The following is a 55081-nucleotide window of genomic DNA, read 5'->3' as shown; positions in this document are numbered from 1 at the left end:
TCGACGTCACGTCGGGCCGCGTCGTCGGCATGGTTTCGACCGCCGACATGGACAAGAGGCTGCGGATCTCGTGGATCATCCCGCTCGCCACGCTGGCTGAGGCCTGGCCGCCGTTGGCGGACCTGCTCCCGGAGCAGATCCGCGTCGACCCGGAATTCGTCGAGGCGGTCGCTGCTCTCAACAATGGGGCGTACGCGCGGGCCCTGGAGCGCTTCAACACGCTCGTGAACATGTATCCACGCGAAGTCGATGTCTACTACTACCGGGTGCTGGCCGCTCTCGGCGGCCGACGCCCCGGCGGGTACCGGTACGAGGTGATCCGGGCGATGGAGAATCTGCTGCAGATCGGCATTCAGATCGAGCCCGGCCGTACGAGCAACCATTTGCGAGCCCTCTGGGCGCTGATCATCGAGGACTACTACGAAATCCGTGGCATTCCGACCGACCGCTCCAGGCTGCGCGGCCTTCAGGCGGCGCTGTCGGGCGTCGGCAGTGATCGCGCCCGCGAGATCATCAACCACGTTCCTGCTGTCGAGTGCCCGACCTGGCAGGGGCTCAGCCGAAACCAGGGGATCTGATGCATCCTGAACAACGCGCAGAGCGAGCCGGCAAGTATTTCGCGCCCGAACCGTCCACGCCGGTAGCCCAGTACGTCAAGCTGGCATTCGGTGGCGGACTCCTGCTGATGGCCCTGGTGATGTTCGCCGTCGGTGACGCGGCGATCTGTCTCGGATTCCTCTGTGGGGTCGGCGGCGCCGTGCTCGTCGTCCTGGGGCTCATCGGGCTCTTGAACTATGCGGAGGCGCGCCGGCGCGCCTATCCCCGGGCGACCGATCAGGAGATGGACGCCTGGCTGTACGGGGCCGAGGAAGCCATCGCGCAGATGGGCTACCGGCGGCTGAACATCCACCCCACCGAGCTTTCCCAGGGCAGGCAGCCCTATCTCGTCTTCTACGGAATCCCCGAGCTGTTCTCGGTTCTCCCGTTCCACTGGAACAGGGGACGGGACGGCAAACTCCGCTACTCCGCGTACAAGATCATGATCGTCTACATGTCGAACTGGCGCCTGCCGGTGTACGAGTGCGTGCTCGACATCGCCACCGGGTTCACGATCCGCGACTCCACGAAGGAGTACGCGCTCGGCAACGTGGACGGGATGGAGACGTCCGCGGACCGGGTGAGCGTCTTCAACGAGCAGTGGAAACCCGGCTCCGACGGCAACAGCGGCGGGGTCTTCTCGGGAGCCATCGGCAACGGGCCGAACATGGGTGCACAGTTCGGGCACTACACGCAGCGCCAGATCATCAAACTGCTTGTCTCCGGCCGGGTGGCTGTCGACCTCTGGCTGGGGATCGCGCCCAACGAGGCGATGGGTATCCAGGGTGTCACGGAGCCGTCCTCCGTGGACAGGATGATCTCCCAACTCCGCGAGCACTTGCGGGAACACAGCGGCGCCGCGTATCCCGACGCGCCCGCGGCGTTGAGTGGACCCGCTGTGCCGTCGGGTGCGGACCCGACCGCTCTGTTGATGCCGCCGCCGTCCGAAGGTCACACGACCGAGCCGATCCGCCAGCGTCCTCCTGGCGAGGAGAACGAACAACGCCCCGCGTGAGTCGAGCGCCCCGTCCGTCGTGTGAGTCCGGGCGGCGGACGGGGACGGCGATCAGCCCGTGCGGTTGGTGGCCATCCACCCGGTCGCGAAGTCGACCAGCGCGCGTTGGCGCATCAGCCTGGCCGTCGCGCTGCCGACCCGGCCGACCGTCGCGCCGCCGGTGGCCTCGAAGTCGGCGCCCAGCCGGTCGAAGTCGTCCTCGTCGGTGACGACGTCGGTCCACGTGGTCCACCGGCTCGTTCCGTCCGGCAGCCGTACCGCCGAACCTGTCACCGCCCGCGGCGGCGACGCCTGCCGCCATTCCGCCAGGTGCAGCGAGGTGTTGGAGCTGTGTTCGCAGCCGAGCAGCAGCACCTTGCCGCCGAGCCGGTAGACCGCGCCCAGCGGTGAGCCCTCGCCCAGCGCGTCGTCGAGGCGGTGTCCGTCCACGACATCGGCGGCGTGCGCGCCGAGCGCGGCGAACGACACCTGCGGATGGTCGCTGCGGCGGGCGCCCGGCCAGGTGCGTACCGTCTCGGCGACGGCGCCCATCCACCGGCTCGGCGTGCGCGCCGGGTCGAAGCCCGGGGTGTGCTCGCGGATGACGGGCCACCACGCCTCCGGTACGGGCGGATGCCGCCACCCGGCCGGATCCGTGTTGTCCGGCGTGTGCGTCGGCACCACGAGGGTGCCCTCCGGACCGAGCGCCTCCAGCAGCGCCAGCACCACCGCGTGGGTGCCCCCGGCGACGAACCCGAGACTCCGGTACGACGAGTGCAGCAGCAGGACGTCACCGGAGGTGACGCCGAGCGTGCGCAGGTCGTGCGCGATCGAGGCGACGGTGTGCGGTGCGGCCTGGTCCACGCGGCGCAGTGTAGGCGGGGCCCTGAGCAGGATTCTCGCCGATTCCGGGATAGTGGCGGCGTCCCCGCGCGTCTGTCACTGGTGAACGAGGAGACGAGGGTGGTGCGGTGGACGAAGACGAGCGGGCGGTGCTGGCCGAGTTCGTGGCGAGCCGTGCGCCGGCGCTGATTCGGGTCGCCTACCTGCTCACCGGCGGGGGATGCCGGTTCACGTAGTCGCGGGCGCGGGGGAGCGGGTCACCGAAGTACTGGTGCGGCATGCGGTGATGCTGGGCCCGGCAGAACGTGGCGAGGTCGCCCGTGATCCCGATCCGGTCCAGTGGACGCCGTTCGAACTCCCGGTTGGCGGCGAGCAGGTCCGCCTCCCGGTTCCATCCGGCGTGGTCGAACGCCCAGTCCGCCCAGGTCGCGTACACGTGGAAGACCTGGCGCTCGCCCGCGAACCGCAACCCCGCGAGACCGATCGGCCGGTCCGGGTAGGTGTCCCGGCACACCCAGGCCGTTCCCGCGGCGTGCGCCGGAAGACGCCCGCTGCCGTCACTGCCACCAGCGCACCCTAGCCGAGCGGCCACGTGACGCGTGGACCCTCGCACGGGCCGATCTGAACCCGATTGACATGTGGGGTGGTCGGCGGGGGAGAGTCGGGCATGCGCTTTCAGGTGTCCACACCGCCCGCCGTTCCCGCCGGTACGTTGGCCGCCGGCCCGCAACCGACGTTGCCCGCCGAGGGCGGACTGGTCCTGCGCCCCTGGGCGGACGGGGACGCGCCGACCGTCCTGGCCGCGTACCAGGATCCGGAGATCCGCCGCTGGCACACCCGCCGGCCCGCGTCGCCGGAGCAGGTCCTCCAGTGGTTCGCCCACTCCCGTCGATCGTGGCAGGAGGAGACGGGCGCGAGCTGGGCGGTGACCCGGGGCGACGAGGTGGTGGGCCGCATGACGTTGGGCGGCGTCAACCTCGACGACGGCGAGGCCGCGTGCGCGTACTGGGTGGTTCCGGCGGCCCGCGGCACCGGCGTGGCCTCCGGCGCGCTGCGGGCGCTGAGCGCGTGGGCGCTCGCGGACGGCCGGCTGCACCGGCTCTGGCTGGACCACTCGACCGGCAACGTCGCGTCGTGCCGGGTGGCGGTCAAGGCCGGGTTCCGGCTGGAGGGCACCAAGCGCAGCGCGGCCGTGCACGACGACGGACGGCACGACATGCACCTGCACGCCCGCGTACGCGGGGACGACTGACCGGGTCACGACTGCGCGGCGGCCACCTCCCGGATGCGCCGCAGCGCCTCCTCCCGGTCCATCCCGGTCGCCTGGAGGATGTCGCTCGCGGCGGTCCGGACCTGCCCGACGATCACCGTGCCGGACAGCCCGGTCCCGGCCAGCTCCGCGCGCGTCGCGGCCGCCACCGCGTTCAGCGCGTGCCGGCGGGCGTCCTCCGGACCCTGGTCCGCGAGAACCTCCTCCTGTACGGCGTGCACCGCCGCGCCGAGCGCCTCCACGGCGTCCGGCAGGCTCTCCGGGATCGGCTCCCCGTCCTCGATCAGCACCACGGCCCGCCGGGCCAGCACGCGGGTGTTCCAGACCGCCTGGTCCACGTCCGGCGCGCCGAGCTGGTAATGCTGAACGGATCGCCGCCTCGGCCACCGGGCCGGGGCGAGGTCGACGGTTTCCTTCGCGCCGCCGAAGACGTCCCAGAACCGGCCCAGGTCCGTGCCGATCGCCTGCGACCGGCTCAGCGCCCGGTCGGCCAGTTCGTGGTCGCGTCGCCGTAGGGCGGTGGCGGTCGCCGCGAGCTGGTCGGCGAGCTGCCGCAACGTCGGCGCGGCCACCCGCCGCATGACCCGCAGCGGGTTGATCGGCACCAGCAGCAGTGTCACCACCAGTCCCACGCCGCCGCCGATCAGCGCGTCCACGAAGCGGGGGAACTCCAGCGTGTGCCGGGACGAGGAGAGCGCGCCGAGCAGCACCGCCGTACCGCTGGCGTTGCCCACGATCCCGCCCCGCGTACTCAATGCCAGCGCGACCAGGACGGACGCCGCGACGATCACGCCGGTCTGCCACACCCCGGCGCCGACGGCACCGATCAGCAGGTCCGACACGATGATGCCGAGCGTCACCCCGGCGAGCAGCTCGACGGTGTTGGAGAGGCGGCGTCCGAACGACGAGGTGATCACCGCGACCGCGGCCGCCGGGGCGAAGATCGGGCTCGGCATGCCGGTGACCCAGCGCGCGACGGCCCAGGCCAGCGCCGCCGCCAGACCGGCCTGCACGGCGAGTACGGACTTGACCCGCAGCTGCTGCATCCGGTCCCGCCCGGCGGCCCGGCCGCGCTCGTCCACGCGCTCCCACGCCTCGTCGAACCGTTCCGCGTCCAGGCCGGCGCGCCGCGACGACCGCCGCCGGCCGCCGCGCCCCTCCCGCTGCCCGGTCACCGCCGGCGGCTACCCGCAAAAACCGCCGCCAATCCCGGCGTCCGCCGAGGTCAGCCGCCCGATTCGAGGTACGCGGCCAGGTGCGCCAGCGAGGACGCGATGCCCTCCTCGTGCACCGCCTGGTCGATGCCCGGTGGTACGCCGGTGGCCGTGACCGTCACCTCGGTGCCGTCGCCGGCCGCTGCGAGGTGCCAGGTCATGGTCATGGTGCCCGCGTACGCGGGGTCGTCGGCCTGGAACACGGCGGTCTGCACGACCCGGCGCGCCGGTACGAGTTCGGCGAACCCGACGTCGACCACGTCGGTGGCGTCCGACGTCTTGCCCGGGCTGCCCGCCGGATCGAGATAGGTGAGCACCATCCGGAACCCGCCACCGGGCCGAGGATCCCACCGCTCGATCCGCCCGCGCATCCCGTCCGGCGGCAACCAAGCCTCCAGGGCGGCCCGGTCCACGAGCGCCCCGTACACCGCTGCCGGCGCGGCCCCGATCGTCCTGCTACCCCGATCGACCCTGCTCACCCCCCAACCCTAGGCCCCGCACCCTGCCCGCCCGTGGGCGCTCTCGTCGATCTTGAAGTTGTGGCGGTTGACGAATGCCACCGAGTAGGGCGATTCAGGCGCCACAACTCCAAGATCGGCGGGGAAGCGGGGGCGGGGCGCGCCGGGTACGCTGCCGCGAATGCCGGTACTGCCGCACCTCCACTACTCGCTGCTGTTCGATGCCGACGACGTGCCGCTGGCCCGGATGCGGCTGCGGGACGACGACGGCACGCGGGTCGCGGCCGGCGTGAGGCCGCTGGCCGGGGCGCCGCTCACCCGGCTCGTCGCGCAGGTGCGGCGTGACCTCGCCGGGCATCGGCTGGAGACGCCGGACGAGGCGCTGGCGGCGGCGCTGGTGGCCGACGGGCTGAAGCTGAGCCGGGCCGCCACGGACATGCGGCACGACCTGACCGACGTGCCGGAACCGGTGGCGCTGCCGGACGGCTGGTCGCTCGGCGCCCCCGGCTGGGACGACGAACTCGCCGAGGGACTGGACGCGGCGTACGGCCCGGACCACCCGGACGGCCGCTGGCAGCCCAGCGACACCGAACAGGTGCGGGCGATGTTCGACACCGGCGAACCGGTGCCGCCGCTGGTGCCCGCCTCGGCCCGGCTGATCGACCCGGACGGCCGCAGCGCCGGGCACGTGCTGTGCGCCGGACCGGTGCCGTGGACTGACGACGACTGCGTCTGGATCCTCAACCTCGGTGTCGCGCCCCGGGCGCAGCGGCGCGGGTTCGGGCGGGCGCTGCTCGTCCACGCGCTGCGCGGCGCGCGGGAGGCGGGGCTGCCGTCCGTCGGCCTGTCGGTGGTCGACGGCAACCCGGCCCGCAGGATGTACGACGCGGCCGGTTTCCGCGTCCTCACCCGGGTGCTCACCGTCCGGATCCCCGACGCGTAGCCCGCCGGGGAACCTTCAGGCGCCGGTGAGCAGAGGGTGGTGCTCGGACCAGAGCCAGCGCAGGTAGTCGCGTAGCCGTTCCGGGGTGGCGATCCACCCCTGGCCGGGATAGCGGAGCAGCCGACTGACCTCGCCGGCCACCAGGTCGTACCCGGCCGCGCCGGTCTCCGGCACCGGGGCGTCCGGTGCGACAGCCACTGGTAGCGGCACCATCGGGATCCGCAGGCCGGCGTCGTCGCAGGCCCGCAGCACTGTGAGATAGACCCGGACCAGGTGGTACGGCGAGACGACGAGCGCGACGCTGCCGATGCCCAGCGCCCGTACCTGCTCCACGACCCAGGTGGCCTGCCGGCCGGTGCCGGTGACCGGCTCGGCCTGGAGCACGACCCCGTCGACCCGGCGCAGACCGAGTCCGCGCAGCCGGTCCAGTGTGAGCGGGCGGTACGTCCGCTCGGCCGAGTCGGTGTTCGCCACCAGCAGGTGCCGCAGCGCCGGGCCGGTCTCCCAGGCGCGGATCGCGTCGGTGAGACGCCAGTCCTCGCCCTGGCCGGTGGCCACCACCAGCGCGTCCACCCGCTCGGCGGCGCGGTGGGGGAGCGTGAGGACCATCGTGACCGCCTCCAGCACCGCCAGGAGCCGGTCGGCGGGGACGTCCGCGAACGCCTCCGGCCCCACGAGCCGTGGCAGCGGGCGGGACACACTCGTCACGCCCGCGATCTTGCCACCATCGGTTCGCCAGCGGGTGAGAGAGTGACATGGTGCGGGTGGGGATCCTCGGGCCGCTTGAGGTCCGCGACGGCGACCGGCCGCTCGACGTCGCCGGGGCGCGGCTGCGGGCGCTGCTGATCCGCCTCGCCCTGGACCCGGGCCGGCCGGTGAGCGTACCGGCGCTGGCCGAGGCGCTCTGGGGCGATGAGCCGCCGACCGACACCGCCAACGCGGTGCAGACGCTCGTGTCGCGGCTGCGCCGGGCGGTGCCCGGGCTCGGGGTACGCAGCAGCCCGGCGGGCTACCGGCTCGACCTGGACCCGGACGACGTGGACGCCGGGCGGTTCGAGCGACTGGCCCGGCAGGGGCGGGCGGCGCTTCGCGACGGGGACGCGGCGACGGCGCGGACGACGTTGCGCGACGCGCTCGCGCTGTGGCGGGGGCCGGCGCTGGCCGAGGTCGCCGACGCGCCGTACGCGGCGGCAGCGGTGGCGCGGCTGGCGGAACTGCGGCTCACCGCGCAGGAGGACCGGATCGAGGCGGAGCTGCGCGCCGGGCGGCCGGAACTGCTGGTCGCCGAGCTGGAGGAGCTGACCGCCGCGCATCCGCTGCGGGAGCGGCTGGCCGAGCTGCACCTGCGTACGCTCGCCGCCGCCGGGCGGCCCGCCGAGGCGCTCGCCGCGTACGAGCGGATCCGGCAGCGGCTCGCCGACGAGCTGGGCGTCGACCCGTCGCCGCAGTTGCGGGCCGCGCACCTGGAGCTGCTGCGCGGCGAGGCGGCCCCGCGGCAGCCGACGGCCGTGACGCGGGGCAACCTGCGGGCCGCGCTCACCACGTTCGTCGGGCGCGACGAGGACCTGCGCCGGCTCACCGGGCTGCTCGCCGGCAACCGGCTGGTCACCCTGCTCGGGCCGGGCGGAGCGGGCAAGACGCGGCTGGCGAGCGTGGCGGCGGGCCGGCTCGCCGACGGCGTACCCGGCGGGGCGTGGCTGGTCGAGCTGGCACCGATCACCGACCCGGCGGACGTGCCACGGGCCGTGCTCGACACGCTCGGGCGGCGGGACCGGAAGCTGGAACCGGTACGCCAGCCGGCCCGCGACACGCTCGGCCGCCTGGTGGACACGATCGCCACCGACGAGACGCTGATCGTGCTGGACAACTGCGAACACGTCGTCGAGGCCGCCGCCCGGCTCGCCGAGGACCTGCTCGGCCACTGTCCGGGGCTGCGCGTGCTGGCCACCTCCCGGGAGCCGCTCGGCATCGTCGGCGAGGTGCTGGAACCCGTACCCCCGTTGCGGCTGCCACCGGCGGACGCGACGCCGGGCGACGCGCTCGCGTACCCGTCGGTGCAGTTGCTGCGCGACCGGGCCGCTGCCGTGCGGCCCGGGTTCGCGGTGACCGGCGAGAACGTGGCGGCAGTGGTGGAGATCTGCCGGCGGCTCGACGGCCTGCCGCTGGCCATCGAACTCGCGGCGGCGCGCCTGCGGACGCTGTCGCCGCGGCAGGTCGCGGCCGGTCTGGACGACCGGTTCCGGCTGCTGACCGGCGGCAGCCGCACCGCGCTGCCCCGGCACCGCACGCTGCGGGCGGTGGTGGACTGGAGCTGGGGGCTGCTCACCGACGACGAGCGGCAGCTCGCCGAACGGCTCGCGGTCTTCCCGGCGTCGGTCACCGCCGACTCGGCGGCCGGCGTCGCCGGCCCGGCCGCCGTCGCGCTGCTCGACGCGCTCGTGGACAAGTCGCTGCTCCAGGTGGTCGGCGACGGGCGGTTCCGGATGCTGGAGACCATCCGGGAGTACGGGCTGGAACGGCTCGCCGCCGCCGGGGCGTCGGCCGGGGCGCGCGCCGCGCACGCGGCGTACTTCCGGGAGCTGGTCCGGACCGCGGAGCCGCACCTGCGCACGGCCGGTCAGCTGCCGTGGCTGCGGCTGCTGGAGGCGGAACGGGAGAACATCGTCGGCGCGCTGCACTACGCCTGCGACGCCGGTGACGCCGACACCGCGCTGCGCATCGGCGCGGGGCTGGCGTTGCCGCTGGTGATCTGGGGCGACGGCGGCATCGGCGGTGACGTGCTGGCCCGCGCGCTGGCGCTGCCCGGCCCGGCCCCGGCGGAGGAGCGGGCGGTGGTGCTCGCCATCCGCATCGGTTCGGAGCTGGCAGGCGGCGAGCGGGGGCCGACGCCGGAGCAGATCGCCGAGCTGACCACGACCCTGCGGGCGGTGGAGGGGACCAAGCATCCGATCGTGGGGCTGCTCGCGCCGATGCTGTCGATCTTCGACGACGACACGGCGGCCGGGATCGCGGCGATCGACCGTGCGCGCGGGCATCCCGACCCGTGGACCGACGGCACGCTGCTGGGGGTACGCGGCAAGTTCAAGGAGAACGACGGCGACGCCGAGGGCATGCTGCGTGACCTGACCGACGCCGCCGCGGAGCTGCGCGCGGTCGGCGAGCGGATGAGCCTGTCGCACGTGCTCAGCGAGTACGCCGACGCGCTCACCAAACGCGGCGACTTCGAGGCGGCGACCGCGGCGCTGGAGGAGTCGGTGCGGCTGGCCCGGGAACTCAACCCGGCCTCCGAGCCCGGCTTCCAGCTGATCTGGCTCGCCGCCATCCGGGCCCGCTCCGGCGACGTGGCCGGCGCCAAGGCCGAACTGCGCCGGTTCGTGACCGACCGGGACGGCCGGGACGGCGCGTTCGGGCTGATGATGCTCGGCAGCATCGCCCGCTCCGAGGGGTCGCTGGACGAGGCGCAGGAGTGCCTCGCCGAGGCGACGCGCCGCCAGGACGAGACGCCGTTGGCCGCCCCGCAGTTCCGTGCCCTGCTGCTGACCGAGACGGGCCATCTGGCGCTGGCCCGCGGTGACCTGCCGGGTGCGCGTCGCTGTCTCGACGATGCGACCACGCGCAGCCTCGCCGCCCGGGACATGCCGGTGGTCGCGATCGTCACTGTCGGCTGGGTCGCGTTGGCGGTGGCCGAGGGCCGGTACGAGCGCGCGGCCGAACTGCTCGGCGTCTCCGACTCGCTGCGCGGGCGGCCGGACCGCTCCAATCCCGACGCGCAGCGGCTCGCCGAGCGGCTGCGCGCCGAGCTGGGCGAGGAGAGCTACGCCGCCGCGTACGCCCGGGGTCACGGCCGCAGCCGGGCCGACGCCCTCGCGTTCGTGGGCGGCGACCCGGCTGGATGAGGCGCCCTCAGGCGCGGCGGCGGTAGGCGCGGACGGCGAGCGGCGCGAAGACCGCGATGATCGCCACGGTCCAGAGCAGCGACCGGGTCACCGGACCGGCCACCGGGCCGCCGATCATCAGACCCCGGGCCGCCTCCATCACGTCGGCCACCGGGTTGACCCCGACCCACCACTGCAACCAGCCGGGCAGCGTGTCCGTCGGCACCATCATGTTGGTGCCGAAGGTCAGCGGGAACAGCAGCAGGAACGCCGTGCCCTGCACCGCGCCCGGGCTGCGCATCAGCACCCCGAGCAGCACGCCGATCCAGCTGACCGCGAACGCGAACGCGATGGTCAGCAGGCAGGCGGCGAGCGCGGACAGCGGATCGGTGCCGATCCGGAAGCCGAGCGCGTAGCCGAACCCCAGCAGCACCGCGATGGAGACCACGAACCGGACCAGGTCGCCGACCACCGAGCCGACGAGCGGCGCGGACCGGGCGATCGGCAGGCTGCGGAACCTGTCGAAGACGCCCTTCTCGACGTCGGTGTTGAGGCTGACGCCGGTGGCGATGGACGCGAACAGCACGGTCTGCACCATGATCGCGGGCAGCAGGAACTGCAGGTACTCGTGCTGCGAGCCGGCGACCGCGCCGCCGAGCAGGTAGACGAAGATCAGCACGAAGACGACCGGCTGGAGCGTGACGTCGAGCAGTTGTTCCGGGGTCCGGATCGTCTTGATCAGGCTGCGGCCGGCCAGCGCGAGACTGTGCCGGACCAGCCCGAACGGACGGGCGGAGGCGCGGGGCGTGCCGGTCCGGGGCGGCGGCGTCGCCGTACGGGTCGTCGTGGTCATGCCGCCACCTCCGCCTGCTCCTCGGCGCCGTGGCCGGTCAACGTGAAGAACACCTCGTCGAGGCTGGGCAGCCGCAGCGCCAGCTCGACCACTCCGATGCCGGCGTCGTCGAGCCGGCGGACCACAGCGGTGAACGGGGCGTCGTCGTCCACCGGCACGGTCAGCACGCCCGGCCGGGGCAGCTCGGGATCGGCCCCGGTGGCGGCGCGCAGGATCTCGGCGACCGCGCCGATCCGGCCCGGATCGGTCGGCCGGACCACGATCGTCTGGCTGCCCGCGATCCGCTTCAGCTCGCCCGGCGTACCGTGCGCGATCACCCGGCCGTGGTCGATCACCGAGATCTCGTCGGCGAGCGCGTCGGCCTCGTCCAGGTACTGCGTGGTCAGCAGCACCGTCGACCCGTCGTCGACGAGCGAGCGGACCACACCCCACATCTCCTCCCGCTTCGCCGGGTCCAGCCCGGTCGTCGGCTCGTCCAGGTAGATCACCTCCGGCCGGCCGACCAGGCTCGCGGCCAGGTCCAGGCGGCGGCGCATGCCACCGGAGTACGTCTTGGCCGGGCGTCCGGCCGCGTCGGTCAGGCCGAACCAGGCGAGCAGCTCCGCCGCCCGCGCCCGCGCCTCGTGGCGGCTCAGGTCGAGCAGCCGGCCGATCAGCACCAGGTTCTGGGTGCCGGTCAGGTCCTCGTCCACCGAGGCGTACTGGCCGGTCAGCCCGATCAGCCGCCGTACCCGGGCGGCGTCGGTGACCACGTCGTAGCCGCCGACAGTCGCGCGCCCCCCGTCCGGGCGCAACAGCGTGGCGAGGATCCGTACCGCAGTGGTCTTGCCGGCGCCGTTGGGCCCCAGCACCCCCAGCACGGTCCCCCGGCGTGCGGCGAGGTCGATCCCGGCCAGCGCGGTGGTCGTACCGAACCGCTTGACCAGGCCCTCCGCTTCGAATGCGTAACTCATGACGCCGACGATGGCCGGGGCCGCTGGCACCGGGCGCACACGCCGCGCACACCGCCGTGTGCGCGGCGGCGAAATCGAGTACGCGTGCTCATTCGCCGGCCCCGCCGGCCGGGCAGGATCGAAGGCGTGACGACGAGACGTACGCTGCTCGGCGGTCTGTTCCTGGCGCTGGCCACGGCCGGCGCCTGGGTGGCCTGGCTGAGCTGGGAGTCCGGCTGGACCGTGGACCCGCAGACCGGTGACATGAGCGGGCCGTACGCGGTCTGGCAGGTCGCCGCCGCGGTGCTGACCCTGGGCGCGCTGGCCGCCGTCGCCGGCTGGTGGCTGAACATCTGGCTGGTGGCGACCGTGATGACAGTGGCGTTCACCGTTCCGTGGGCGGTGCACGCCGCCTCGACCGACGACACCGGCCTGTGGGCGGTCGGGGCGGCGCTGGTGGCGATCGGCACCACCATCGGAACGACGCTTGTCGGCGGCGCCGCCGGGTGGCTGCGCCGCCGGACCGGGTGACCGCAGTCGTCAGTCGCGGTCCAGGCGTTCGGCGTACGCGTCGCGCAGGTCCGCCCAGCCGAAGTCCTTCGCCTCCGCGCCCCGGATCGGGCCGACCGGGTCGCCGTCGAGCAGATGCGCGGCGACGTCGAGGCAGATGTGCCAGCCGGCGGCAGTCATCGCGGCGAGGTCGGGACCGCCGACCCGGTGCCGCAGCGTCAGCGTGGTGCCGTCGCCGTTGGCGGTCAACTCCCAGCGCAGCAGGTCGTCGCCCCAGGTGTACTCCAGCAGGTGCGGCCGGTCGGCGCGCAGCACCCGGGCCGGCGCCGGGTAGCTCTGGTCGCCGTCGACGGCGCTGAGTACGGCGTCGCCGGGGCGGCCCAGGTCACGGTCGGCCAGGAACGGCGCCCACTCGGCGAGCCGATCCGGGTCGGTGAGCGCGGCCCACACGGTTTCCGGCGGGTGCCGCAGGTCGCGGACGAAGACCAGTTCGTTTTCGGGTGTCAGCCTCACCCGGGCGAGTGGGCCGGGGCGGAACGAGTCGCGGTCCATCTGTCACTCCTGACTGTCGAGATGGCGTTCCAGGGCGTCGAGATGCGTGGTCCACATCGACCGGTAGGGCCCGAGCCAGTCGTCGACTGCTCGTAGCGGCGCGGTGTCGACCCGGTAGATCCGCCGCTGCGCGGCAGTACGGCAGGTGACCAGGCCGGCGTCGCGGAGCACGCGCAGGTGCTTGGAGACGGCCGGCTGGCTCATGCCCAGCGCGTCCACCAGCTCGCCGACGCTGCTCTCGGTCCGGCGCAGCCGGTCCAGGATGCGGCGCCGGGAGGGCTCGGCCAGCACGGCGAAGGCGTCGACTGTCACGCCTTCAATATGCCTCATCGGTTATATGCCTGGCAAGGAATGACAGGTCGCGCTGCCCCGCCCCGGCCGGCTCCATATGCTCGGGGCATGGAACTGCGGATCTTCACCGAACCCCAGCAGGGCGCCACGTACGACCAGCTCCTCGCCGTGGCCCGGCGCGCGGAGGAGACCGGCTTCGCCGCCTTCTTCCGCTCCGACCACTACCTGAAGATGGGCTCGGTGAGCGGTGACCCCGGCCCGACCGACGCCTGGACCACGCTCGCCGGGCTGGCCCGCGACACCACCCGGATCCGGCTCGGCACGCTGATGACCGCCGCCACGTTCCGGCTCCCCGGCCCGCTGGCGATCACCGTGGCGCAGGTCGACCAGATGAGCGGCGGCCGGGTCGAGCTGGGCATCGGCACCGGCTGGTACGCCGAGGAACACACCGCGTACGGCATCCCGTTCCCGCCGCTGGGGGAGCGGTTCGACCGGCTGGAGGAGCAGCTCGCGGTGATCACCGGGCTCTGGTCCACCCCGGCGGGCTCCACGTTCGACTTCCCCGGCACGTACTACCCGGTCAGCGACTCGCCCGCGCTGCCCAAGCCGGTGCAGCGCCCCCGCCCGCCGATCCTGCTCGGCGGCATGGGCCCGAAGCGCACGCCCCGCCTGGCCGCCCGGTACGCCGACGAGTTCAACCTGCCGTTCGTCTCGGTCGAGGACACCGTCACGCAGTTCCAGCGGGTACGCGACGCCTGCGCCGAGATCGACCGCGATCCGTCCACGATGGCTTGGTCCAACGCGCTCGTGCTGTGCTGCGGCCGCAACGAGGCCGAGGTGAAGCGGCGCGCCGAGGCGATCGGTCGTGACCCGGACGAGTTGCGCGCCAACGGCGCCGCCGGCACGCCCGCCGAGGTGGTCGAGACGCTCGGCCGGTACGCCGAGGCGGGCAGCTCCCGGGCCTACCTCCAGGTGCTGGACCTGACCGACCTGGACCACCTGGAGCTGGTAGCCGCCGAGGTGATGCCCCACATCTGACCGGGGTTGGCGTCCCCCGCCCCGCCTCCCGCCTCCCGCCTCCCGTCGAGATCTTGGTACGGAACGGCCCCTATAGGGGCCGTTCCGTACCAAGATCTCCAGCGGTCCCACCTTGCGGAACAACAATCTCGCGTTACGGGAGGCACTCCCGCGCCGCCCCCCACAAACCCCGCGATCTTGCGGTTGCGGCCCTTCCGGTGCCGGATTTACGGCTCTTGTCGGGGCGGCAACCGCATGATCAACGGCGGTGTGGACGCCAGAACTCCAAGATCGTCGCCGAGTCGCGTGGGCGGCGGGCGGGTCAGCTTGTTGTGGCGCGGCGGACCGTGTCGAGGCGGCCGTCGCGGTCGCTGTCCAGGTACGTCACGTCGGGTACGCCGTCGCCGTCCAGGTCGATCTGCACCACGTCGGCCACACCGTCGCCGTCCAGATCCGTGACCACCTCGACGGAACCGTCCAGGTGCCGGGTCACGATCGACCGGCCCGCCCCCTGGCGCGGCGGCGGCCCCGGGTGGGGCACCGGCGCGGGCTCGGGCTCCGGCGTGGGCCCCGGAACCGGGGCGGTCGCGGCGGGCGTCACCCCCACACCGGCGGGTCCCACACCGGCGGGCGGCATCTCCGCAGCGTCGGGGTCCACGCCGGTCGGGTCGATCTCCTCCTCCGACGGGTACACGTCGCCGCGGAGGCTCGGGTCGCGGTAGCTGCTCATCCCGCCAGGATTCCCGCCGAGTGGCCGGGGCAACCCTGCCGGCGCATGATGGCGGATGATGCAGCGCATGACGGACACGAACTGGGCCGGAAACGTCAGCTGGTCGGCGCGTACCCGATCGCGGCCGACCTCGACCGACGAACTGCGGCGGCTGGTCGCGGAGGCCGACCTGGTCCGGGCCGTCGGCACCGGCCACTCGTTCAACCGGCTCGGCGACACCACCGGCACCCAGATCGCGCTGGACGGCCTGCCACCCGCCGTCGCGCTCGACCCCGACCGCGGCGCCGTCACCGTCGCGGCGGGCGTCCGCTACGGCGACCTGGCCACCGCGCTCCAGGCCCAGGGGTACGCGCTGGCGAACCTCGCGTCGCTGCCGCACATCTCGGTGGCCGGCTCGGTCGCCACCGCCACCCACGGCTCCGGCGCGCGGAACCGCAACCTGGCCGCCGCCGTCGCCGCGCTGGAACTCGTCACCGCCGACGGCGACCTGATCACCGTCGACCGGGCCGACCCGCGGTTCGCCGGGCTGGTGGTCAACCTGGGCGCGCTGGGCGTGGTCACCCGGCTCACGCTCGACGTGGTGCCCACGTACGAGATCCGGCAGCACGTCCGTCTGGGCCTGCCCCGCGCCGCGCTGGACGAGGCGCTCGACGCCGCGTACAGCGTCAGCGTCTTCACCTCGTGGCGCTCGGAGCGCTTCGACCAGGTGTGGGTGAAGCAGTACGCCGACGAGGCCCCGCCGCCCGCCGACTGGCTGGACACGGTGGCCGCCGACTCGCCCCGGCACCCGGTGCCCGGCATGTCGCCGGAGCACTGCACCGCTCAGCTCGGCGAGCCGGGGCCGTGGCACGAGCGGCTGCCGCACTTCCGGCTCGGCTTCACCCCCAGCAGCGGCGAGGAGCTGCAGTCGGAGTGGCACGTGGCCCGGGCCGACGCGTCGGCGGCGCTCGCCGCGCTCGACCCGGTCGCCGACCGCATCGCCGCCGTGCTCCAGATCTGCGAGCTGCGTACGGTCGCCGCCGACGAGCTGTGGCTGAGCCCGAACTTCCGGCGCGACTCGCTGGCGCTGCACTTCACCTGGATCGGCGATCCGGTCGCTGTCGCGCCGGTGCTAACCGAGGTGGAGGAGCGGCTCGCCCCGTTCGCGCCGCGCCCGCACTGGGGCAAGCTGTTCGAGCGCGATCCCGCCGCCGCGTACCCCCGGCACGCCGACTTCGCCGCGCTGCTGCGCGAGTTCGACCCGAAGGGGAAGTTCCGCACCGCCGAGATGGACCGCTACTTCCCCCGGGACTGACTCAGCGTCCGGCCGGCATCTGCTGGCGCAGGCTGCCGCGCTGCACCGCGCGGCTGATGTCGCTGGGCGAGACGATGCCGACAAGCTGGTTGTCGACCACCACGAGAGCGCGGCCGTCGGTGCACTCGTTGAGCCGGGGCAGCAGGTCGGTGAGCTGCTCGTCCGGGCGGGCGAGCACCAGCTCGTCGGCCCGGCAGGACACCTCGGCCAGCGTGGTCGACGCACGGCGGTCGGCCGCGATGCCGCGTACCCGATCGAGCGTGACCAGACCGACCGGCCTGCCGTCGACGGTCAGTGGGAGCGCGGAGTGCCGGTACGCGAAAAGGTAGTGGTCGACGAAGTCGGCCACTGTGAGGTCGCCGGACGCGGTCTGCGGCTGCGGCGTCATCACGTCGCCGACCCGGATGCCGCGCAGCGCGTCGCCCATCCGGGCGGCGCGTTCCTCCTGGCCGGCGGCGCCGAGCAGGAACCAGCCGATCAGCGCCAGCCACAACCCGCCGAACCCCGCGCCGGTGAAGAACCGCCACAGCCCCAGCCCGATCAGCACGACGCCGAGCACCCAGCCCGCGCGGGCCGCCACCACCGACGCCTTGGTTCGGTCGCCGGTGAACTTCCACACCGCCGCGCGCAGCAGCCGCCCGCCGTCCAGCGGGGCGGCCGGCAGCACGTTGAAGATCGCCAGCAGTACGTTGATGCCCGCCAGCCAGGCCAGCGCGCCGAGCAGCAGCCCGTGCCCGCCCGCGGCGGCCACAGCCACCGCGATCGCCGCGAAGAACACGCCGATGATCAGGCTGACCAGCGGCCCGACCCCGGCGATCCGCAGCTCGGCGCCCGGGTCCTTCGCCTCGCCCTTCAGCTCGGCGACACCGCCGAACAGCCAGAGCGTGATGCCCTCGACCTCGATGCCGTTGCGCTTGGCGACCACCGCGTGCGCCACCTCGTGGGCGAGCAGACCGACGAAGAAGACCACGGCGGCGGCCAGGCCGGCCGCGAAGTAGGCGACGGGGGAGTGACCGGGGTACGAGGCCGGGAACAGGCTCGCCGACAGCGCCCACGCGATCAGCACGAAGATGACCAGGACACTCCAGTTGACGCCGACCGGTACGCCCGCGATCCGACCCAGACGGAAACTCGCCCTCATGTTTCCGTCATACCCGGCGGACCCACCCGCACACCAGGGTCGGCAGGCGGCACTTTTGCACTTGTACGAGTTGTACGAGTCGTACGATCGGGACATGAGCGAGCCCGCCGCCGAACTGCCGATCTCCGATGCCCGAGACAGCCTCGCGGATGTCGTGTCGCGTGCCCACTACGCCGGGCGGATCACCTACGTGACCCGCCGGGGGCAGCGCTTGGCGGCCATCGTCCCCGCCGAGCTTGCCGAGGCGATCGAGCGAGCCGAGGATGCCGCAGATGTCTCGGCGGCCCGCGATGCCCTGGCCCGTATCGACGCCGGCGACACCCCCGTCCCGCTGGCCGACCTGCGCGACGAGCGCGGCCTGTGACTCCGCACGAGCTGGTCTTCGCCGTCCAAGTCGACCGGGCCGGCCTCTCTCATGGCTACCTGTTGAGTCGCCATGCTGACATCTGGGACTGGGTCAGGGCCGCTCATCGGGATAGTGGCGAGGGTGGCGACGCAGGTTGATGAGGGCGACGACCCGTACCTCTGGTTGGAGGAGCTTGAAGGCGCGGACGCCGTGCGGTGGGTGCGGGAGCGGAACCTGGAGACCGCCGCCGCGCTGACCGACGGTGAGGCGTTCGCCGGCCTGCGGACGGAGATCCGGCAGGTGCTGGACGCAGACGACCGCATCCCGTATCCGGGATGGCGTGCGGACGGCTTCTACTACAACTTCTGGACCGACACCGTGCACCCGCGCGGGGTGTGGCGGCGGACCACCCTCGACCAGTATCGCCAGCCGGCGCCGGAGTGGGACGTGCTGCTCGACCTGGACGCCCTCGCCGCCAAGGAGGGCGAGAACTGGGTCTGGCAGCAGGTGACGGTGCTGCGCCCCGGTTACCGGCGTTGCCTGATCAGCCTGTCCCGCGGTGGCGCGGACGCGGTCGTCGTACGGGAGTTCGACCTGGTGCGCCGCGACTTTGTCGAGGACGGTTTCGCGCTCCCCGAGGCAAAGACCGACGTCTGTTGGATCGACGCCGACCACATCTTCGTCGGCACCGACTTCGGACCCGGATCACTGACCTCGTCGGGATATCCACGAGTCGTCAAGCGCTGGCGGCGAGGCACCCCGCTCTCCGCGGCTGCCCTCGTACACGAGGGGCGCGCGGACGACGTCAGCGTCCACGCCTGGCACGATCCGAGTCCCGGCTTCGCGCGTGACTTCGTAGCCCGAAGCCTGGACTTCTATCGGGTACGGAAGCACCTGCTGACCGAGGCCGACGAGCTGGTGCCGATCGACGTGCCGGAGGACGCCGACTCGGACGTGCACCGGATGTGGCTGCTGATCCGACTGCGCTCGGCGTGGACGGTCGGCGGGGTCACGCATCCGGCGGGCACGCTGCTGGTCACCCCGTTCGACGCGTTCCTGGCTGGCGGGCGGGATTTGGCGGTGCTCTTCCGGCCGGACGACCGCGCCGCGCTGAGCGGCTGGGCCTGGACGCGACGCCACCTGATCCTGGAGACCCTCCTCGACGTGCGGAGCCGGCTTGAGGTGCTGACGCCCGACGGGTCGGGCTGGCGGCGTGAGCCGCTCGCCGAACCGCCGGTGGGTCGGCACAGCCGGATCGTAGAGACCGACCCGGACCACAGCGATGCCTATCTGCTCGACTCCGAAGGGTTCCTGCAACCGGCGACGCTGCGACTCGGGCAGGTCGGCGGCCCGGTGGAAACGCTCAAGCGAGAGCCGGCCTTCTTCAATCCTGAGGGCCTGGCGGTGCGCCAGTTCTTCGCCACCTCGGTTGACGGGACGCTGGTGCCGTACTTCGTGGTGGGAAAGGCGGACGCGACCGGCGGGCCGGCGCTGCTCACCGGCTACGGCGGCTACGAGATCCCGATGACCCCGAACTACAGCGGAGTCATCGGCCGGGGGTGGCTGGCCCGCGGCGGCACGTACGCGGTGGCGAACATCCGGGGCGGCGGCGAGTACGGCCCACGGTGGCACCGCGCGGCGCTGCGGGAGAACCGGCTGCGGGCGTACGAGGACTTCGCGGCGGTCGCGGCCGACCTGGTGACGCGCGGGATCACCACGCCGCGAAGGCTGGGCATCGAGGGCGGTAGCAACGGCGGGCTGCTGATGGGAGTGATGCTCACCCGCTACCCGGCGCTGTTCGGCGCGGTTGTCGCGCACGTGCCCCTGCTGGACATGCGGCGCTACCACCGGCTGCTGGCCGGCGCCTCGTGGATGGCCGAGTACGGCGACCCGGACCGGGAGGAGGACTGGGCCTACCTGCGGGAGTACTCGCCGTACCACAACGTCCGGGCCGGCGAGGCGTACCCGCCGGTCCTGTTCGTGACCTCGACCCGAGACGACCGGGTGCATCCCGCGCACGCCCGCAAGATGGCGGCCCGGCTGCGGGAGTACGGGCACGACGTGACCTACCACGAGAACGTCGAGGGCGGGCACGGCGCGGCGGCGAACAACGAGCAGCGCGCCTTCGTCTGGACACTCACGCTGGAGTTCCTGTGGCGGAAGCTGGCGGGACCGGACCGGCCCCTGCCGCGCCAGGTCCCGCCGGGCGACGCTGCCGAGCGGGCCAGCCGTGGAATCCACCGGTGACCGAGCCGAAGACGCAGCGCACGACCCTATTGAGCGGTTCGGGTCCAGCTACCGACCAGAGGTTCAGCGCGCCGTTGCCGGGCTGTGTCGAAGCCAGGATCTACGTGCCGTCTGCACGCTCGAAGGCCGCCCAGTCGTCCTCCCATCGGGCGACGTCCTGCGGCTCGATCTTGGTGTGCTGGCTCTCGCTGTTGCGCGGCCTGACGCCTACCCGGTCCATGAACTGCTGGTGTCGTAGTTGCACATCACGGCGGAGGTCGTCGCCGGGCGCGACGAAGAATCGAGGATGAATCCCGGAGACGTCCACCAGCACGTACGTTCCGATGGTGCTGCTGGTGAACTTGCCGATGTCCGCGATCATCCAAGCGCCCTTGCCCGCGACCATCACCGCGGCGCGACGACGGTTGACGGTGATGAACGTCTGCGCGCCGACGAGTTCCGCTTGGTAACCACGTAGAAGGGCGTGACCGACGGCAAGATGGCGGCCGGCTTGGTGGGTCTGCCGATGGGTGGGCACCGGATCCTCCCTGAAGCCTTGTCCGTGGGGCTACGGCCGCTCGTTCGAGACCGGCCAGAGTTCGCGCAGAGCCTTCGCTGCGGAGGAATAGGCTTCAAACGGCTTATCCCAATCGATACTGCCGCCGGCTGCCTGCACCGCCTCTTCCACCTCCGCGAAGGTGCGTGTCTCGGGATCGCTGTGCGACCAGACCAGAAAGGCCACCGGGTGACGTCTAGGTTCGGTCACCACTCGCGCCACCCGTGCAGGAGACCATGCTCGGGAGGTGCGGCGGGGCTTCTGCTCGATTGCACCGACGTCGACGACGACGACCTCGTCCCCTTGCCGGACGGCCTGCTCATCGCCCCGATTCATGCGCCAGGGCAAGACAGTCCCACGTCCGTGTCGCTGTTCCAGCCTTTTTGCGACCACTGCCGCCTTACTGGGAAGCGCAGTCGTTTCGTTGACCGCCATGCCCACCCAGAGGCGGGGCAGTCGTCGGTGGGCGCGGGGCAGTGGAGCGGCAACCGGCGGACGGTAGACAGCCCGGGCGTGCACAAGCCATTCCGCGTCGATCTCGTCGCTTTCGGCCTGCCATACGTCCAACTGTTCGGCTACCTGGGCGCACAGCCCTTCGTCGTCGGTGACGACTGCGGCCTCCCGTAGCCGGTCCCGGGAGTGAGCCGAGGCGTTAGCCGAGCCGACCACCGCCCGGGTCTGCCTGCCCTCCAGCAGCATCACCTTGGCATGCAGGCCCCAGAGCGAACGCACCTCGACACGCTCGGAGAGCCAGGCGTCCACGACGGCCGGATCGACGAGACCGGCGCCGAGCGCCGCATCGGACCCGTCCACGATGATCAGGTCGCCACCGACGAGACCCAGCATCTGAGCAGCGGCCGACCCGATGTAGGCGATAGCGGCTCGTTTCCGCGTGGCCTGTCGCAGGTAGCTGTCGAGGCCGTCCCAGGTGTCGTCCGCGATCAGCCGAATCATCGTCGCATCGTCGCACCTGCCGTCCAGCATGGTCGATGCCTTGTCGGGTGGCGATGGCCGTCGTCTGAGTACCGGGACCGCCTGCACGGCTTCACGTATGGCCGCGTCGGCTCTTGACCCCCCACCGCTTGCAGGTCTCCCGCTGCTCCTCCCAGAACCGGACGCTCGCCGTCACGGCTTCCGGCTTGGCGCGCTCCGCGAGCGGGTCGGCCAAGCCGTTGATCCGGAAGTAGCCCGCTCCCGGAAATCCAGCACGGCGGGCGGCGACGTGCACGACGAGTGCGTCCAGGGGAGGGAGCTGCCGTTCCTTGCAGCGGTTGTGAAACGCCTCCATGAACTCGGTGACCCGCTGAGGGTCGCCGTCCATGTGGAGGTACTGCGGCGCGGGAAGGCCCGCCGCATCGAACACTCGGGAGTACGAGACGGTCTGCCCGCGATCCTCCGCGCCGTTCTTGATCACGAAGTCGATGGCCGCATCGACGTCATCGACGCTGAATTCGTGCGAGGGGCTCATGGAGGGCACGGTAGCCGGGTTGTTCACCGGAAGCCGCGCAGCACACTGTCAGCACGCCGACACCGCCGCTCCCGTGCTGGCGAGGCAACCCCTCAGCGGCTCAGGGTCTCGCTCTTGACGGCCCGGATGAAGGCGGCCCAACTGCTCGGCGGGAAGGCGAGGGCCGGACCGGCGGGGTCCTTGCTGTCGCGTAGCCCGACCACGCCGGGCAGGTTGTCGGCGACCTCGACGCAGTTTCCGGAGCCGTTGCTGCGGGTGCTCTTGCGCCAGGTCACCGCCGCCTGGTTGGCCTCTTCCACCCGCGCCGTCCTCTCATAGCTCGTCGATCGCCCCCAGGATCAGGTCGTGCGACTCGCGGGCGCTGGCCGCCGTGGCGACCAGGTGCTCGAAGACGCGGCTGTACTCCCTGACCTGTTGGCCTTCGAGGTAGAGGCTACCCGCGCGGGTCTCGACGTAGACGACCCCCGGATCGGCCGGCTCGGGGAAGGCCAGCACGCTGAAGGCACTGCCCATCGACCCGTACTCGCCCGCGCCGAAGGTCAGGATCTGAATGGTGCGGCCGGGTCGGTCGGCCTCCTCGGCCAGTCGCCGCAACTGCGCCGCGAACAGCTCCGCGCCGCCGACCGGCCGCCGTAGTGCGGCTTCGTCCAGCACCACCCAGAGCTTCGGCGGAGTCTCGGTGTCCTGTCGCCGCATGCGCAACTCCACCCGCCGGTCCACCTCGTCGGTCGGGGCGTCCGGGTGCTCGGCGCGGATGACCGCGCGGGCGTAGTCGGCGGTCTGGAGTAGACCCGGAACCAGTTGCGGCTCGAACGCGCGGATCTCGGAGGCCTCGGCCTCCAGCCCGACGTAGACCTCGAACCAGTCCGGCAGCACGTCGTCGTACGCCTGCCACCAGCCGCGCTTGCGGGCATCGCGGGCGACCTGGACGAGTGCGTCCACCTCGTCGCCTTCCACCCCGTACAGCTCAAGAAGTCCACGGGCGACCGGCGGCATGACGGACACCTGGGCGTTCTCGATGCGGCTGATCGCCGACTTCGAGATCCCCACCTCCTTGGCGGCCTGGTCGGCGGTCATGCCGGTCTGCTCACGGAGGCGACGGAGGGCAGCGGCCAGGCGTCGACGTCGGACGGTCGGGCTTCCAGTCATGCCGGTCAGTGTGGCGGAAGCGGACGAGCTTCGCAATGACATCATCCCGAATCGGGAGTTGCGCAAAGGGTGCGGTTCACTGCACGATGAGTGAGTGGCCGGATCGGCTGGGTCATCGGGTGTCGACCTGGGCCACGCGTTGTGCCCTGCTGACGTACTGCTGGTCGAAGGCTGCGGTGGCAGGTGCCGGGGTGGGTCCGCCGGTGCGCGGCGGGCCGGTGGGCCCGCCCTTCCACGGTTCGATCTCGACGGTGAGAGGCAGGTCCTGTCATGCGCGTCTTCCTCCGGCGTGTCCGGCGTCGCCGGCGGTCGGTCCTCGGATCGACCTGCTACCGCTCGTCCGCCTATCAGCCCTTGCGTCCGTGGCAGGTCCGTGAGCGGAGCTTCCGGACGACCCAGCTGGGCCGGCGTGGGCTCGATCCGCAGGAGGTGCGGGAGTTCCTCGACCGCGTCGCCGGTGACCTGGCCGTCGTCTACGACGCGCTGGCGCAGAGCCGCCGGGAGACAGACCGGATCAAGAACGCGCTGCGTCGCTGGCAGTCGGAGCAGGCCCGGGCCCGCAACGAACGGGGGTACGACAGGTGACCGAGCGATGGGTGATCCACCTGCCGGTCGTCGTCAACGACCTGCTCTCCGCTCAGCGGCTGGCCCGGGTGGTGGCGCACTGGTCGCACGTCCTGCCGCAGACCGAGCCCGGCGGCACCACGATCTCGGCGGAGGACGACCAGAACGTCCGCCACTGGGTGTTCTGCGACCGGTTGCTGCCCGGTGGGCAGCGGTGTCTGCTCCGGCCCGGACACGACGGTGAGTGCTCCCGGCGGTTCCGGCCGCGATGAGCACCCGCTCGACCGGCACCGCGTGCCGCACCGAAAGCGGAGTATGCATGAGCTATGGTGAGAGTATGACGCGGCGCATCACGATCAGCCTGCCCGACGACGTGGCCGAGTACGTCGAGCGGTCGCAGGGCACGACGTCCGGCTTCATCGCCGACGTGCTCCGGCGGAAGATGCGAGCGGACGGTCTGCGTGCCCGATGGGCTGAGCACGGCTATGTGGTGACCGACGAGGACGTCGAGCGGGCTCGCCGGAGGCTGGCACAACAGCCGCCGATCACCGACGAGCAACACGATCGGAACATGGAGTGGCTACGCCAGTTCGGGGACGGTGACGGGGCGGCTGCCGCGTGAACGGGCTCGTCCTGGACACGTCCGCACTGCTCGCGTACGCCGCTGGGGACAGCGTCGAGCCGGGTGCGCTGCTGACCCTCGCGCAGGAGGATCCCGAGCAGGAGGTGTGGATCCCGGCGCTCTGCCTGGGGCAGGCGCAGCTTCAGGTAGCGGGTACTCCGGCCGCCGATCTGCTCGACCTGCTCCTCGACACGGACCGGGACATCCGGATCGCGGTATACGACGGTCCGACCAGCCGGCGGGTGGCCCGGATCGCGGCGAGCCGCAAGGTGCCGCTCGACGTGGCCCACGCGATCGCCACCGCCGTGCTCTACCGGTGCTACCTGGTCACACGGGACGTCGGGACGGTAGCGGTGGCGGCCCCGCCCGACCTCGAGGTCCTCGACATCTCCGACTCCTGGGAATGAGGACCGTAGTCGGTCAGTCGGCCTTTCCGGCCGGGACGACCCACGTCGTCGGCTGGCCGGTGATCGCGGTGATCAGGTCGAAGTCACCGTCGTAGTGCAGAACGGTCACGCCATGCCGTTCGGCGGTGGCGGCGATCAGCAGATCGGCCATCGAAAGCGCGCGGTGGTTGCCCTTGTGCAGCGCCTGCACCTGGACGTCGATCGCACGATCCCAGATGTCGTCCGGCATGGCGAGCCAGTCGAAGCCGCGAAGCAGCCATCGAGCGCGCTGCGCGTCCTTGGCCGAGCGGGCGCTGTGCACCACCTCGATCTCGACCGCCCCGCAGACCGCCAGCAGACCGCGCTCGGACAACTCGTCCAGGACGGGTGCCACGGCGGGCTTCGGCCACCTGGCGAGCGCCGACTTGTCGAGAAGGTAGCGCTCCCGCGTCATGCCGCTTCGGGCTTCGACGCCTGCTGCGGGTCGGTGAGGTCCGGCAGGCCGCCGCTCTTGAGCCAGTCGGCGAACTCCCGGCGCTTCTCCCGGTTGACCACTTCCTGCAGCGCGGCGTTGACGGTGGCCTTCTTGGTGCCGGTACCGAGGATCTCGGCGGCCTCGGCCAGGAGGTCGTCGTCGACGTCAAGGATGGTCCGGGACACGTGCGCCTCCTCGTCCGAGCACTCGAAACGAGGTGATGATATCAATTTTTGCTGATCTTGATATCTCCGTGGGTCAACGCCGTCGCGGGGCCTCGGCGACCACTGTCGGGGAATACTCGTTCGCCGCCTCGACCGCCCACTCCAGCGCGTAGTCCGCCTCCTCCTCCCAGCCCGGTTCGCCGCCGACGAAGTGCGACCGGCCGGGGAACTCCCGGTAGCCGGTGAGCGCCGTCGAACTCCGGTAGAGGTTGGCGATCGAGCTGGCCAAGGTTGCGGGCACCACGTGGTCCTCGCCGCCCGCGGTGATCAGCAGCGGGGCGCGGTCGCTGCGCTTCTTGTCGATCTCGGTGGCGGAGTTCGGGTCCAGGTTGGCGAACGCGGCCTCGAACAGCACGTGCCCAGCGCCCGGTACGGCGTACCGCTCCCAGGCGGCGTCGGACTCCTGCTGGCTGATGGTGTTGCCGAAGGCGTACCGGAAGTCCTCCGGCGTGAACGGCACGGCGCGGTGCCGGTTGGCCGGGTTGTGCAGGATCGAATATCCGGACCGCAGCGTGCTGGGCGGCAGCTTGAGCACACCCCGTACCGGCGCGGGGTGCACGGCGACCACCGCGGCGCCGAGGCGGCGGTCCGCCAGCAACTGGGCGATCAGGCCGCCGAACGAGTGGCCCATGATGATCGGCGGGCGCGGCAGGTCCCTGACGATCGCCGCGTAGTGGTCGGCGATGTCGGCGATGCGCTGCGCGGCGATCGGGGCCGGGTCGGCCCGCAGCTCCTCCACCTCGCGGTCCATCCCGGGCCAGGCGGGCGTGAGCACCTGGAAGCCGCGCGCTGAGTACCGCTGCGCCCAGTGCTCCCAGCTCCGCGAGGTCATCCAGAGCCCGTGGATGAGCACGATCGTGTCGACCCGTCCCGTCGGTGCGCTCATGTCCGCCTCCCCGTTTCGCCGCTGGACGGCCCGCGCGTACCCGGACTGGGCGCCGGCAATCCTGCCTGACCGGCCGGACAGGAATTGACGGCTGACCCGGATGATCAGCGTCCTGAGTCGACTGTCAGGATGACGACATGACGGTCAGACTTGCCGACAGGGTCGCCCTGGTGACGGGCGGGAGCCGGGGAATCGGCGCCGCCGTCGTGCGCCGGCTGGCCGAGGACGGCATCCACGTCGCGTTCACCTACCGCACCGCGCAGGACAGCGCGAAGTCCGTGGTGGCCGAGATCGAGGCGTACGGGCGGACCGGCCTGGCGATCAACGCGGACAGCGCCGACGCGACGGCCGTGATCGGCGCCGTGGACCGGACCGTCGCCGAGTTGGGGCGGCTGGACATCCTGGTCAACAACGCCGGCGTGTTCGCGGGTGGGCCGATCGAGTCGGTCAGCCTCGACGCCCTGGACCGGGCGATCGCGGTGAACGTGCGCGGGGTCTACCTCGCCACCCAGGCGGCGGTACGCCACATGGGCGCGGGTGGGCGGATCGTCAACATCGGCAGCAGCTTCGCCAGCCGCGTCCCGGCACCGGGGGTGAGCGCGTACGCGATGACCAAGAGCGCCGTGAACGGGCTGACCCGGGCGCTCGCCCGCGAACTCGGTCCGCGTGGGATCACCGTCAACCTGATCCTGCCCGGCTCGACCGACACCGACATGAACCCGGCGGACAGCGCGGGCGCGGACGGGCAGCGGTCGCACATCGCCCTCGGCCGGTACGCGACCCCGGACGACGTGGCGGCGACTGTCAGTCACCTGGTGAGCCCCGGCGGACGGCACGTCACCGGCGCGTCGATCGCGATCGACGGCGGCGCGACGGCCTGATCGGCCCCAGAGCGTCCGGCGTCGGCGGCGTGACCGCCTGACAAATGTCACGGCCGGAAGGTGACTGCCGCTCCGGGGAACCGGACACCGCACGCCGGAGCATCGGGACATGACCGATTCCGCACCGGCCGTGGACCTGGCCGGACTCACCAAGACCTTCGGCCCGGTGACCGCCGTCGACGGGCTCGACCTGCGGATCGCCGCCGGTGAGGTGGTGGCGTTCCTCGGCCCCAACGGCGCCGGCAAGACCACCACCGTCGACATGCTGCTCGGGCTGGCCCGCCCGGACGCCGGCACGGTCCGCCTCTTCGGCGGCGAGCCGGCCGACGCCGTCCGGCACGGCCGGGTCGCCGCCGTGATGCAGACCGGCGGCCTGCTCAAGGACCTCACCGTCGCCGAGACGGTACGGATGACCGCGCACTTCTACGGCCACACCCGGCCGGTGGCGGAGGTGCTGGAGCGCGCCGGCATCGCCGGGATCGCCGACCGGGCGGTCGGCAAGTGCTCGGGCGGGCAGCAGCAGCGCCTGCGGTTCGCGCTCGCGCTGCTGCCCGACCCGGACCTGATGGTGCTGGACGAGCCGACCACCGGCATGGACGTCGAGGGCCGGCGCGACTTCTGGCAGGCGATCCGGGCCGACGCCCGCTCCGGCCGGACCGTCCTGTTCGCCACCCACTACCTGGACGAAGCCGACGCGTACGCGGACCGGATCGTGCTGATCCGCCAGGGCCGCGTGGTCGCCGACGGCACCACCGCCGAGATCAAGAACCTGGCCGCCGGGCGGGTGGTGCGGGCGACGCTGCCCGGCGCCGACCAGGCCGCACTCGCCGCGCTGCCGGGCGTCCGCTCGGTCGAGGTACGCGGCGACGCGGTCCTCGTGCACACAGGGGACTCCGATGTGGTCGCCCGGCACCTGCTGACCCGCACGGACGCCCGGGACCTGGAGATCACCTCACGCAACCTCGAGGACGCGTTCCTCACCCTGACCGCCTGAACCGGGGAGCCTCGCCATGACCGCCACGACCTCGTCCACCACCGCCCGCGCCGTCGACCGCCGGCCGCCCATGCTCGGCGGGTTCTGCGCGCCGGTGCTCGCCATCGAGATCCGCCGGGTGCTGCGCAACCGCCGTACGCTGCTGTTCATCCTGGTCATGCCGGCCGTGTTCTTCCTGCTGTTCGGGCTGCCCACGCGCGGGGAGAAGCTGGACAACGGGCTGCCGGTCACCGGCTGGATCATGATCAGCCTGGCCGTGTACGCGGCCATGGTCGCCACCACCAGCGCCGGCGCGGCCGTCGCCACCGAACGCGCGCTGGGCTGGAGCCGGCAACTGCGGCTCACTCCGCTGCGCCCCGCCGCGTACGTGGCGACCAAGGTCGCCACCGCGATGGTGCTCGGCCTGCTCGGCGTACTCGTGGAGTTCGCCGTCGGCGCGGCCTCCGGGGTCCGGCTGCCGGCCCACGTCTGGGTCGAGTCCGGCCTGACCGCCTGGGTCGGCGCGCTCGTGTTCGCCGCGTTCGGGCTCTTCGTCGGCTACCTCGCCCCGGCCGAGAACGTCATGCAGTTCGTGGGCCCGGCGCTGGCGATCCTGGCCATGCTGGGCGGCCTGTTCGTCCCGCTGGAGCTGCTGCCCGACGTGATGCGGCAGATCGCCAAGTTCACCCCGGTGTACGGGGTCGGTCAGCTCGCCCGCGCGCCGCTGACCGGCACCGGGGTGGACTGGGCGGCGGTGGCGAACGTGACCGCCTGGACCGTGTTCTTCGGCCTCGGCGCGGCCCGGCTGTTCCGCCGGGACACCACCCGTGTCTGAGCGGGGTCTAGCGTGGTCGGCGTGACGTCGCCGCCCGGTCCGGCCCGGCCGGTGAACCGCCACTGGCGGTTCACCGGCTGGCTGCTGGCGGCGGTCTGGCTGTTCTTCCTCAACATCCCGCTCGGCACCGCACTGCACCAGCCGCAACTGTGGCGGCGGCTGGTCGGGATCGGCGCGCTCGTCGCGTTCGCCGTGGCGTACGTGCTGATCTTCGAATGGGCCCGGGGCCGACGGCAGCGCCATCGACCGGTGCCGCCCGGCCGGGCCCGGCTGCTGATCGCCGTGCTGCTCGCGCTCGGGCTGGCCGGGATCCCCGGCACCGGCGGCGACTGGCTGACCACACTGGTCTTCGTCGGGGCAGCCGCGGTGTTCCTGCTGCCGTCGGCAGAGGCGCTGGTCGTGGTGGTGCTGGCCGCGGCGGCGCCGCCGGTGACCGCGCGTCTGGTGCCCGGCTGGGAGCACGAGAGCACGCTCGTCTTCGCGGTGCTGCTCGCCTCGTTCGCGATGTTCGGGGTGAGCCGGCTGGCCCAGCGCAACGGCGAACTCCAGGCCGCGCAGCAGGAGATCCGCCGGCTGGCGGTGGCCGAGGAACGCGCCCGCGCCGCCCGGGACCTGCACGACATCCTCGGGCACTCGCTCACCGTGGTGGCGGTCAAGGCCGAACTGGCCGGCCGGCTGCTGGAGCTGGACCCGGCCCGCGCCGCCACCGAGGTCGCCGACATCGAGCGGCTGGCCCGGGAGGCGCTGGCGGACGTGCGGAGCACCGTCGGGGCGTACCGCGGGGTGGATCTGGCCTCCGAACTGGCCGGCGCGCGGTCGGCGCTGACCGCCGCGGGCGTCGTCGCGGAGCTGCCGGAGTCGGTGCCGCCGCTGCCGGCGGACCGCGACGAGCTGTTCGGCTGGGCGGTCCGCGAGGGGGTGACGAACGTGGTGCGGCACAGCGGCGCCCGCCACTGCGTCATCCGGGTGGAACCGTCGGCGGTGGAGGTACGCGACGACGGCCGGGGCCCGGCGGACCAGCATGGCCCGGCCGGGCACGGGCTGGCCGGGCTGCGGGAGCGGGCCCGGCGGCTGGACGCGACGGTGACGGTGACGGTGGCGCGGCCGGACGACGGGCGTGGCTTCCTGCTCCGGGTGACGGTGCCCGCGGCGGATCCGGACGGAGGGACGCGCCCGTGACCGAGCCGATCAGGCTGCTGCTCGCCGACGACCAGGCGCTGGTCCGGGGCGCGCTCGCAGCGCTGCTGTCGTTGGAGCCGGACCTGACTGTGGTGGCCGAGGTGAGCCGCGGCGACGAGGTGGTGCCGGAGGCGCTGCGCACCGGCCCGGACGTGGCGCTGCTCGACGTGGAGATGCCGGGCCTGGACGGGGTGGCCGCGACCGCCGCGCTGCGGGCCGCGCTGCCGTCCTGCCGGGTGCTCGTGGTGACCACGTTCGGGCGGCCCGGCTACCTGCGCCGGGCGATGGAGGCGGGCGCGAACGGCTTCGTGGTGAAGGACACCCCGGCCCGGCAGCTCGCCGACGCGGTCCGCCGGGTGCACGCCGGGCTGCGGGTGGTCGACCCGGCGCTCGCCGCCGAGACGCTCGCCACCGGGCCGAGCCCGCTCACCGAGCGGGAGACCGAGGTGCTGCGTACGGCGCGCGGCGGCGGCACGGTGGCCGAGCTGGCGGCGACGTTGCACCTGTCCGAGGGGACCGTACGCAATCATCTTTCCGCAGCCATCGGCAAGACCGGCGCCCGCAACCGGGCCGACGCGGTGCGGGTGGCCGAGGCCAACGGCTGGCTGCTGGGCTGAGCCCGGTCAGGGCAGGCGGTCCACCACGACGAAGGCGGTGCCCGGCTCGACCTCGGTCAGCAGCAGGCGCTGGGCGCTGCGGGTCAGCCGGATGCAGCCGTTCGTGACGTTCTTGCCGAGCGTGTCGTCGTTGTACCAGCTGTGCAGTCCGATGTGGGCGCCGCGCAGCCCGGTCGGCACCGCACCCGGGTCGTCCGGGATCGCGCCGAGGGCGAAGATGTCGACGCCGCCGTAGACGGCCTCCGGGGGCGGGGTGCGGCCCAGTACGAACGTGCGGCCCAGTGGCGTGAGCTGCCCGGACATGCCGAGGCTGACCGGCCAGGTGCGCATCGCGCGCCCGTCCCGGCTCCAGGTGAGGCGGTGGGTGCGCCGTTCCACCACGATCTGGTCGCGCAGCGCCACCGTGGTCCAGCCGCCCGAGGGCAGCCAGCCGATGGTGCGGTTGGCCGACGGGAGCAGCACGGCGGTCCAGCCGGAGCGGCGTTCGACGATCGGCACGGTGAGCCGTACGCCGTTGATGGTCGGCGCGAGGAAGGCCAGCGGACGGCCGCCCGGCGCGTCGTACGCGGCCACGTTGCGGTTCGGGCGCAGCCCTTCGCCGAGCTGGCGGGTGTCGGCCGGATCCGGGTCGGGCGGGAAGCCGCGCGGCGCCGGGTCGTAGGTGATCACCGGCAGGTCGTCCGGCGGGCGCGCGGCGGGCGGCACCGACTCGTACGGCGACGGGCTCGGCGCGGCGGTCGTGCTCGTGGGCGCGGCGACGACCGGCGTTGACGGGCGCGCGGGCGTGACGGTGAGCGCGCGGCCGACCAGCAGCGCGGTGACGAGCAGCAGCGGTACGGCGAGCGCGGCGATCAGCCAACCGGGAGGTCGGCGCGCGGCAAACCGGTCGAACAGCACGAAACTGACTGTAACCGACCGGAAGCCCCCGTACCCGGTACTACGGGTACGGGGGCTTCGCGGCCCGGGGTGGCTCAGCTGAGCTTCGCGCCGATGTGGATGGCGATCGCGTCGTGCGCGGGGACGTTCGCGGCGAACCAGCCGGACGAGTCCACCGTGATCACCGGACCGCTGCACGAGCCGTTGCTGAACGTGCCGTGGACGACGTCGCAGTAGCGGCCGGCCGGCAACCCGGTGTAGTACGAGCGGCCGTTCACCGCGCTGCCCTCGTCGTTGATCGTCAGGTAGCCCTTGCCGGTACGGCTGAACGCGATGTGCTGGTAGCCGTTGTCGTACCAGTTGGAGACCCCGGCGCCCTCGGTGGCGTTGCGGAAGCCGACCATGTTGGCGATGACCGGCCAGCGGTGCTCGCACTCCCAGCCCGAGTAGCAGGTGACGTTGGTGATCCGGTTGCTGCCGTCGGCGGGCGGGCCCTGGTCCCGGCCGCTGTAGGTGAAGCTCGACATCACCGCCGGGGTGCCGTACGGCCAGGCCAGCATGAACGCGTTGGCCAGCGCGTACGTGCCGCGGTCGCGGTAGGTGAGCACGCCGCCCTCGCGCTGGGTGTCGTGGTTGTCGGTGAAGACCACCGCCTTCGCGCTCGACAGGTAGCCCCAGGACTCACCGAAGTTCTTCAGGTACGCCAGCCGCTCGTTGTTGAACATCCGGGCCAGGTCCTTGCCGTACCGGAACTCGTGCACGTCACCGTTGCCGGTGTACTCGGTCGGCTGGATCGGCTCGCCCGCGCCGTAGATGACCTCCTGCACCAGGTACGCGCTGCGGTTCAGCTTGGCCTTGATCGCGGCGATGTCGGCGGCCGGCATGTGCTTGCTGCCGTCCAGGCGGAAACCGTCGACGCCGAGGGAGAGCAGGTCGTTGAGGTACGCGGCGAGCCGGCCGCGCACGTACTCCGACTCGGTCTTGAGGTCGGCGAGGTTGACCAGCTCGCAGTTCTGCACCTCGTACCGGTCGTTGTAGTTGGCGATGTCGTTGTTGCCGTTGCGCCCGCAGTAGTGGAAGTCCTGCGCCGAGTAGATGCCGGGATAGTTGTAGTGGCCGTACGACGAGCCGGCCCAGCCGGTGCCGCCGTTCTCCTGGCCGGACATGTGGTTGACCACGGCGTCGACGATCACCTTCACGCCCGCCGCGTGGCACGTGTTCACCATGGACTGGAACTGCGCGCGGGTGCCCTTGCGGGACTCGATCCGGTAGCTGACCGGCTGGTACGACACCCACCACGGGCTGCTGTTGACGTGCTCCTGGGGCGGGGACACCTGCACGTAGCCGTAGCCCTTCGGGCCCAGCGTGCTGGTGCACTCGGCGGCCACCGACGTCCAGTTCCACTCGAAGAGCTGGACGATGACCTTCTTGGCGCCCGGGGTGGCGGCGGTGGCCGGGGGAGCCGCCGCCGTGATCGGGACGAGCAGGCTGGCGGCCAGGCCCAGGGCGAGCGCCGCGGTGCGGAATCGGCGTCGATGCATCAGGACTCCTGCGAGGGTGCGGGGGATGCGGGGGAGTGGAGCCTGTCTCAGTGCTGGCTTCTTGCAGCCCGCGCTGAAATTTTGCGGCAAGGTTACGAGAATGTTGCAAGGACTGTCAACGTATGGGCATTCGTCGTTGCGTCAGGCGCCACACGCGCGTCCGGACCGGACGGTTCGAAAAACCGGCCGAGAAATTCGCCACCGGAGGTGATCCGTCCGCGCCGTCGCTCCGTACCTGAGTGGGGAGCAGGGTCGGCCGGTGGGGGCGCCGCCGCGAGACGATCGAGGAGCAGATGGCCCGGGCACAGCAGAACGAGAAGACGACGACCGTCCGGACCACCACCAGCAGCCGTGGTGCCCGGACCATGTCGAAGTCCGCGATCGCGGCGCTGACCGCTTCCGCACTCGGCCTCGCGTGGGCCGGAGTGGAGCTGGCCGGCGCCGGCGGGCTCATGTACTCGTACGGATTCTTCTTCACCGAGTTCTTCGCCGGGGTGGTCGCCCTGGTCGCGCTCAGCATCACCGTCATGCTGGGCCTGCTCGCCACCGATCGCCTGGTGCTGCTCATCCGGCACCGCGTGCTGCTCCAGTCCGCGCACCGCGCCACCGGCGTGCTCGGCGTGGCCGGACTGGTCTTCCACGTCATCACCAAGGTGGCCATCGGCCGGGCCGGTCCCACCGACGCGGTGGTGCCGTTCATCGGCGGCGCCGGCCTCTACGTCGGACTCGGCACCGTCGCCGCGCTGCTGATGGTGGGCGTGCTCTGGACCGGAATCGTCCGGGTCCGGTTCGCCGGCGTCGGTCCCAAGTGGTTCTGGCGGGCGCTGCACTCGATGGCCTACGTGTCCTGGCCGTTCGCGCTGGTGCACGGCCTCAACGCCGGCCGTCCCGCGGCGACCTGGGTGCTGCTCAGCTACCTCGCCTGCGTGCTGGCCGTGGTGCTGGCGCTGATGGTGCGGCTCTCCGTCCACCTGGGCAAGCGCAGCCGGGAACAGCACCAGGCCGCCGCGCTCAACAAGGCCATGGCCGGCAAGGCCGAGGAGCGGACCGGCGTGTTCGCCGTGCTCACCCGCAAGAAGGACAGCGCCAAGGAGGACAGCGGCACCGGCCGGGGGCGCTGGGCCGAGGCCACCGCCACCTGGACCGCGCCGGCCGGCACCGCCCGGCGGCGCGACCCCGAGCGGTTCGCCGTACCCGTGGTGCCGGAACCCGGCTCGCTGCGGGAACCGGTCCGCGCGTCCGCCCGCCGCCGCGACGAGGAGCGGGTCGCCACCCGGGTACGCGAGGAGGAGCGCGAGCCGGTCCTCTTCGACCGGGACGAGGAACTGGTGCCGGCACGCCGGTCCGACAGTGAACGCTCCCGCCGTCGTCGCCGGTCCGAGGAGGAGCCGGCGGGCCGCCGGTCCCGCACCGACGAGGAGCGGGTGAGCCGCCGGTCCCGGACCGACGCGGAACGGGTCGGTCGCCGATCCCGGGCCGACGAGGACGTCGCCGCCCGCTACTCGGCCCCGCCGGAGAGCGGTGGCCGCCACTCCGCGCCCCCGGACACCGGGGGCCGCCACTCCGCCCCGCCGGACAGCAGCCGGTACGCCACCCCGGCCGAGGTGGCCCGCTACTCCGCGCCGCCGCGTGCCGGCAGCGAGCCGGAGGAGCCGTGGGACAGCCCGCGCCGCTGGGAGACCCGCCCGGTCTCCGGTGAGCCGATCTCGGCCGGGCCGATCTCCGGCAGCCCGATGTCGGCGCAGCCGCTCAGCGGATCCGGCCGGCGCTACCGGGACGAGGAGGACGTGCCGGAGGAGCCGGACTACTGGCGCCCGCCGGCCCGCTACGACGCCGACGAGGCGTTCGTGGACGACACCCCGACGCTCGTCGACCTCGCCTCCCGTCGCGCCATGCGGGCCGGCAAGGACAGCCGGTCCGGCCGTCGCAAGCGGGCCGACGCGGACGCGGTCGACGGGGCGTACTGGGCCGGGCTGCGGGGTGAGGCCCGGTGACGCGGCAGACCAAGGTCCCACCGGTCGCCTGCGTCGGCGAGCCCCGCCTGACCGCCGGGTTCGCCGAGTTCGGCCGGCTCGACCTGCTCGCCCACGAGGAGGTGCACGGCCCGATCGGCCCGATGGAACCGGCGGCGCTGCTGCGGCTCGCCGAAGCCATCGACCTCAAGGGCAAGGGCGGCGCGGGCTTCCCGTTCGCCCGCAAGCTTCGCGCGGTGCTGGAGTCCTGCGAGCGGCAGGACCTCTCCGCCGTGGTCGTCGTCAACGCCACCGAGGGGGAACCGGCGAGCTGGAAGGACAAGGTGCTGCTCACCCGCGCCCCGCACCTGATCCTGGACGGCGCCGCGCTGGCCGCGTTCGCGCTCGACGCGGAGGAGATCGTCATCGGCGTCGCCGACGACGACGTGGGCCGGCCCTCGCTGGCCGAGGCGCTGCAGGAACGCCGGATGCCGGTGCCCACCACGATCGTCACGGTGCCGCACCGGTTCATCTCCGGCGAGGGCGGCGCGCTCGTCAACGGCATCAACGGCCTGCCGCACATCCCGCCCGGCACCAAGAAGCGCTCCAGCGACTCCGGCGTCGGCGGGCTGCCCACCCTGCTGTCGAACGCCGAGACGTACTCCCAGCTCGCCGTCGCCGCCCGGATCGGCCCGTACGAGTACGCCGCGCTCGGCACCGACGACGAGCCCGGCACCGTGCTGCTCACCGTCACCGGGTCGGCGAAGCGGCCCGCCGTGGTGGAGTGCGCCGCGGGCACCCCGCTGCGCGAGATCCTCGACCTGTGCGAGGTGCCGCCCGGCCCGGGCATCCTGATGGGCGGCTACCACGGCAAGTGGATCACCGCGGCGGCGGCGGACCGGGCCGAGGTGTCCCGCAAGGGGCTCACCGCCGTCGGCGGCACGCTCGGCGCCGGCATCATCGTGCCGCTCGGCGCCGACACCTGCCCGCTCGGCGAGGCCGCCCAGGTCGTGCGGTACCTGGCCGGTGAGTCCGCCGGGCAGTGCGGCCCGTGCAAGATGGGCCTGCCCGACCTGGCCCGCTCGGTCGACCTCGCGGTCTCCGGCAGCGCCCCGGTCGAGCTGGTCCGCGCCGCGGCCGGGGACGTCAAGGGACGCGGCGCGTGCAGCCACCCGGACGGCACCGCCCGGTTCGCGCTGTCCGCCATGGAGGTGTTCGCCGACGACCTGCGGCTGCACGCCACCGGCGAGGGCTGCGGCAAGCGGGTCAAGGGCATGATGGGCCTGCCCGGCGCGCCCGACGCCAACCCGCAGAAACTCACGCTCGACTGGTCCCGCTGCGACGGCCACGGGCTCTGCGCGCACGTGGTGCCGGACTTCATCCGGCTCGACGGCAACGGCTACCCGGCGTTCCCGCCTACCCCGGTGCCGACGTGGCTGCGCGAAGGCGCGCTCAAGGCGGTAAAGGTCTGTCCCGAACTCGCGCTTCGCCTGGTCCGGGCCGAGTAGAACCCAGGAGCCGCCGATGCGTACCGCCGTTCGTGTGACCGCCGCCGTCGTACTCGCAGCCACGCTCGCCACCGGCTGCGCGGCCGGGCCCGAGGCCGGGGCGGTGGCACCCGCGGCCCCCGCCGCCGCGCCCCCGGACGTCGCGTCCCCCGCCGCGACGCCGGGCGGGCCGACGTCCGCGCCACCGGCCGCGGTGCCGGCCACGCTGGCGTTCACCGGCAAGACCCTCGACGGTACGGCGTTCTCCGCCGCCGCCCTGGCCGGGCGGCCGGTGCTGCTCTGGTTCTGGGCGCCCTGGTGCGCCACCTGCGCCAGCCAGGCGTGGACGGTCGCCGAGATCGCCCCCGCCTACCGGGACACGGTCCCGATCGTCGGCGTCGCCGGGCTCGGCGAGCAGAAGGCGATGAAGGACTTCGTCACCGAGTTCGACCTGGGCGGCACGACCCAGATCGACGACCGCAACGGCGCGCTGTGGCGCCGTTTCAAGGTGACCGAGCAGAGCACGTTCGTCGTCCTGGACCGGACCGGCCGGGTCGTCCACCAGGGATTCCTGGACGGTGAGGCGCTCACCCGGCAGGTCGAGACGCTGGCCCGGGGATGACCGTCGCGCTGCTGCTCGCCCTGACCGCGGGCATGCTCGGCGCGGTCAACCCGTGCGGCTTCGCGATGCTGCCCGCGTACCTGTCACTGCTCGTCGCCGGGCCCGACGGCGGGCGCGGCGCGGTTGGCCGCGCGCTCACCGCGACGGCCGCGCTCACCCTCGGGTACGTGCTGGTGTTCGGCGCGTTCGGGCTGGCCGTGGCACCGGCGGCCGACTGGTTGCGCCCTCGGCTGCCGTGGCTGACGGTGACGCTCGGCGTGCTGCTGGCGCTGGCCGGGTGCTGGCTGCTCGCCGGCAAGCGGCTGCCCGCCCCGGGCCCGCTGCGCGTCGCGCCCCGGCTCACCCGCACCTGGCCGTCCATGGTGCTGTTCGGCGCGGCGTACGCGCTCACGTCGCTGAGCTGCGCGATCGCGCCGTTCCTGGCGATCGTGGTGACCAGCATGCGGGCCGGGTCGCCGCTGCGCGGGCTGGCGCTGTTCGGCGCGTACGCGCTGGGCATGGCGCTCGTGGTCGGGGTGGCCGCGCTCGCCGTGGCGCTGCTGCGCGGCCGGGTCGTGGCGCGACTACGCGGCGCGGGCGCCTGGGCGCCGCGTCTGAGCGGCCTGGTGCTCGTGGTCGCGGGCGGCTACGTCGGCTGGTACGGCTGGTACGAGGTGCGCCTCGCCCAGGGCCGGTACGACGCCTTCACCGACCCGGTGATCCGCGCCGCCGCCGAGGTCCAGCAGACCCTGGTGAAGGCCGTCGACACTCTGGGCCCCGCCGTCCTCGCGGCCCTGCTCCTGGCCGCCGTGCTCCTCACCCGCCGCCGCCCCCTTTCCCGCGATCTTGCGGTTGGGGCCCGGGCGGAAGGGGTGAAGCGGACTTCTCGCGGGCCGGAAGTGCAAGATCGCGGGGAAGGGGCGGGGACGGCGGCGGGGGAGCGGGTCAGCGCGGGGTGAGGCGGTCGGTGCCGAGCTTGTCGCGCAGGACCTCCGGGACCACCACCGAGCCGTCGGGCTGCTGGTGCTGCTCCAGGATGGCCGGGAACAGGCGGCTGGTGGCCAGCGCCGAGCCGTTGAGCGTGTGCACGAAACGGGTCTGCTTCGCGCCCGGCTCGCGGTAGCGGATCGCCGCCCGGCGCGCCTGGTAGTCACCGGCCCAGGAGACCGACGACACCTCCTTGTACTTGCCGGTGCTCGGCATCCACACCTCGACGTCGAGCGTCTTCTTCATCGAGGCGCTCGCGTCACCAGCGGCCAGCAGGCTGGTCTGGAAGTGCAGACCCAGCTTGCCGACCAGGCCCTCGACGTGCCCGACCATCGCCTCCAGCGCCGCGCCCGCCTGCTCCGGCAGCGTGAACTGGAAGATCTCCACCTTGTTGAACTGGTGGCCGCGCACCGTGCCGCGCTCGTCGGAGTGCGAACCGGCCGCCTCGCGCCGGTAGCACGGCGTGTACGCGAACGCCTTCAGCGGCAGCTTCGGCGTCTCCAGGATCTCGTCCTGGTACGCGCCGAGGATCGCCGTCTCCGCCGTGGGCAGCAGGAACTGGCCGCGCGAGGACGACTGCTTGTCGATGTGGTAGACGTCGTCGTGGAACTTCGGGAACTGCCCGGCCGCGTAGCCGGCGCTGTCCAGCAGCAGGTGCGGCGGGAGCAGGAACTCGTAGCCGGCCTGGATGTTCTGCTCGATCAGCCAGTTCACCAGCGCCCACTCCAGCCGGGCGCCCAGACCGGTGTACATCCAGAAGCCCGAGCCGCCGAGCTTCACGCCCCGCTCGTGGTCGACCAGGCCGAGCGCGCGGCTCAGCTCCACGTGGTCGCGTACCTTCTCGATGGCCGGCGCCTCGCCGAACGTCCGCACCACCCGGTTGGCCTCCTTGCCCCCGGCGACCACGTCGTCGGCGGGCAGGTTCGGCAGCTCGCTCATCACCGCGCGGAGCCGGGACTGCACCTCGTCGAGCTGGGACTCCAGCTCCGCGAGCTGCTTGCGCTCGGCCTCCGGGGCGACCGGCTGCGGCGTGCCGCCGGACCGTTTCGCCTCCGCGTACGCCCGCGCCTCGGCCTTGCGGCGCTGCCGCTCGGCGTCGATCTCCGTGATCAGGGCGCGTCGTTCCTGGTCGAGCCGCTGGATGTCGTCCAGCGTCCGGGTGACCTCGGCAGGATCCAGACGCTTCGCCAGCGCGGTCGCCACCGCCTCGCGATCCTTCCGGATCAACTCCATGTCGAGCATGCTGCTCGTACGCCTCCGTCCAGGCAGTCAGGTGGGACCTCCAGATGCTACCGTCGCGCCCCCGTCGCCCCGGCCCGGCCCGCACAGCCCGCCGCCGCAGGGCCCGTTTCGGTGACGGCGCGTGACGGTGGTGCTGTCGGAGGGGTGTGCTCACAGTCCGTGACGGTGTGCTGGTGCCCGCTCCGACCCGCGTCCGCTGGTCGGCGTGCTGAACTGGTCAATCTGACGGATCCGCCTTCGGGCGGGTGTGCCCCTTCGGCGACTTTGCTCTGCAGCCACCGACGCGGCGTTCGACGCAGCGTCAGCGTCGCGCGGATGGCTGCAGAGCAAAGTCCGCGAGGGGCAAACATCCCGGGGGAGCGTTCGCATCACGCACAGTCACTGACGTCTTCCGCCGGGGCCTAGCGGAGCCCGGGTGGCGGAGGCCGGGTGACGGAGGCCCGGGAGCGCTGAGCGTCAGAGGCGTACCGGCATCAGGACCGAGAAGGCGTGCGCGTCGTCGGCCCGCCGCACGGCGAGTGGAGCGATCGGGCCGTCTAGCTCCAGCACGAGCTGGCCGTCGCCGGACCCCAGCGCGTCCAGCAGGTACTCCCGGTTGAGCCCAACCCGAAGCGCGTCAGCGCCGGCCGCGCCGGCCGGGTCGACAAGGCGCAACTCGCCGCGGCCGTCCAGGCCGAGCGCCACCACCTCGTGCTCGACGCCCTCGTGCGCGCGGTGGCAGACCGGGACGCCGTCGGCGGTGAGCGCCGCGCGCAGCGCCGCGCCGTCGACCGGGATCCGGTACGCGGGTACGTCACCGAGCTGCGCGCGCAGCAGCCGGCGGTAGTCCGGGAAGTCGTACGGCAGCGGTACGGCGGTCAGCGGCCGGCCCGCCACCGTGACGGTCACCCGGCCGGGAGCGACGACGACCTCGGCGACGTCCGAGCCGTCGGGGCCCGACACCGAGCCGGCAGCGTCCAGCAGCGCCCGCAGCTCGTCGACGGCGGCCACCGGCAGCAGCACGCTCACCGGCGGGCCGTCGACGGTGCCGGCGACCCGGGCCACGGCGAGCCGGTGCCGGTCGGTGGCGATCAGGTGCACCCCGTCGAGGGCGACCTCCAGCAGCACGCCGGACAGGACCGGCAGCTCGGGGTCGGCGCCGACGGCGAAGCGTACGGCGTCCACGGCGGCGGCCAGGTCGGTGCGGGCCAGCGCGAGGCGGGTGGTCACTGTGGGCTCCTCCGGGTCGATCAGGCAACGGATCCGGGAGAACTCGCGACGCGCGTCGGCCAGGCCGTCCTCCAGGCGGCGCAGGTGCGCGTCCAGCAGCCGGTGCACCTCGGCCGGCCGGTGCCGGTTCCGCAGCGCCTCGGCGATGCCGGCCAGCGGCATCCCGACCCGGCGCAGCCCGGCCACCAGCCGGGCCGGGTCCACCTGCTCCTCGGTGTACCAGCGGTAGCCGGTCACCGGGTCCACCCGGGCCGGGGCCAGCACCCCGGAACGGTCGTAGAACCGCAGCGCGCTGACCGTCAGGCCACTGGCCCGGGCCAGCTCGCCGATGCTGCGAAGCTCGCTCTCCACGGCCGTCATCCTGTGACCTCAAGCGGGTCGAGGGTCAACCTCACGCCGACAGCATGCGGAACGTGATGCCCGCGCGTACCAGCCGGTCCAGCAGCGCGTCGCCCATCGCCGCGACCGGCGTGACCTGCCCGGCGGTCTCCGGCAGGTCGTCGAAGGCCAGGCAGAGCGCCGACTCGGCGAGCATCTTGGCCGTCTCGTCGTAGCCCGGGTCGCCGCCGGCCACCTCGGTCACCACCCGGCGGTCGCCACCGGTGCCCACGAACCGCACCCGGAACCACGACTTGGCCCGCTGCTCGGCGGTCGGGCCCTGCCCGGAGGCGAGCCGTCCGAGCAGCCAGCGCCGCGTCGGCGCCACCTTCACCAGCCCCATCACACCGGCCAGCCCGACACCTGCGACGAGCACCGTGGGCAGCCGCTTCAGCGCGGCGAAGTGCCGGTAGCGGAAGTCCGGGCCGTACTCCGGGCGGGCCGCCGCGGACCGGCGGACCACCTGCGGGTCGATGGTGGGCAGGGGCACCGCCCACTGGCCGAACTCGCGTACCCGGCCGACCTTGCCCGGCACCGCGCGGACCCGGCGCCCGTCGGGCTTCGGCTCCATCGCCCGCCGCGCCCGCGCCGCGCGGCTCGTCTCACCGGTACGGGAGAACGCGGTGAGCGCCGAGTGGTACGTGCCGGCGGAGAATCGACCACCGGCCCGCACGTACCCGTCCACGGCGATCGGCCCGTCTGCGGGCAGTTGCTTGACCGTGTACCAGACGCCCAGGTCGTGCGGGATCGAGTCGAAGCCGCAGGCGTGCACCAGGCGGGCCCCGGTGCGTACCGCCTCGGCGTGGTGCCGCACGTACATCCGGTCCACGAACTCCGGCTCACCGGTGATGTCGAGGTAGTCGGTGCCGGCCGCGGCGCACGCGGCCACAAGCGGCTCGCCGTGGTGCACGTACGGCCCGACGGTGCTGGCCACCACCCGGGCGCACTCCGCCACCGCGCGCAGCGACGCCGGGTCGGTCACGTCGGCGGTGAGCAGCGGCAGCTCGGCCAGGGCCGGGTCGATCGCGGCGAGCCGCTCCCGCACCGCGGCCAGCTTGTCCGGGTTACGCCCGGCCAGCGCCCAGCGCAGCCGCTCCGGCGCGTGCCGGGCCAGGTACTCGGCGGTCAGCCCGCCGGTGAAGCCGGTGGCGCCGAACAGGACGAGGTCGTACCGACGGTCTGCGCGCATCCGCCGAGTGTGCCATCCACGGCGCTCACCTTCACGGCGTGAAGACCACCCGGACGCAGCCGTCGGCCCGGTCGCGGAACAACGCGTACCCGTCGGTGCCGCGCTCCAGCGGCATCCGGTGCGTGGCCAGATGCTCGGTGACCAGCTCGTCGCGGGCCATCCGGGCCAGCAGCTCCGGGATCGCCGTCGCGCCCCGCCGCCGGGCCGCGCGGACGGCGAGGCCCTTGTCCGCGAGCGCGCCGAGCGGGAACCGGTCCACCACCCCGGGCCGGGCGTCGAGCACCACCACGACGCCGCCCTTGCGGCACGCGTGCACCGCCTCGCGCAGCGCCGCCCCGCCGTCCGCCTCGGTCAGCGGCCACCGGTTCGGCTCGGCCGGCACCCCGGAGGCGTCGACGCAGACGTCCGGGCCCCGGCCGCCGCTGCGCTCCCGCAGCTCGGCGAGCACGTCCACGTACATGTGGTTGAGCGCCTCCACCCCGGCGTGCCGGGCGACCATGCTCAGCCGGTCGTCCCGGTCGTCGACCACGATCACCCGGTCCGCGCCCCGGGCCACCGCCGCCCCGGCGGTGAGCTGGCCGACCGCGCCCGCGCCCCACACCGCCACCACGTCGCCCGGGGCGACCTCGCCCAGCTCCGCGCCGTACCAGCCGGCCGGCGCGGCGTCGGCGGCGAACACCGCGCGGTCGTCGCTCACCGACTCCGGTACGGCGAACGCGCCCACGTCCGCGTACGGCACCCGGACGAACTCGGCGTGGCCACCGGCGAACCCGCCCAGCCGGGCCGGCCGGCCGAAACCGCCCGCTGACGGCTGGCCCCACTCCGGCTCGGCGGTCACGCCGCTCGTGCCGTTGTCGCAGCAGGCGAGCAGCCCCTGCCGGCAGAACCAGCACGCCCCGCAGGCCACCGCGGCGCCCACCACCACCCGGTCGGCGACCCGGTGCCGGCGTACCTCCGTACCGACCTCGACCACCTCGCCGAGGAACTCCCGTCCGAGCACCTCCCCGGCGGACGCCTCGGGCACCCGCCCGTCCAGGAGCGGCAGGTCCGCGCCGCAGGTGATGCTGCGCCGCACCCGCACGATCATGTCCTGGGCGTTGCGCAGCTCCGGGTCCGGGACGCGGCGCACCTCCACCGCGTCGGCCCCGGCCCAGCACAGCGCCCTCATCGCACCGGTCCCGGCCGCTCCAGCGGCGAACGGTCCGCCCGCAGCACCTCGCCGGTCTCCAGGAGCTGCTTGGTCTGCCGCAGCACGTGGCGCAGGTACCGGCCCGGGTCGTCACCGACCAGGTGCGCGGCGAACCCCGGCAACGTGCACTCCCCGCCCAGCGGACGGATCGCCAGCTCCGTGCCGCGACCGCCCGGCGCGGGGCGGGCCCACACCTCGACCGCCCCGTCGAGACGGCGCAGCGGCTCGGGCCACCGCCCGGCCGGGAGCACCCGCTCGGGCTCGGCGGCCACCGTCACCTTCTGCCAGCGCCCCGGCCGTGGATCCGTTGCGGCCCGCTGCGGCAGGCGATCGGCCAGCCTCCGCGCACCGCCGGCCGCCAGCGCCAGCGCGCCCGCCGCCAGCCGTCTGATCCGCGCCACCTGACCTCCCGAGGTCCCGGCCTCGGGCGGCCGGCGCTGCCCGGCCGGCCGCCCGCGTGCCTCCAGGGTGGGCGAGGGGCGGGTGAGCCGGGTTCGCCCCGAAGGGGTGAACCGGCCCGGTTCGGGTAACCGCTGCCCGCGTCGACAGGGGGAGGGATGCATGCCGGAGGAGGCCGACCAGGTCCGGTTCGTGGCCGCGCCACACGACACCAGCGAGATCACCGGTACGTCCGATCTGCGTACCGCCGGCATCGATTCGCCCGACCTGGCCGGTGGTCCGCTGCCGGGCGGCCCGCCGCTGCTGGCGTCCCGGTTGACGCCGCCGGCGCCACCCGAGCCGGGCCTGCTGCGGCCCCGGCTGGTGGAGCGGGTGGAGCGGGGCGCGAGCGGTCCGGTGACGCTCCTGCTCGCGCCGGCCGGCTGGGGCAAGACGGCCGTGTTGTCCACCTGGGCGCGGGCGGAGCGGGACGGCCCGGCGCCGGCCTGGGTGACGGTGGGTGAGGGCGACACGGCACGGCGGCTCTGGGGCTACCTGGCGGCGGCCCTGCGGACGGCCGCCGTCGACGACCCGGACGAGGGACCACCGCCACCGGTGCCGGACGGCCCGCCCCGGCCGGAGCAGCTGGAGTCGCTGGCCGCCGCGCTGGCCGGACGGGAACGGCCGGTGCTGCTGGTCCTCGACGACCTGCACCGGGTCACCGACCCGGCGGCGCTGTCCGGGCTGGAGTTTCTGCTCCAGCACACCGACGGGCGGCTGCGGCTGGTGGCCGGCGCGCGGCGCGAGCCGCCGCTGGCGCTGCACCGCTGGCGGCTGGCCGGCGAACTGACGCTGATCGGCCCGGACGAGCTGGCGTTCACCACCGACGAGGTCGCCGACCTGCTGGTCGCGCACGGTGTGCCGGTGCCCGCCCCGGCGGTGCCCCGGCTGGCCGAGCGCACCGCCGGCTGGCCCGCCGGGCTGCGCTTCGCCGCGCTCGCGCTGGCCGACGGGACCGACCCGGCCCGCGCGGTGGACCGGTTCGCCGGTGACCAGCCGGACGTCGCCGCGTACCTGCGGGACGAGGTGCTCGCCCCGCTGGGCCCGGCGACCCGCGACGTCCTGCGCCGCGTGGCGGTGGCCGTCGCGGTCCGCGCCGACCTCGCCGCCGCGCTGACCGGGCGGGCCGACGCCGGGCAGGTGCTCGCCGAGGCGGCCCGGGACGGCGGCTTCCTCCTCCACGACGGCGGCAACCCGCAGTGGTACCGGCCGCATCCGCTCCTGGCCGACGTGCTGCGGGACGAACTGGGCCGGCTGCCCGCCGACGAGGTGCGCGAGCTGCACCGGCGGGCGGCGGACTGGTACGCCGCCCATGACCGGCCGGCCGAGGCGGTACGGCACGCGCTGACCGCCGGTGAGTGGACCGCCGCCGCCGAGCTGCTGGTCAGCCGCTGGCCCGAGCTGACCCCGGACGAGCCGGCCGCCGCGCCGGCCCCGCCGGAGCCGCCCGCGCACCAGGTCCGCCGGGATCCCGAGCTGGCGCTGGCCGCCGCCGCCGAGCGGGCGTACGCCGGTGATCCGGCCGCCGCCGACGGGCAGCTGCGGCGGGCGCTGGCCCACGCCGACGACCTGCCCGCGCCGCGCCGCGACCGGTTCCGCCGGCTGGCCGCCGCCGTGGAGCTGAGCCTGGCCCGGCTCGGCGGGAACCACCAGGGGGTACGCGAGGCCGCCGACCGCCTGCTCGCCACCGCTTCCGGCCCGGCTGCCGACGCCGGGGCCGATCCGCGTGCCGGGTCGGCCGAGCGCGACGATGTACGCGCGGTGGCGGGCGCCGCGCACGGGCTGGTCGCGCTGGCCGAGGGGGAACTGCCGGCAGCCCGTACCCGGTTCGCCGAGGCGCGGGAGGCGGCGCGCCGGGCCGGGCGGCCGCGGACCGAGCTGCTCTGCGTCAGCCGGTCGGCGGCGCTGGAGGCGGCCCGGGGCGCGTTGCGGGCGGCCGAGGAACTCGCCGGGGAGGCGCTGGCGATGCCGGCCTGCCAGGGCTGGTCGGCGCGGGCGGACTGCGGCTACGCGTACCTGGCGCTGGCGCTCGTGGCCTGGCACCGGGACCGGCCCGCGGAGGCCGTGGCCCACCTGGCGCTGGCCGGTCCGGCCACCGCGGAGCCGGGGGGAGCGGCGCTGGCCGCGCTCTGCCGGGCCGGGCTGCTGGCCGACGGCGACGACCCGGCGGGCGCGCTGCGCACACTCGCCGGCGCGCGGGCGGTCGCGCCCGGCGCGGAGCTGGGCGGGTGGCTGGCCGCCGAGGAGGCGCAGGTACGCGCGGCGGCCGGTGACGCCGACGGCGCCCGGGCGCTGCTCGACGCCACTGGTGACGGGCCGGCGCCGGCGCTGGCGTCCGCCCGGTTGCTGCTGCGCGCCGGTGACGCCCGCGCGGCCGAGCGGACGCTGCCCGACTGGGCCGGGCCCGGCGCGGCGGACTGGCCGCTGCCGGTGCGGCTGGGCGCCGGGCTGCTCGACGCGGTGCTGGCCGGGGGGTCCGGGGACGCCCGGCGGGCCGGGCGGGCGCTGGAGGAGGTGCTGGCGCTCGCCGAGCCGGACGGCTACCGGCGCGTCTTCACCCGGACCGACCCGGGGGTACGGGACCTGCTGGCCGCGCACCTGGACTCCGGAACCGCGTACTGGGCCACGGTGAGCGAACTGGTCCGGGGCGCGGACGCGCAGCCGGTCACCGGGCCGGCGGACGGCCCGGCGCGCGGGCTGGACGAGCCGCTCACCGAACGGGAGCTGACCATCCTGCGGTACCTGCAGAGCATCCTGTCCAACGTGGAGATCGCCGCCGAGCTGTCGCTGTCGGTGAACACCGTCAAGACGCACGTGCGCAACATCTACCGCAAGCTCGACGCGACCCGCCGGCGGGACGCCGTCCGGCGGGCGCGCGACTTGCGGTTGATCTGACTCAGGCGTCGGCGGCGGCGTCCACCGCTGTCAGCAGTTCGGCCAGGTCGTAGCCGCCGTCGTGGCGGACGCCGTTGACGAACAGCGTCGGGGTGCCGTTGACGCCGCTGCGGATGCCGTCGACGAAGTCCTGCCGCACCCGGTCGGCGTACTCCTGGCGGCCGACCTCCGCGGCGATCTCGTCCGGCGACAGTCCGATCTGCTCGACGCCGAGCGACAGGTGCACCGGGTCGAGCTGGTCCTGGTGCTGGAAGAGCCAGTCGTACATCTCCCAGAACCGGCCCCGGGCGGCGGCCGCCTCGGCGGTCTCCGCCGCGCTCTCCGCGTACGGGTGGATGTTGGCGATCGGGAAGTGCCGGTACGCCAGCCGCACCACGTCGGCCCGCTGGCGCAGCACCTCGGTCAGGTTCGGGTACGCGGCGCCGCAGAACCGGCACTGGAAGTCGCCGTACTCGACGATCGTGACCGGCGCGTCCGCCGGCCCGCGGACGTGGTCGTGTTCGGTCACCGGGGTCCGCAGCCGCGCGGTGGTGACCTGAAGTGGCGTGGTCATCGGGCGCTCACCCGCCGATCCGCGTCCAGCCGCTCCAGCGCGTCGAGGATGCCGTCCACGCCCGGGTTCACCTCGGGCGGCGACAGGTGGCTCCAGGCCACCCGGCCGTCCGGGTCGATCACCACGAGCGCCCGGTCGGACTGCCCACGCGGCGCGTACGCGCCGTACCGGCGCGACACCTCGCCCTTGGGCTCGAAGTCGGCGAGCAGCGGGAACCGGATGCCCTGGCTCTCGGCGAACGCCCGGTGCGAGTCGACGCTGTCCACCGAGATGCCCAGCAGCACCGCGTCGTACCGCTCCAGTTCGGGCAGGGCCGCCTGGTAGAGGGCCATCTGCTCGCCGCAGACCGGTGACCAGTCGGCGGGATAGAAGGCCAGCACCACCGGACGGCCCCGGAACTGCCCGGGACCCACCTGTCGCCCGTCCGGCGCCGCCGGCAGCGTGAACCCGGGGGCGGCCCGCCCGGGTGTGATCAGCCCGTTCGGATCACTCATGCCTCCCACCATGGCGGGCGCCCGGGTGAGGCGGGCTCACCCGGGCGGGGTGGTTCGGCTCAGCGCACGACCAGGTGGTTGTGCACCTCCCGGATGCCGGGGGCGTTCCACACCACCCGCTCGATCTCCGCGCGCTCGCCGGGCGAGTGGACCTGCCCGCCGAGCACGACGGTGTCGCCGTGCACCCGGACGTCGACGCTCTCGGCCTCGGTGGCGGCGTTGCGCGCGAGCGCGTCCACGATCCGTTCGGCCAGGTCGTGGCCGTCGGCGCGGACCGCCGGGCGCACGGCGATCCCGTTGCTCACCCCGCGTACGCCGGTGAGCCGGGCGACCGACCGTTCGGCGGCCCGCCGCTGGTACTCCCACTCGACGTCGCCGTGCAGCGTGACCCAGCCGTCGGAGACCGTCACCTGCAGCGTCTCGACCGGCACGAACGCGTCCCATTCCAGCGCCCGTACGGCAGCGACGGCGATCTCCGGGTCCTCCCGGCCGGCCGCGGTGGCGATCTGGACGGCGAGGTCGTTGGCGACCGCGCGGACCCGGGCGGCCCGGTGCGCGGCCCGCTCGGCAGCCCACTTCTTGGCGTAGCTGTCCACCCGGCCGGTCAGCGTCACCACGCCCTCGGTGACGGTTACGCCGATCTCGTCCGGGCCGACCCGGGGCTCCCAGGTCAGTTCGTCGAGCACCGCGGACTGGATGTCCCGGTCGGTGCGCGTGATCGTGTCGGTGGCCATCCGGCTCTCCCTCCGTCGATGGCGGCGCGGGCACGCGGTCCCGCACCCGCGATCCTGCGCGTGTCCCGGGTGACCGGCCCTCACCCGGTCCGGGTGGGGGAGAGCACCACGCGGCACGGTGGCCGCCCCCAGGAGTGCCGGGAGCGGCCACCGTGCCGGTCGGGTGGGGTTCAGCCGTCCAGGCCGGCCGGGGAGTTCGGGCGGTCCACGTCCACGAACTCGATCTCGTCCGCGGCGCGGTCGCGGCTGCCCGCGGCGCGCGCGGCGGTGCCGGCGGCCCAGCCGATCGCCGCGCCCGCGAGCGCCGCCGCGATCAGCAGCGTCCAGGGCAGGGCGGGCCGGCGTCCGGCCAGCGCGTCGAAGGCGAGCGTGGCACGCCGGCGCGCCTCCTCGGCTGCGGAGCCGACCAGGTCGGTGGCGTCGTCGGCGAAGCCGGAGGAGTTGCGGCGGGCGCTGCGGGTGGCGTCGCGCACGCTGTCACCGGCGGAGCCGGCCGCGGAGAGCAGGTGCTGCCACGCCTGGTCGGCGACCCGCTCGGCCTTGCCCCGGCGGTCCAGCAGGTTGGATCCGAACATCGTTCTACCTCCTCGGGTGCCGAAGGCCGGCGGCCACTTCGGACTCCGGTGTCCATCCGGCGCGTTCACTGTCTCGGGGCAGTGCCCCACCGGCGCACGCGGCAAACCCTCGCGGTGGTGCCCGGCTCGTGAGCAGCGAACGGGACGAACCACCCGAACGCGCCGGGACCGGTGCCGACGGGACGTGCGCGCGCCCGCTACCCTGGTCGGCGGATCGACGGGTCCGACCGGCCGTACGGCTGGCCGCGGCCCGCGTCGAAGGGGAAACTGGAACCCGGAGGTCCGGATTGGGAGCGCCCAGGTGTGCCCAGTTCGCGAATTGCTCATCCCGGGGGGTGGCGACCGGGCCGTTGGAGGAATACTCTCGGTCGCGGCCCGCGTACTGATGAGGCGCCCGTCAAGGGCGAGTGGAGGTGCTCGCGTGAGCCTGTCGATCGTGAAGTCGGTGCGGCCGGGTGGTGTCGTCCAGATCGCGCCCCGTGGGGAGATCGACGTCGACACCGCGTACGAGGTGCGGGAAGCGATCGCCGAGGTGCTCGCGAAGGGCCGTCCCTCGCGCATCGAGCTGAACATGCGGCTCGTCACGTTCATCGACTCGGTCGGCATCAGCGCCATGGTGGCCGGCTTCCAGACCTGCGAGGTCAGCGGCGTCAAGCTCGTGGTCACCGAGCCGAGCCGGTTCGTGCACCGGCAGCTCTGGGTGACCGGCCTGCTCGGCCTCTTCGGCGCTCCCGAGCCGTGGTTCGCCGACGACACCCCCGAGGTGCTGCCCGGCGCCTGAGCGCCGTTCGCACCCCCTGCGGCCAGGGGACCTTCTACCCGTTGCCAGCCCGGCGTCGGTACGGGACGATCGTCGCGACGTACGACGGCGAGGGGGCCCGCTTGCAGAGCAGCGACAGCTTCAGCTACACCGTGCAGGCCCGGTGCAGCCGGGCCGACGCGGTGGCACTGCTGGGTGACCTGAGTCGCCAGGGCGAGCTGCATCCGCTGATCGTCCGGGTCCGGCAGCTGCCGGCCCGGCCGGGCGCGCTGGCCAGCTACGCGATCACCGACCGGCTGCAACTGGGCCCGCTGCACTTCCCGGTCACGTACCAGGCGGACGTGCTGGTCGCGAGCGAGGACGAGGTGGTCACTGTCGCCCGGCAGCAGCCGGCGACGACGGTGCGCAACCACACCCGGCTACGCGACGAGCCCGACGGCACCGTGCGCATCGACGTGGAGATCACGCTCACCGCGCCGGCGCCGCTGTTCGGGTACGCGTTCCGCCAGGCCCGGGCGGCTCACCTGAGCCTGGCGGCCCGTCTCGGCGCGACGCTGGAGGGCCGGCCCGATCCGGCCGGCCCCCCGGGAGCGCGCTAGTACACCGACAGGTGCACGTGGTTGGTGTGGTCGCTGGACGGGTCTCCGTTGCCGCCGCTGTACGACTTCCACCCGCTGCTGGGCAGCCAGATCTGCTTGAACCAGATCACGTAGAGCACGGCGAGCGGGTCGGCGTTGCGCACGAAGTACGCGGCCAGGTTGTTGCCGTACGTCCGGTCACCGCCGCTGGCCACGCCGCCGAAGCCGTTCTTCTGGGCGGCGAAGTCGCAGGCCCGCCCCTTCGGGTGCTCGCCCGAGCCGCTGGGCCGGTGGCACGAGACGTACCTGGTGAAACCGGCCGCCTTGGCCTGCTGCAGCGCGTGCAGCGTCCGCGGGGTGATGCAGCCGTTGGCCGGGGTCGGGTCGTTGACGCTGCACGACTCCGACGGCCACGAGCCGTCCGAGTTGCGTGGTGCGGGCTTCGCGTTCTTGTTTGAGGTGCCCTGGACGCTGCCGCCGCTGCTGTTGTTGCGGGCGGAACGTTCGTTCGCCACTTCGAGCGCGCGCTCGGCCTGCTCCTTGCGCTTGCCCATCACCTCGACCTGCTTGCGTTGCTCGCGGATCTCGGTGTCGAGCGCGGCCCGGGTGCGGGTGGCCTCGTCCCGGGTGGTGATCAGCTCGCGCACCGTGCGGTCCTCGTGCGCGGCGACCTGTTCCAGCGTGGCGGCCCGGTCCATGAAGCCCGCCGGGCTGCTGCTGTCGAGCAGCGCGGCGGCGGTGCCGAGCCGCCCGGCGCGGTACGCCACCCCGGCGATCTCACCGACCTTGGCGTCACGTACGGCCAGCTCGGCGCCGACCTTCGCGAGCTGGTCGTTGAGCTGCTTCTGGCGGTTCACCGACCGGTTCAGCGCGGCCTTTGCCTCCAGCCAGCCCTTGCTGGCCGCGTCGAGTTGGGCGCGCAGCTCGGGCGTGCCGCCCTCGTCGTCGCCGGGCGCGGCGGCGAGCAGGCCGGTCCGGGGCGCCGCCGAGGCGGGGGAGGCCGGAACGGTCGCGACGCCGACAGTCAGCGTCGCGACGAGCAGGGCCGCCAACCGGGCGGCCGTCCGTCGTACAGGTGCCACTGGGGGCATTCACATGTCCTTCCGTCAACCGCCGACCGGGTTAGCTGACGGGTTCGGGACGGAAGATCCCTACCGCTGACGCGGATGCACCCCACGTACGTGGTTCCCCGGCTCGCCCCTTCGGGCGATTAGGCGACGGCCACCCCACCTGCGCCGGTGACGCCGGTGGCTGCGGCCGCGACCGAGCCTACCGGCGCGGCCCGGGCGTGGCTCCGTTGCGCAGTGCCGCATGGTGGGGCAAAACCGACATAAGTGTACAGCAGTCACGGTGATTTAAGTCTGCCCTAATCACCACTCGGTCTTTCCGCACACTCCGGCTGACGCTCCGGGCTCGACCTGCAACGTGGCGTGATCGATGGAGAAGTCCTCGTGCAGCGCCGTCCGCGCGGCGGCCAGCACCCCGGCCGGGTCCACGCCCGGGTCGGTGGTCAGGTGCGCCGAGGCCACCTCCATGCCCGAGGTGAGCGTCCAGACGTGCAGGTCGTGCACCTCGGCCACGCCGGGGACCGCGGCCAGCCGGTCGTGCACGGCGGTCACCTGGAGGTGCTCCGGCGCCGCCTGCACCAGGATGCGCACCGCGGCCCGGCCGAGCCGCCAGGTGCGCGGCAGGATGAACAGGCCGATCCCGACGGCGACCAGTGGGTCCGCCCACCACCAGTCGGTCACCGCGATGACCAGCGCCGCGGCGATCACGCCGAGCGAGCCGAGCAGGTCGCCGAGCACCTCCAGGTACGCGCCGCGCAGGTTGATGCTCTCCTTCGCCCCGGCGCGCAGCAGCGCGAAGGCGACGATGTTGGCGAGCAGGCCGAGCACCGCCACCACGAGCATCGGGCCGGCCAGCACCTCCGGCGGCTCGCCGAAGCGGCGTACCGCCTCGATCAGGACGTAGACCGCGACGGCGCCGAGCAGCACGGCGTTGGCGAGGGCGGCGAGCACCTCCAGCCGGTAGAGGCCGAACGTGCGCTGCGGGTCGGTGCCGGCGCGCCGGGTGGCGGTGATCGCCGCGAGGGCCATGCCGATGCCGAGCACGTCGGTGAACATGTGCCCGGCGTCGGAGAGCAGGGCGAGCGAGCCGGTGGTGAAGGCGGCCACCGCCTCGACCACCATCAGGACGGCGAGCAGCGCGAACGCGGCCCAGAGCCGGCCTGCGTGGCGGTGTGCCGCGTTGGCCACCGCGCTGCTGTGGTCATGACCTGCGCCCACGCCAACACCCTCCCTGCCGCGTACCGGCCGGGCCCAATGTATGCTCACATCGCTATGTATGCAAGTGAACTGTGGGTGGCGCGGGCGTGGCCCCTCACCCCACCGGGTCGAGCGTGGTGAGGCGCTGGGTCGCCCGGGACAGCGCCACGTAGAGCGTGCGCACGCCCGAGCCCGGATCGGCCCGGATCTCGCTCGGCGCCACCAGCACCACGCCGTCGTACTCCATGCCCTTGGCCTGGAGGCTGGTCACCACCTGGAGCCGGCCCGCGCCGAGCGCGCCCAGCCAGCCGGCCACCTCGTCCCGGCGCGGCACCGGCGTGATCACGCCGACGGTGCCCTCCACCTGGCCGAGCAGCGCCTCGGCCGCCTCGACGGTGGCCGCCGGCAGCTCGGCGGCGGGCACCGTGCGTTCCACCGGCGGAACGCCTGTGGACCGGACCGCGTCGGGCAGCGGCAGATCCGGGTAGAGCCGGCGGATCTCCGCCGCCGCCACCGCGAAGATCTCCGCCGAGTTGCGGTAGTTGGTGGTCAGCTCGTAGCGGTGCCGCTTGCGCCGGCCCAGCGCCTGGTCCCGGGCCCGGTCCAGCTCCTGCGGGTCGCCGGTCCAGGCGGTCTGCGCCGGGTCGCCGACCACCGTCCAGGACGCCAGCCGCCCGCGCCGGCCGATCATCCGCCACTGCATCGGCGAGACGTCCTGCGACTCGTCCACCACCACGTGCGCGTAGTCGCGGTAGTCGGCCGGACGCTCCCGGGCCGCCGCGCGGGCGGCGCGCTGCCGATCGGCGTACGTGCTCAGCTCGCGCACGCCACCGGCGAGCTGGTACGGGTCGCGCTTGGGCCGGGCCCGCTGCACCGGCTTGCCCAGCAGCGCGTCCAGCTCGTCCAGCAGCGCGATGTCCGCCACCGTCAGCCCGTCGGTCGCGAGCGTGCGGTACGCCTGCCCGAGCAACCGGATCTCGGCCGAGGAGAGGATCCCCCCGGCGTAGCGGCGCAGCCGGTCCGGGCGGGCCAGCCAGTCCAGCACGTGCCGGGGGTGCAGCCGGGGCCACCACGCCTTGAGGAACTCGCGGAACTCCGGCCGCTCGATGATCTCGTCCTCGAACGCGGGCTGCTCCGGCAGCCGGCCCACCCGCAGCGTGCGGGCCTGCGCGTAGAGCGCGGCGAGCACCGCGTCGAACGCCGCCCGGCGTACCTCGTTGCGGCGCGCGCCCCGGGCCAGCGTCCGGTCCCGGATCGCGTCCAGCGCGGGGCGCTCCAGGCGCAGCAGCTCACCCCGGTACAGCAGGCGCAGCTCGGCGGGGGAGTCCGGCACCGCGTCGCGGACCGCGCGTTCCAGCACCCGGCGCATCCGCAGCGAGCCCTTCACCGCCGCCACGTCCGGCGGGTCGGTCCGCGACGCGGACAGGCCGGGGAAGAGCGAGCCGAGCGAGTGCAGCGTGGCGGTCTCCTCGCCCAGCGAGGGCAGCACCGAGGCGATGTACTCGACGAACACGCCGGACGGGCCGACCACCAGGATGCCGCCGCCGGCGTACCGGGCCCGGTCGGAGTAGAGCAGGTACGCGGCCCGGTGCAACGCCACCGCCGTCTTGCCGGTCCCCGGGCCGCCGGAGACGATCGTGACGCCGTTGCCGGGGGAGCGGATCGCCTCGTCCTGCTCGCGCTGGATGGTGGCGACGATGTCGCGCATGCCCCGGCCGGTGGCCCGGGACAGCGTGGCCAGCAGCGCCCCGTCACCGACCACCGCCATGTCCGGCGGCGCGGCCTCCGGGTCCAGCAGGTCGTCCTCGATCCGGGTGACCTTCTCCGAGGCCGACTGGATCGTGCGCCGGCGTACCACGCCGCGCGGCTCGGCGGGCGTGGCCTGGTAGAACGCGGCGGCGGCCGGCGCCCGCCAGTCCACCACCAGCGTCTCCGCGTCCACGCCCCGCACGCCCAGGCGGCCGACGTGCAGCACCTGCCCGGTACGCAGGTCCAGCCGCCCGAACACCAGCCCCTCGTGCTCGGCGTCCAGCACGTGCCGGCGCTGGGCGGCGTGGAAGACCATCGCATCCCGCTCGACCAGCGCGCCGAAGTTGCCGACCCGGGCCAGCCGGTAGCCCTCCCGCTCGGCGTCGGCCGCCGACCGGCGCAGTTCGGCCAGCCGGGCGTACACCCGGTCGAGGTGGCGCTGCTCGGCGGCGATCTCCCGGTCCAGCGTGGTCTGGTCGGTCAACGCGG

Annotated in this window: 59 protein-coding genes and 1 riboswitch (1 of these 60 cut by a window edge); of the genes, 26 read left to right on the top strand and 33 right to left on the bottom strand. The window is 73.6% G+C overall.

Annotation, left to right across the window (positions count from 1 at the left end):
* Nucleotides 1-578 carry the 3' portion of a S1 family peptidase gene (locus PVK74_RS14070; RefSeq protein WP_210888150.1) on the top strand. 487 nt of this gene lie to the left of the window's left edge, so only the last 578 of its 1065 coding nucleotides appear in the window; the start codon falls outside the window, past its left edge; the stop codon is at nt 576-578.
* Nucleotides 578-1612, top strand: a complete 1035-nt coding sequence (locus PVK74_RS14065) for a hypothetical protein (protein WP_187693404.1) — start codon at nt 578-580, stop codon at nt 1610-1612. Before PVK74_RS14070 ends, PVK74_RS14065 begins: the two co-directional genes overlap by 1 nt.
* A 51-nt stretch (nt 1613-1663) precedes the next feature.
* On the opposite strand, the gene PVK74_RS14060 is transcribed toward PVK74_RS14065, so the two are convergent.
* Both PVK74_RS14060 and PVK74_RS14055 read right to left on the bottom strand, forming a co-directional pair.
* Nucleotides 1664-2455 (bottom strand): AAC(3) family N-acetyltransferase, encoded by a 792-nt coding sequence (locus PVK74_RS14060; RefSeq protein WP_274479199.1) that lies wholly within the window; start codon nt 2453-2455, stop codon nt 1664-1666.
* A 178-nt stretch (nt 2456-2633) separates the two neighbouring features.
* Complete coding sequence (locus PVK74_RS14055; protein ID WP_274479198.1) at nt 2634-2948, bottom strand: hypothetical protein; 315 nt, start codon at nt 2946-2948, stop codon at nt 2634-2636.
* A gap of 153 nt (nt 2949-3101) precedes the next feature.
* Here PVK74_RS14055 and PVK74_RS14050 point away from each other — a divergent pair, with 153 nt between their 5' ends.
* Nucleotides 3102-3686, top strand: a complete 585-nt coding sequence (locus tag PVK74_RS14050) for a GNAT family N-acetyltransferase (protein WP_043329118.1) — start codon at nt 3102-3104, stop codon at nt 3684-3686.
* 5 nt (nt 3687-3691) lie between these two features.
* Here the strand turns inward: PVK74_RS14050 and PVK74_RS14045 are convergent, their stop codons facing one another.
* Both PVK74_RS14045 and PVK74_RS14040 read right to left on the bottom strand, forming a co-directional pair.
* Nucleotides 3692-4879: an FUSC family protein gene (locus PVK74_RS14045; RefSeq protein WP_274479197.1), complete on the bottom strand. Its 1188-nt coding sequence runs from the start codon at nt 4877-4879 to the stop codon at nt 3692-3694.
* Nucleotides 4880-4929: 50 nt separating this feature from the next.
* Nucleotides 4930-5397, bottom strand: a complete 468-nt coding sequence (locus PVK74_RS14040; RefSeq protein WP_210888163.1) for an SRPBCC family protein — start codon at nt 5395-5397, stop codon at nt 4930-4932.
* 160 nt (nt 5398-5557) lie between these two features.
* Here PVK74_RS14040 and PVK74_RS14035 point away from each other — a divergent pair, with 160 nt between their 5' ends.
* On the top strand, nt 5558-6319 hold the full coding sequence (locus tag PVK74_RS14035) for a GNAT family N-acetyltransferase (protein WP_274479196.1): 762 nt from the start codon (nt 5558-5560) through the stop codon (nt 6317-6319).
* Between the two features lie 15 nt (nt 6320-6334).
* Here PVK74_RS14035 and PVK74_RS14030 read toward each other — a convergent pair whose 3' ends face one another.
* Nucleotides 6335-7027: a hypothetical protein gene (locus PVK74_RS14030; protein WP_373888015.1), complete on the bottom strand. Its 693-nt coding sequence runs from the start codon at nt 7025-7027 to the stop codon at nt 6335-6337.
* A 47-nt stretch (nt 7028-7074) separates the two neighbouring features.
* On the opposite strand from PVK74_RS14030, the gene PVK74_RS14025 reads away from it, so the two are divergent.
* Nucleotides 7075-10215, top strand: coding sequence for an AfsR/SARP family transcriptional regulator (locus tag PVK74_RS14025; protein ID WP_274479195.1), 3141 nt, complete (start codon nt 7075-7077; stop codon nt 10213-10215).
* Nucleotides 10216-10222: 7 nt separating this feature from the next.
* On the opposite strand, the gene PVK74_RS14020 is transcribed toward PVK74_RS14025, so the two are convergent.
* Nucleotides 10223-11047: an ABC transporter permease gene (locus tag PVK74_RS14020; protein ID WP_043329121.1), complete on the bottom strand. Its 825-nt coding sequence runs from the start codon at nt 11045-11047 to the stop codon at nt 10223-10225.
* Complete coding sequence (locus tag PVK74_RS14015) at nt 11044-12000, bottom strand: ATP-binding cassette domain-containing protein (protein ID WP_113972741.1); 957 nt, start codon at nt 11998-12000, stop codon at nt 11044-11046. The genes PVK74_RS14020 and PVK74_RS14015 overlap by 4 nt, the downstream gene beginning before the upstream one ends.
* A 126-nt stretch (nt 12001-12126) precedes the next feature.
* Between PVK74_RS14015 and PVK74_RS14010 the strand changes: the two genes are divergently transcribed.
* Nucleotides 12127-12510, top strand: a complete 384-nt coding sequence (locus PVK74_RS14010) for a hypothetical protein (protein WP_043329122.1) — start codon at nt 12127-12129, stop codon at nt 12508-12510.
* A 9-nt stretch (nt 12511-12519) separates the two neighbouring features.
* Here PVK74_RS14010 and PVK74_RS14005 read toward each other — a convergent pair whose 3' ends face one another.
* Both PVK74_RS14005 and PVK74_RS14000 read right to left on the bottom strand, forming a co-directional pair.
* Nucleotides 12520-13041, bottom strand: coding sequence for an SRPBCC family protein (locus PVK74_RS14005; protein ID WP_274479194.1), 522 nt, complete (start codon nt 13039-13041; stop codon nt 12520-12522).
* 3 nt (nt 13042-13044) lie between these two features.
* On the bottom strand, nt 13045-13353 hold the full coding sequence (locus PVK74_RS14000; RefSeq protein WP_274479193.1) for an ArsR/SmtB family transcription factor: 309 nt from the start codon (nt 13351-13353) through the stop codon (nt 13045-13047).
* Nucleotides 13354-13440: 87 nt separating this feature from the next.
* On the opposite strand from PVK74_RS14000, the gene PVK74_RS13995 reads away from it, so the two are divergent.
* Nucleotides 13441-14370, top strand: a complete 930-nt coding sequence (locus PVK74_RS13995) for an LLM class F420-dependent oxidoreductase (protein ID WP_166456698.1) — start codon at nt 13441-13443, stop codon at nt 14368-14370.
* A 301-nt stretch (nt 14371-14671) separates the two neighbouring features.
* Here the strand turns inward: PVK74_RS13995 and PVK74_RS13990 are convergent, their stop codons facing one another.
* Nucleotides 14672-15079: a hypothetical protein gene (locus PVK74_RS13990; RefSeq protein ID WP_064448203.1), complete on the bottom strand. Its 408-nt coding sequence runs from the start codon at nt 15077-15079 to the stop codon at nt 14672-14674.
* A 67-nt stretch (nt 15080-15146) separates the two neighbouring features.
* Here PVK74_RS13990 and PVK74_RS13985 point away from each other — a divergent pair, with 67 nt between their 5' ends.
* Complete coding sequence (locus PVK74_RS13985; RefSeq protein WP_064448315.1) at nt 15147-16373, top strand: FAD-binding protein; 1227 nt, start codon at nt 15147-15149, stop codon at nt 16371-16373.
* 1 nt (nt 16374) lies between these two features.
* Here PVK74_RS13985 and PVK74_RS13980 read toward each other — a convergent pair whose 3' ends face one another.
* Nucleotides 16375-17514 (bottom strand): site-2 protease family protein, encoded by a 1140-nt coding sequence (locus tag PVK74_RS13980; protein WP_043329128.1) that lies wholly within the window; start codon nt 17512-17514, stop codon nt 16375-16377.
* Nucleotides 17515-17608: 94 nt separating this feature from the next.
* On the opposite strand from PVK74_RS13980, the gene PVK74_RS13975 reads away from it, so the two are divergent.
* The gene (locus PVK74_RS13975; RefSeq protein WP_187694394.1) at nt 17609-17878 is read left to right on the top strand and encodes a type II toxin-antitoxin system prevent-host-death family antitoxin; all 270 of its coding nucleotides are present in this window, start codon (nt 17609-17611) and stop codon (nt 17876-17878) included.
* 123 nt (nt 17879-18001) lie between these two features.
* Complete coding sequence (locus PVK74_RS13970; protein WP_274479192.1) at nt 18002-20107, top strand: prolyl oligopeptidase family serine peptidase; 2106 nt, start codon at nt 18002-18004, stop codon at nt 20105-20107.
* A 100-nt stretch (nt 20108-20207) separates the two neighbouring features.
* On the opposite strand, the gene PVK74_RS13965 is transcribed toward PVK74_RS13970, so the two are convergent.
* The 5 genes from PVK74_RS13965 to PVK74_RS13945 form a co-directional block, all read right to left on the bottom strand.
* Nucleotides 20208-20624 (bottom strand): hypothetical protein, encoded by a 417-nt coding sequence (locus PVK74_RS13965; RefSeq protein WP_274479191.1) that lies wholly within the window; start codon nt 20622-20624, stop codon nt 20208-20210.
* A gap of 30 nt (nt 20625-20654) precedes the next feature.
* Entirely contained in the window at nt 20655-21626 is a 972-nt protein-coding gene (locus PVK74_RS13960) for a phospholipase D family protein (protein WP_274479190.1), read from the bottom strand.
* A gap of 61 nt (nt 21627-21687) precedes the next feature.
* Nucleotides 21688-22110: a hypothetical protein gene (locus tag PVK74_RS13955; protein ID WP_274479189.1), complete on the bottom strand. Its 423-nt coding sequence runs from the start codon at nt 22108-22110 to the stop codon at nt 21688-21690.
* Nucleotides 22111-22202: 92 nt separating this feature from the next.
* Nucleotides 22203-22409: a DUF397 domain-containing protein gene (locus PVK74_RS13950; protein WP_274479188.1), complete on the bottom strand. Its 207-nt coding sequence runs from the start codon at nt 22407-22409 to the stop codon at nt 22203-22205.
* Between the two features lie 13 nt (nt 22410-22422).
* Complete coding sequence (locus PVK74_RS13945; protein WP_113972633.1) at nt 22423-23259, bottom strand: helix-turn-helix domain-containing protein; 837 nt, start codon at nt 23257-23259, stop codon at nt 22423-22425.
* Between the two features lie 270 nt (nt 23260-23529).
* On the opposite strand from PVK74_RS13945, the gene PVK74_RS13940 reads away from it, so the two are divergent.
* The 4 genes from PVK74_RS13940 to PVK74_RS13925 all read left to right on the top strand — a co-directional run bounded on the left by PVK74_RS13940 (nt 23530) and on the right by PVK74_RS13925 (nt 24852).
* Nucleotides 23530-23844 carry a DivIVA domain-containing protein gene (locus PVK74_RS13940; protein ID WP_269704675.1) on the top strand — a complete coding sequence of 105 codons (315 nt, stop codon included), beginning with the start codon at nt 23530-23532 and terminating at the stop codon, nt 23842-23844.
* On the top strand, nt 23841-24095 hold the full coding sequence (locus PVK74_RS13935; protein WP_274479187.1) for a hypothetical protein: 255 nt from the start codon (nt 23841-23843) through the stop codon (nt 24093-24095). Before PVK74_RS13940 ends, PVK74_RS13935 begins: the two co-directional genes overlap by 4 nt.
* Nucleotides 24096-24160: 65 nt before the next feature.
* Nucleotides 24161-24445, top strand: coding sequence for a hypothetical protein (locus PVK74_RS13930; RefSeq protein ID WP_121685563.1), 285 nt, complete (start codon nt 24161-24163; stop codon nt 24443-24445).
* Complete coding sequence (locus PVK74_RS13925; RefSeq protein WP_069088896.1) at nt 24442-24852, top strand: type II toxin-antitoxin system VapC family toxin; 411 nt, start codon at nt 24442-24444, stop codon at nt 24850-24852. The genes PVK74_RS13930 and PVK74_RS13925 overlap by 4 nt, the downstream gene beginning before the upstream one ends.
* A 13-nt stretch (nt 24853-24865) precedes the next feature.
* Here PVK74_RS13925 and PVK74_RS13920 read toward each other — a convergent pair whose 3' ends face one another.
* From PVK74_RS13920 to PVK74_RS13910, 3 genes are all read right to left on the bottom strand, one after another.
* A complete protein-coding gene (locus PVK74_RS13920) occupies nt 24866-25285 on the bottom strand; it encodes a PIN domain nuclease (RefSeq protein ID WP_064448209.1) in 420 nt (139 codons plus the stop codon).
* Nucleotides 25282-25491: a type II toxin-antitoxin system VapB family antitoxin gene (locus PVK74_RS13915; protein WP_043329142.1), complete on the bottom strand. Its 210-nt coding sequence runs from the start codon at nt 25489-25491 to the stop codon at nt 25282-25284. The genes PVK74_RS13920 and PVK74_RS13915 overlap by 4 nt, the downstream gene beginning before the upstream one ends.
* Nucleotides 25492-25564: 73 nt before the next feature.
* On the bottom strand, nt 25565-26416 hold the full coding sequence (locus tag PVK74_RS13910) for an alpha/beta hydrolase (RefSeq protein ID WP_274479186.1): 852 nt from the start codon (nt 26414-26416) through the stop codon (nt 25565-25567).
* A 137-nt stretch (nt 26417-26553) separates the two neighbouring features.
* On the opposite strand from PVK74_RS13910, the gene PVK74_RS13905 reads away from it, so the two are divergent.
* The 5 genes from PVK74_RS13905 to PVK74_RS13885 all read left to right on the top strand — a co-directional run bounded on the left by PVK74_RS13905 (nt 26554) and on the right by PVK74_RS13885 (nt 30901).
* Entirely contained in the window at nt 26554-27297 is a 744-nt protein-coding gene (locus PVK74_RS13905; RefSeq protein ID WP_274479185.1) for an SDR family NAD(P)-dependent oxidoreductase, read from the top strand.
* 109 nt (nt 27298-27406) lie between these two features.
* The gene (locus PVK74_RS13900; RefSeq protein WP_043329147.1) at nt 27407-28291 is read left to right on the top strand and encodes an ABC transporter ATP-binding protein; all 885 of its coding nucleotides are present in this window, start codon (nt 27407-27409) and stop codon (nt 28289-28291) included.
* A 16-nt stretch (nt 28292-28307) separates the two neighbouring features.
* Nucleotides 28308-29105 carry an ABC transporter permease gene (locus PVK74_RS13895; RefSeq protein ID WP_205797327.1) on the top strand — a complete coding sequence of 266 codons (798 nt, stop codon included), beginning with the start codon at nt 28308-28310 and terminating at the stop codon, nt 29103-29105.
* A 21-nt stretch (nt 29106-29126) separates the two neighbouring features.
* Nucleotides 29127-30284 (top strand): sensor histidine kinase, encoded by a 1158-nt coding sequence (locus tag PVK74_RS13890; protein ID WP_210872684.1) that lies wholly within the window; start codon nt 29127-29129, stop codon nt 30282-30284.
* Nucleotides 30281-30901, top strand: coding sequence for a response regulator transcription factor (locus PVK74_RS13885; RefSeq protein WP_043329150.1), 621 nt, complete (start codon nt 30281-30283; stop codon nt 30899-30901). The genes PVK74_RS13890 and PVK74_RS13885 overlap by 4 nt, the downstream gene beginning before the upstream one ends.
* 6 nt (nt 30902-30907) lie before the next feature.
* On the opposite strand, the gene PVK74_RS13880 is transcribed toward PVK74_RS13885, so the two are convergent.
* The gene (locus PVK74_RS13880) at nt 30908-31798 is read right to left on the bottom strand and encodes a L,D-transpeptidase family protein (protein ID WP_274479184.1); all 891 of its coding nucleotides are present in this window, start codon (nt 31796-31798) and stop codon (nt 30908-30910) included.
* Nucleotides 31799-31872: 74 nt separating this feature from the next.
* Complete coding sequence (locus PVK74_RS13875; protein WP_274479183.1) at nt 31873-33318, bottom strand: alpha-amylase; 1446 nt, start codon at nt 33316-33318, stop codon at nt 31873-31875.
* A gap of 239 nt (nt 33319-33557) precedes the next feature.
* Between PVK74_RS13875 and PVK74_RS13870 the strand changes: the two genes are divergently transcribed.
* From PVK74_RS13870 to PVK74_RS13855, 4 genes are read left to right on the top strand one after another with little or no spacing between them, the layout of a single operon-like run.
* Complete coding sequence (locus PVK74_RS13870; protein WP_274479182.1) at nt 33558-35312, top strand: hypothetical protein; 1755 nt, start codon at nt 33558-33560, stop codon at nt 35310-35312.
* Nucleotides 35309-36778, top strand: coding sequence for an NADH-quinone oxidoreductase subunit NuoF family protein (locus PVK74_RS13865; RefSeq protein ID WP_274479181.1), 1470 nt, complete (start codon nt 35309-35311; stop codon nt 36776-36778). The genes PVK74_RS13870 and PVK74_RS13865 overlap by 4 nt, the downstream gene beginning before the upstream one ends.
* A 16-nt stretch (nt 36779-36794) precedes the next feature.
* Nucleotides 36795-37379 carry a TlpA family protein disulfide reductase gene (locus PVK74_RS13860; RefSeq protein ID WP_274479180.1) on the top strand — a complete coding sequence of 195 codons (585 nt, stop codon included), beginning with the start codon at nt 36795-36797 and terminating at the stop codon, nt 37377-37379.
* Nucleotides 37376-38317 carry a cytochrome c biogenesis CcdA family protein gene (locus PVK74_RS13855; protein ID WP_274479179.1) on the top strand — a complete coding sequence of 314 codons (942 nt, stop codon included), beginning with the start codon at nt 37376-37378 and terminating at the stop codon, nt 38315-38317. Before PVK74_RS13860 ends, PVK74_RS13855 begins: the two co-directional genes overlap by 4 nt.
* Here the strand turns inward: PVK74_RS13855 and serS are convergent.
* From serS to PVK74_RS13830, 5 genes are all read right to left on the bottom strand, one after another.
* Nucleotides 38304-39587, bottom strand: coding sequence for a serine--tRNA ligase (gene serS, locus PVK74_RS13850; protein WP_043329159.1), 1284 nt, complete (start codon nt 39585-39587; stop codon nt 38304-38306). The genes PVK74_RS13855 and serS overlap by 14 nt on opposite strands.
* A 456-nt stretch (nt 39588-40043) precedes the next feature.
* Nucleotides 40044-41156 carry a DNA polymerase III subunit beta family protein gene (locus tag PVK74_RS13845; protein WP_274479178.1) on the bottom strand — a complete coding sequence of 371 codons (1113 nt, stop codon included), beginning with the start codon at nt 41154-41156 and terminating at the stop codon, nt 40044-40046.
* A gap of 31 nt (nt 41157-41187) precedes the next feature.
* Nucleotides 41188-42363: a saccharopine dehydrogenase family protein gene (locus PVK74_RS13840; protein ID WP_274479177.1), complete on the bottom strand. Its 1176-nt coding sequence runs from the start codon at nt 42361-42363 to the stop codon at nt 41188-41190.
* Between the two features lie 31 nt (nt 42364-42394).
* On the bottom strand, nt 42395-43531 hold the full coding sequence (locus tag PVK74_RS13835) for an alcohol dehydrogenase catalytic domain-containing protein (RefSeq protein WP_274479176.1): 1137 nt from the start codon (nt 43529-43531) through the stop codon (nt 42395-42397).
* Nucleotides 43528-43953, bottom strand: a complete 426-nt coding sequence (locus tag PVK74_RS13830; RefSeq protein WP_064448221.1) for a hypothetical protein — start codon at nt 43951-43953, stop codon at nt 43528-43530. The genes PVK74_RS13835 and PVK74_RS13830 overlap by 4 nt, the downstream gene beginning before the upstream one ends.
* A gap of 160 nt (nt 43954-44113) precedes the next feature.
* Between PVK74_RS13830 and PVK74_RS13825 the strand changes: the two genes are divergently transcribed.
* The gene (locus tag PVK74_RS13825) at nt 44114-46885 is read left to right on the top strand and encodes a winged helix-turn-helix domain-containing protein (RefSeq protein WP_274479175.1); all 2772 of its coding nucleotides are present in this window, start codon (nt 44114-44116) and stop codon (nt 46883-46885) included.
* Nucleotide 46886: 1 nt separating this feature from the next.
* On the opposite strand, the gene PVK74_RS13820 is transcribed toward PVK74_RS13825, so the two are convergent.
* From PVK74_RS13820 to PVK74_RS13805, 4 genes are all read right to left on the bottom strand, one after another.
* Complete coding sequence (locus PVK74_RS13820) at nt 46887-47438, bottom strand: DsbA family protein (protein WP_274479174.1); 552 nt, start codon at nt 47436-47438, stop codon at nt 46887-46889.
* Complete coding sequence (locus PVK74_RS13815; protein ID WP_043329170.1) at nt 47435-47932, bottom strand: redoxin domain-containing protein; 498 nt, start codon at nt 47930-47932, stop codon at nt 47435-47437. The genes PVK74_RS13820 and PVK74_RS13815 overlap by 4 nt, the downstream gene beginning before the upstream one ends.
* Nucleotides 47933-47991: 59 nt before the next feature.
* A complete protein-coding gene (locus PVK74_RS13810; RefSeq protein ID WP_064448224.1) occupies nt 47992-48666 on the bottom strand; it encodes a BON domain-containing protein in 675 nt (224 codons plus the stop codon).
* A gap of 170 nt (nt 48667-48836) precedes the next feature.
* On the bottom strand, nt 48837-49241 hold the full coding sequence (locus tag PVK74_RS13805; RefSeq protein WP_064448225.1) for a hypothetical protein: 405 nt from the start codon (nt 49239-49241) through the stop codon (nt 48837-48839).
* A gap of 421 nt (nt 49242-49662) precedes the next feature.
* Here PVK74_RS13805 and PVK74_RS13800 point away from each other — a divergent pair, with 421 nt between their 5' ends.
* Nucleotides 49663-50022, top strand: coding sequence for an STAS domain-containing protein (locus PVK74_RS13800; RefSeq protein WP_013287849.1), 360 nt, complete (start codon nt 49663-49665; stop codon nt 50020-50022).
* 41 nt (nt 50023-50063) lie between these two features.
* The gene (locus PVK74_RS13795) at nt 50064-50600 is read left to right on the top strand and encodes an SRPBCC family protein (protein WP_231915621.1); all 537 of its coding nucleotides are present in this window, start codon (nt 50064-50066) and stop codon (nt 50598-50600) included.
* Here PVK74_RS13795 and PVK74_RS13790 read toward each other — a convergent pair.
* The 3 genes from PVK74_RS13790 to PVK74_RS13780 form a co-directional block, all read right to left on the bottom strand.
* Nucleotides 50597-51670 (bottom strand): coiled-coil domain-containing protein, encoded by a 1074-nt coding sequence (locus PVK74_RS13790; protein ID WP_274479173.1) that lies wholly within the window; start codon nt 51668-51670, stop codon nt 50597-50599. The genes PVK74_RS13795 and PVK74_RS13790 overlap by 4 nt on opposite strands.
* Nucleotides 51671-51674: 4 nt before the next feature.
* Nucleotides 51675-51806, bottom strand: a riboswitch (cyclic di-AMP (ydaO/yuaA leader).
* Between the two features lie 143 nt (nt 51807-51949).
* Nucleotides 51950-52864, bottom strand: a complete 915-nt coding sequence (locus tag PVK74_RS13785) for a cation diffusion facilitator family transporter (protein ID WP_043329179.1) — start codon at nt 52862-52864, stop codon at nt 51950-51952.
* Nucleotides 52865-52958: 94 nt separating this feature from the next.
* Nucleotides 52959-55076, bottom strand: coding sequence for a HelD family protein (locus PVK74_RS13780; protein ID WP_064448226.1), 2118 nt, complete (start codon nt 55074-55076; stop codon nt 52959-52961).
* Between the last annotated feature and the right edge of the window lie 5 nt (nt 55077-55081).

It is taken from the genome of Micromonospora chalcea (genome assembly GCF_028768405.1).
GTDB lineage: Bacteria > Actinomycetota > Actinomycetes > Mycobacteriales > Micromonosporaceae > Micromonospora > Micromonospora chalcea.
This window is presented reverse-complemented; position numbering and strand designations above follow the sequence as displayed.

Bases quoted from the DNA above. Each gene is read 5' to 3' on its own strand.
- PVK74_RS13940 (WP_269704675.1), top strand. From the start codon at position 23,530: ATGCGCGTCTTCCTCCGGCGTGTCCGGCGTCGCCGGCGGTCGGTCCTC.
- PVK74_RS14015 (WP_113972741.1), bottom strand. From the start codon at position 12,000: ATGAGTTACGCATTCGAAGCGGAGGGCCTGGTCAAGCGGTTCGGTACG.
- PVK74_RS13975 (WP_187694394.1), top strand. From the start codon at position 17,609: ATGAGCGAGCCCGCCGCCGAACTGCCGATCTCCGATGCCCGAGACAGC.
- PVK74_RS13990 (WP_064448203.1), bottom strand. From the start codon at position 15,079: ATGAGCAGCTACCGCGACCCGAGCCTCCGCGGCGACGTGTACCCGTCG.
- PVK74_RS14020 (WP_043329121.1), bottom strand. From the start codon at position 11,047: ATGACCACGACGACCCGTACGGCGACGCCGCCGCCCCGGACCGGCACG.
- PVK74_RS13895 (WP_205797327.1), top strand. From the start codon at position 28,308: ATGACCGCCACGACCTCGTCCACCACCGCCCGCGCCGTCGACCGCCGG.
- PVK74_RS13960 (WP_274479190.1), bottom strand. From the start codon at position 21,626: ATGCTGGACGGCAGGTGCGACGATGCGACGATGATTCGGCTGATCGCG.
- PVK74_RS14025 (WP_274479195.1), top strand. From the start codon at position 7,075: ATGGTGCGGGTGGGGATCCTCGGGCCGCTTGAGGTCCGCGACGGCGAC.
- PVK74_RS13815 (WP_043329170.1), bottom strand. From the start codon at position 47,932: ATGAGTGATCCGAACGGGCTGATCACACCCGGGCGGGCCGCCCCCGGG.
- PVK74_RS14035 (WP_274479196.1), top strand. From the start codon at position 5,558: ATGCCGGTACTGCCGCACCTCCACTACTCGCTGCTGTTCGATGCCGAC.
- PVK74_RS13790 (WP_274479173.1), bottom strand. From the start codon at position 51,670: ATGCCCCCAGTGGCACCTGTACGACGGACGGCCGCCCGGTTGGCGGCC.
- PVK74_RS13875 (WP_274479183.1), bottom strand. From the start codon at position 33,318: ATGCATCGACGCCGATTCCGCACCGCGGCGCTCGCCCTGGGCCTGGCC.
- PVK74_RS13835 (WP_274479176.1), bottom strand. From the start codon at position 43,531: ATGAGGGCGCTGTGCTGGGCCGGGGCCGACGCGGTGGAGGTGCGCCGC.
- PVK74_RS13920 (WP_064448209.1), bottom strand. From the start codon at position 25,285: ATGACGCGGGAGCGCTACCTTCTCGACAAGTCGGCGCTCGCCAGGTGG.
- PVK74_RS13930 (WP_121685563.1), top strand. From the start codon at position 24,161: ATGACGCGGCGCATCACGATCAGCCTGCCCGACGACGTGGCCGAGTAC.
- PVK74_RS13820 (WP_274479174.1), bottom strand. From the start codon at position 47,438: ATGACCACGCCACTTCAGGTCACCACCGCGCGGCTGCGGACCCCGGTG.
- PVK74_RS14065 (WP_187693404.1), top strand. From the start codon at position 578: ATGCATCCTGAACAACGCGCAGAGCGAGCCGGCAAGTATTTCGCGCCC.
- serS (WP_043329159.1), bottom strand. From the start codon at position 39,587: ATGCTCGACATGGAGTTGATCCGGAAGGATCGCGAGGCGGTGGCGACC.
- PVK74_RS13805 (WP_064448225.1), bottom strand. From the start codon at position 49,241: ATGTTCGGATCCAACCTGCTGGACCGCCGGGGCAAGGCCGAGCGGGTC.
- PVK74_RS13980 (WP_043329128.1), bottom strand. From the start codon at position 17,514: ATGAGGGCGAGTTTCCGTCTGGGTCGGATCGCGGGCGTACCGGTCGGC.
- PVK74_RS13985 (WP_064448315.1), top strand. From the start codon at position 15,147: ATGACGGACACGAACTGGGCCGGAAACGTCAGCTGGTCGGCGCGTACC.
- PVK74_RS13905 (WP_274479185.1), top strand. From the start codon at position 26,554: ATGACGGTCAGACTTGCCGACAGGGTCGCCCTGGTGACGGGCGGGAGC.
- PVK74_RS13855 (WP_274479179.1), top strand. From the start codon at position 37,376: ATGACCGTCGCGCTGCTGCTCGCCCTGACCGCGGGCATGCTCGGCGCG.
- PVK74_RS14050 (WP_043329118.1), top strand. From the start codon at position 3,102: ATGCGCTTTCAGGTGTCCACACCGCCCGCCGTTCCCGCCGGTACGTTG.
- PVK74_RS14005 (WP_274479194.1), bottom strand. From the start codon at position 13,041: ATGGACCGCGACTCGTTCCGCCCCGGCCCACTCGCCCGGGTGAGGCTG.
- PVK74_RS13860 (WP_274479180.1), top strand. From the start codon at position 36,795: ATGCGTACCGCCGTTCGTGTGACCGCCGCCGTCGTACTCGCAGCCACG.
- PVK74_RS13810 (WP_064448224.1), bottom strand. From the start codon at position 48,666: ATGGCCACCGACACGATCACGCGCACCGACCGGGACATCCAGTCCGCG.
- PVK74_RS13845 (WP_274479178.1), bottom strand. From the start codon at position 41,156: ATGACGGCCGTGGAGAGCGAGCTTCGCAGCATCGGCGAGCTGGCCCGG.
- PVK74_RS13945 (WP_113972633.1), bottom strand. From the start codon at position 23,259: ATGACTGGAAGCCCGACCGTCCGACGTCGACGCCTGGCCGCTGCCCTC.
- PVK74_RS13995 (WP_166456698.1), top strand. From the start codon at position 13,441: ATGGAACTGCGGATCTTCACCGAACCCCAGCAGGGCGCCACGTACGAC.
- PVK74_RS13900 (WP_043329147.1), top strand. From the start codon at position 27,407: ATGACCGATTCCGCACCGGCCGTGGACCTGGCCGGACTCACCAAGACC.
- PVK74_RS13825 (WP_274479175.1), top strand. From the start codon at position 44,114: ATGCCGGAGGAGGCCGACCAGGTCCGGTTCGTGGCCGCGCCACACGAC.
- PVK74_RS13955 (WP_274479189.1), bottom strand. From the start codon at position 22,110: ATGAGCCCCTCGCACGAATTCAGCGTCGATGACGTCGATGCGGCCATC.
- PVK74_RS13910 (WP_274479186.1), bottom strand. From the start codon at position 26,416: ATGAGCGCACCGACGGGACGGGTCGACACGATCGTGCTCATCCACGGG.
- PVK74_RS13840 (WP_274479177.1), bottom strand. From the start codon at position 42,363: ATGCGCGCAGACCGTCGGTACGACCTCGTCCTGTTCGGCGCCACCGGC.